General features: G+C 36.1%; 50 protein-coding genes (1 of these 50 running past the window's edge). 10 read left to right on the top strand and 40 right to left on the bottom strand.

The window, feature by feature from the left end; translation table 11 throughout:
- From OM074_RS09345 to OM074_RS09335, 3 genes are all read left to right on the top strand, one after another.
- A protein-coding gene (locus OM074_RS09345) for a YceD family protein (protein WP_301199197.1) crosses the window boundary here: on the top strand, window positions 1-521 show its 3' portion. 22 nt of this gene lie to the left of the window's left edge; 521 of the gene's 543 nt are visible here — the last part of the coding sequence; its start codon lies off the left edge, out of view; it ends in the stop codon at window positions 519-521.
- A 15-nt stretch (window positions 522-536) separates the two neighbouring features.
- Window positions 537-722, top strand: a complete 186-nt coding sequence (rpmF, locus tag OM074_RS09340) for a 50S ribosomal protein L32 (RefSeq protein WP_301190305.1) — start codon at window positions 537-539, stop codon at window positions 720-722.
- A 198-nt stretch (window positions 723-920) separates the two neighbouring features.
- Window positions 921-1,919, top strand: a complete 999-nt coding sequence (locus OM074_RS09335; protein ID WP_301199196.1) for a beta-ketoacyl-ACP synthase III — start codon at window positions 921-923, stop codon at window positions 1,917-1,919.
- A gap of 82 nt (window positions 1,920-2,001) precedes the next feature.
- Here the strand turns inward: OM074_RS09335 and gltX are convergent, their stop codons facing one another.
- The 37 genes from gltX to ileS all read right to left on the bottom strand — a co-directional run bounded on the left by gltX (window position 2,002) and on the right by ileS (window position 46,226).
- Entirely contained in the window at window positions 2,002-3,525 is a 1,524-nt protein-coding gene (gltX, locus tag OM074_RS09330; protein ID WP_301199195.1) for a glutamate--tRNA ligase, read from the bottom strand.
- Window positions 3,526-3,669: 144 nt separating this feature from the next.
- Complete coding sequence (locus OM074_RS09325) at window positions 3,670-6,228, bottom strand: adenosylcobalamin-dependent ribonucleoside-diphosphate reductase (RefSeq protein WP_301199194.1); 2,559 nt, start codon at window positions 6,226-6,228, stop codon at window positions 3,670-3,672.
- A 399-nt stretch (window positions 6,229-6,627) separates the two neighbouring features.
- On the bottom strand, window positions 6,628-7,854 hold the full coding sequence (locus OM074_RS09320; protein ID WP_301199193.1) for a 3-deoxy-D-manno-octulosonic acid transferase: 1,227 nt from the start codon (window positions 7,852-7,854) through the stop codon (window positions 6,628-6,630).
- 123 nt (window positions 7,855-7,977) lie between these two features.
- Window positions 7,978-9,153 carry a phosphoglycerate kinase gene (locus OM074_RS09315; RefSeq protein WP_301199192.1) on the bottom strand — a complete coding sequence of 392 codons (1,176 nt, stop codon included), beginning with the start codon at window positions 9,151-9,153 and terminating at the stop codon, window positions 7,978-7,980.
- A gap of 279 nt (window positions 9,154-9,432) precedes the next feature.
- On the bottom strand, window positions 9,433-10,281 hold the full coding sequence (gene cysQ, locus OM074_RS09310; protein ID WP_301199191.1) for a 3'(2'),5'-bisphosphate nucleotidase CysQ: 849 nt from the start codon (window positions 10,279-10,281) through the stop codon (window positions 9,433-9,435).
- Complete coding sequence (locus OM074_RS09305) at window positions 10,281-10,841, bottom strand: hypothetical protein (RefSeq protein WP_301199190.1); 561 nt, start codon at window positions 10,839-10,841, stop codon at window positions 10,281-10,283. The genes cysQ and OM074_RS09305 overlap by 1 nt, the downstream gene beginning before the upstream one ends.
- On the bottom strand, window positions 10,838-11,680 hold the full coding sequence (locus OM074_RS09300; protein ID WP_301199189.1) for a DUF4296 domain-containing protein: 843 nt from the start codon (window positions 11,678-11,680) through the stop codon (window positions 10,838-10,840). Before OM074_RS09300 ends, OM074_RS09305 begins: the two co-directional genes overlap by 4 nt.
- 21 nt (window positions 11,681-11,701) lie before the next feature.
- Window positions 11,702-13,096, bottom strand: a complete 1,395-nt coding sequence (locus OM074_RS09295; protein WP_301199188.1) for a sugar transferase — start codon at window positions 13,094-13,096, stop codon at window positions 11,702-11,704.
- Window positions 13,097-13,149: 53 nt separating this feature from the next.
- Window positions 13,150-14,748 carry a capsule assembly Wzi family protein gene (locus OM074_RS09290; RefSeq protein WP_301199187.1) on the bottom strand — a complete coding sequence of 533 codons (1,599 nt, stop codon included), beginning with the start codon at window positions 14,746-14,748 and terminating at the stop codon, window positions 13,150-13,152.
- Between the two features lie 520 nt (window positions 14,749-15,268).
- Entirely contained in the window at window positions 15,269-16,354 is a 1,086-nt protein-coding gene (locus tag OM074_RS09285; protein ID WP_301199186.1) for a GDP-L-fucose synthase family protein, read from the bottom strand.
- A gap of 52 nt (window positions 16,355-16,406) precedes the next feature.
- On the bottom strand, window positions 16,407-16,784 hold the full coding sequence (locus OM074_RS09280) for a GxxExxY protein (protein ID WP_301199185.1): 378 nt from the start codon (window positions 16,782-16,784) through the stop codon (window positions 16,407-16,409).
- 50 nt (window positions 16,785-16,834) lie between these two features.
- The gene (gmd, locus tag OM074_RS09275) at window positions 16,835-17,950 is read right to left on the bottom strand and encodes a GDP-mannose 4,6-dehydratase (RefSeq protein WP_301199184.1); all 1,116 of its coding nucleotides are present in this window, start codon (window positions 17,948-17,950) and stop codon (window positions 16,835-16,837) included.
- Window positions 17,943-19,055, bottom strand: coding sequence for a glycosyltransferase family 4 protein (locus OM074_RS09270; RefSeq protein ID WP_301199183.1), 1,113 nt, complete (start codon window positions 19,053-19,055; stop codon window positions 17,943-17,945). Before OM074_RS09270 ends, gmd begins: the two co-directional genes overlap by 8 nt.
- Window positions 19,052-19,573 carry a serine O-acetyltransferase gene (locus tag OM074_RS09265; RefSeq protein ID WP_301199237.1) on the bottom strand — a complete coding sequence of 174 codons (522 nt, stop codon included), beginning with the start codon at window positions 19,571-19,573 and terminating at the stop codon, window positions 19,052-19,054. Before OM074_RS09265 ends, OM074_RS09270 begins: the two co-directional genes overlap by 4 nt.
- Window positions 19,574-19,593: 20 nt before the next feature.
- Window positions 19,594-20,757 carry a glycosyltransferase gene (locus tag OM074_RS09260; RefSeq protein ID WP_301199182.1) on the bottom strand — a complete coding sequence of 388 codons (1,164 nt, stop codon included), beginning with the start codon at window positions 20,755-20,757 and terminating at the stop codon, window positions 19,594-19,596.
- A gap of 52 nt (window positions 20,758-20,809) precedes the next feature.
- A complete protein-coding gene (locus OM074_RS09255) occupies window positions 20,810-21,805 on the bottom strand; it encodes an EpsG family protein (RefSeq protein WP_301199181.1) in 996 nt (331 codons plus the stop codon).
- 88 nt (window positions 21,806-21,893) lie between these two features.
- On the bottom strand, window positions 21,894-22,823 hold the full coding sequence (locus tag OM074_RS09250) for a glycosyltransferase family 2 protein (RefSeq protein ID WP_301199180.1): 930 nt from the start codon (window positions 22,821-22,823) through the stop codon (window positions 21,894-21,896).
- Between the two features lie 2 nt (window positions 22,824-22,825).
- Window positions 22,826-23,554 (bottom strand): glycosyltransferase family 2 protein, encoded by a 729-nt coding sequence (locus OM074_RS09245; protein WP_301199179.1) that lies wholly within the window; start codon window positions 23,552-23,554, stop codon window positions 22,826-22,828.
- Window positions 23,555-23,652: 98 nt separating this feature from the next.
- Window positions 23,653-24,678: a hypothetical protein gene (locus tag OM074_RS09240; protein WP_301199178.1), complete on the bottom strand. Its 1,026-nt coding sequence runs from the start codon at window positions 24,676-24,678 to the stop codon at window positions 23,653-23,655.
- Complete coding sequence (locus tag OM074_RS09235) at window positions 24,678-25,250, bottom strand: acyltransferase (RefSeq protein WP_301199177.1); 573 nt, start codon at window positions 25,248-25,250, stop codon at window positions 24,678-24,680. Before OM074_RS09235 ends, OM074_RS09240 begins: the two co-directional genes overlap by 1 nt.
- 5 nt (window positions 25,251-25,255) lie before the next feature.
- Window positions 25,256-26,983, bottom strand: coding sequence for an asparagine synthetase B family protein (locus OM074_RS09230; RefSeq protein ID WP_301199176.1), 1,728 nt, complete (start codon window positions 26,981-26,983; stop codon window positions 25,256-25,258).
- Between the two features lie 2 nt (window positions 26,984-26,985).
- Complete coding sequence (locus OM074_RS09225) at window positions 26,986-28,443, bottom strand: oligosaccharide flippase family protein (protein WP_301199175.1); 1,458 nt, start codon at window positions 28,441-28,443, stop codon at window positions 26,986-26,988.
- A gap of 5 nt (window positions 28,444-28,448) precedes the next feature.
- The gene (locus tag OM074_RS09220; RefSeq protein WP_301199174.1) at window positions 28,449-29,138 is read right to left on the bottom strand and encodes an acylneuraminate cytidylyltransferase family protein; all 690 of its coding nucleotides are present in this window, start codon (window positions 29,136-29,138) and stop codon (window positions 28,449-28,451) included.
- On the bottom strand, window positions 29,138-30,187 hold the full coding sequence (locus OM074_RS09215) for a nucleotidyltransferase family protein (RefSeq protein ID WP_301199173.1): 1,050 nt from the start codon (window positions 30,185-30,187) through the stop codon (window positions 29,138-29,140). The genes OM074_RS09220 and OM074_RS09215 overlap by 1 nt, the downstream gene beginning before the upstream one ends.
- 3 nt (window positions 30,188-30,190) lie before the next feature.
- Window positions 30,191-31,321 (bottom strand): UDP-N-acetylglucosamine 2-epimerase, encoded by a 1,131-nt coding sequence (gene neuC, locus OM074_RS09210; protein ID WP_301199172.1) that lies wholly within the window; start codon window positions 31,319-31,321, stop codon window positions 30,191-30,193.
- Complete coding sequence (gene neuB / locus OM074_RS09205) at window positions 31,303-32,316, bottom strand: N-acetylneuraminate synthase (RefSeq protein ID WP_301199171.1); 1,014 nt, start codon at window positions 32,314-32,316, stop codon at window positions 31,303-31,305. The genes neuC and neuB overlap by 19 nt, the downstream gene beginning before the upstream one ends.
- A gap of 11 nt (window positions 32,317-32,327) precedes the next feature.
- The gene (locus tag OM074_RS09200) at window positions 32,328-32,948 is read right to left on the bottom strand and encodes an acetyltransferase (RefSeq protein WP_301199170.1); all 621 of its coding nucleotides are present in this window, start codon (window positions 32,946-32,948) and stop codon (window positions 32,328-32,330) included.
- The gene (locus OM074_RS09195) at window positions 32,948-34,096 is read right to left on the bottom strand and encodes a LegC family aminotransferase (protein ID WP_301199169.1); all 1,149 of its coding nucleotides are present in this window, start codon (window positions 34,094-34,096) and stop codon (window positions 32,948-32,950) included. The genes OM074_RS09200 and OM074_RS09195 overlap by 1 nt, the downstream gene beginning before the upstream one ends.
- Window positions 34,096-35,277, bottom strand: coding sequence for a UDP-N-acetylglucosamine 4,6-dehydratase (locus OM074_RS09190; RefSeq protein WP_301199168.1), 1,182 nt, complete (start codon window positions 35,275-35,277; stop codon window positions 34,096-34,098). Before OM074_RS09190 ends, OM074_RS09195 begins: the two co-directional genes overlap by 1 nt.
- A gap of 2 nt (window positions 35,278-35,279) precedes the next feature.
- Window positions 35,280-36,416 (bottom strand): Wzz/FepE/Etk N-terminal domain-containing protein, encoded by a 1,137-nt coding sequence (locus OM074_RS09185; RefSeq protein ID WP_301199167.1) that lies wholly within the window; start codon window positions 36,414-36,416, stop codon window positions 35,280-35,282.
- Window positions 36,416-37,825, bottom strand: a complete 1,410-nt coding sequence (locus OM074_RS09180; protein ID WP_301199166.1) for a UDP-glucose 6-dehydrogenase — start codon at window positions 37,823-37,825, stop codon at window positions 36,416-36,418. Before OM074_RS09180 ends, OM074_RS09185 begins: the two co-directional genes overlap by 1 nt.
- A gap of 167 nt (window positions 37,826-37,992) precedes the next feature.
- The gene (locus OM074_RS09175) at window positions 37,993-38,475 is read right to left on the bottom strand and encodes a hypothetical protein (RefSeq protein ID WP_301199165.1); all 483 of its coding nucleotides are present in this window, start codon (window positions 38,473-38,475) and stop codon (window positions 37,993-37,995) included.
- Complete coding sequence (locus tag OM074_RS09170; RefSeq protein ID WP_301199164.1) at window positions 38,472-38,768, bottom strand: nucleotidyltransferase domain-containing protein; 297 nt, start codon at window positions 38,766-38,768, stop codon at window positions 38,472-38,474. The genes OM074_RS09175 and OM074_RS09170 overlap by 4 nt, the downstream gene beginning before the upstream one ends.
- A gap of 171 nt (window positions 38,769-38,939) precedes the next feature.
- Window positions 38,940-41,348 carry an SLBB domain-containing protein gene (locus OM074_RS09165; protein ID WP_301199163.1) on the bottom strand — a complete coding sequence of 803 codons (2,409 nt, stop codon included), beginning with the start codon at window positions 41,346-41,348 and terminating at the stop codon, window positions 38,940-38,942.
- Between the two features lie 306 nt (window positions 41,349-41,654).
- Window positions 41,655-42,257 (bottom strand): lipoprotein signal peptidase, encoded by a 603-nt coding sequence (locus tag OM074_RS09160; RefSeq protein WP_301199162.1) that lies wholly within the window; start codon window positions 42,255-42,257, stop codon window positions 41,655-41,657.
- 124 nt (window positions 42,258-42,381) lie between these two features.
- Window positions 42,382-42,759, bottom strand: a complete 378-nt coding sequence (locus tag OM074_RS09155) for a TraR/DksA family transcriptional regulator (RefSeq protein WP_301199161.1) — start codon at window positions 42,757-42,759, stop codon at window positions 42,382-42,384.
- A 20-nt stretch (window positions 42,760-42,779) separates the two neighbouring features.
- Window positions 42,780-46,226 carry an isoleucine--tRNA ligase gene (ileS, locus tag OM074_RS09150; RefSeq protein WP_301199160.1) on the bottom strand — a complete coding sequence of 1,149 codons (3,447 nt, stop codon included), beginning with the start codon at window positions 46,224-46,226 and terminating at the stop codon, window positions 42,780-42,782.
- 465 nt (window positions 46,227-46,691) lie between these two features.
- On the opposite strand from ileS, the gene OM074_RS09145 reads away from it, so the two are divergent.
- Window positions 46,692-47,696: a radical SAM protein gene (locus tag OM074_RS09145; protein WP_301199159.1), complete on the top strand. Its 1,005-nt coding sequence runs from the start codon at window positions 46,692-46,694 to the stop codon at window positions 47,694-47,696.
- Window positions 47,697-47,911: 215 nt separating this feature from the next.
- Here OM074_RS09145 and OM074_RS09140 read toward each other — a convergent pair whose 3' ends face one another.
- The 3 genes from OM074_RS09140 to OM074_RS09130 all read right to left on the bottom strand — a co-directional run bounded on the left by OM074_RS09140 (window position 47,912) and on the right by OM074_RS09130 (window position 51,441).
- On the bottom strand, window positions 47,912-48,955 hold the full coding sequence (locus OM074_RS09140) for a 3-deoxy-7-phosphoheptulonate synthase (protein ID WP_301199158.1): 1,044 nt from the start codon (window positions 48,953-48,955) through the stop codon (window positions 47,912-47,914).
- A 194-nt stretch (window positions 48,956-49,149) separates the two neighbouring features.
- Complete coding sequence (locus tag OM074_RS09135; RefSeq protein ID WP_301199157.1) at window positions 49,150-50,226, bottom strand: beta-ketoacyl synthase N-terminal-like domain-containing protein; 1,077 nt, start codon at window positions 50,224-50,226, stop codon at window positions 49,150-49,152.
- A 3-nt stretch (window positions 50,227-50,229) separates the two neighbouring features.
- A complete protein-coding gene (locus OM074_RS09130) occupies window positions 50,230-51,441 on the bottom strand; it encodes a beta-ketoacyl-[acyl-carrier-protein] synthase family protein (protein ID WP_301199156.1) in 1,212 nt (403 codons plus the stop codon).
- A gap of 364 nt (window positions 51,442-51,805) precedes the next feature.
- On the opposite strand from OM074_RS09130, the gene OM074_RS09125 reads away from it, so the two are divergent.
- The 6 genes from OM074_RS09125 to OM074_RS09100 all read left to right on the top strand — a co-directional run bounded on the left by OM074_RS09125 (window position 51,806) and on the right by OM074_RS09100 (window position 57,415).
- Window positions 51,806-52,717 carry a hypothetical protein gene (locus tag OM074_RS09125; protein ID WP_301199155.1) on the top strand — a complete coding sequence of 304 codons (912 nt, stop codon included), beginning with the start codon at window positions 51,806-51,808 and terminating at the stop codon, window positions 52,715-52,717.
- 9 nt (window positions 52,718-52,726) lie between these two features.
- Window positions 52,727-53,857 (top strand): StlD/DarB family beta-ketosynthase, encoded by a 1,131-nt coding sequence (locus OM074_RS09120; protein WP_301199154.1) that lies wholly within the window; start codon window positions 52,727-52,729, stop codon window positions 53,855-53,857.
- Window positions 53,858-53,869: 12 nt separating this feature from the next.
- A complete protein-coding gene (locus OM074_RS09115; RefSeq protein WP_301199153.1) occupies window positions 53,870-54,271 on the top strand; it encodes a DarG family dialkylresorcinol biosynthesis protein in 402 nt (133 codons plus the stop codon).
- Window positions 54,272-54,278: 7 nt separating this feature from the next.
- Window positions 54,279-55,274 carry a BtrH-related acyltransferase DarH gene (gene darH / locus OM074_RS09110; protein WP_301199152.1) on the top strand — a complete coding sequence of 332 codons (996 nt, stop codon included), beginning with the start codon at window positions 54,279-54,281 and terminating at the stop codon, window positions 55,272-55,274.
- Window positions 55,275-55,308: 34 nt separating this feature from the next.
- On the top strand, window positions 55,309-56,067 hold the full coding sequence (locus OM074_RS09105; protein ID WP_301199151.1) for an ABC transporter ATP-binding protein: 759 nt from the start codon (window positions 55,309-55,311) through the stop codon (window positions 56,065-56,067).
- A gap of 76 nt (window positions 56,068-56,143) precedes the next feature.
- Window positions 56,144-57,415: an ABC transporter permease gene (locus OM074_RS09100; RefSeq protein WP_301199150.1), complete on the top strand. Its 1,272-nt coding sequence runs from the start codon at window positions 56,144-56,146 to the stop codon at window positions 57,413-57,415.
- Window positions 57,416-57,671 lie beyond the last annotated feature (256 nt).

Below are 57,671 nucleotides of genomic sequence, written 5' to 3'. Positions count from 1 at the left end.
ACATAGCCTTTAAGGGATTAAAGGATGGCAAACATGATTTTCACTATAAAATTGAGCAACCATTTTTCGAAGCAATTGGAAATTCGGTAATAGAAGTCGGAACATTTGATGTTGATGTGGTAATGGATAAAAAATCCCAGATGCTACAATTCGATTTTAACATTAAAGGGGAAGCCGAAACTGTTTGTGATAATTGCCTGGGTAAAATGACATTGCCGGTTTCATACCAGGGAAGGATGTACGTTAAGTTTGGGATTATGTACGATGAAGCAAGCGACGAAATCATCATACTTCCTCATGAAGAAAACGAGTTTAATGTAGCTCAATTGATATATGAATTTATAGTGGTAAGTATGCCTTTACGATCTGTCCATGAGGATCCTGAAGATTGCGACCCGGAGATGATTAGCAAACTCGAAGAGTTTTCTTCGGACAACCACGGTCAAGATATTGAATCAAAAGAAGAGATTGACCCCAGGTGGGAAGCTCTGAAAAAATTAAAAGATAATAATAGTAATTAGTAAAGTTGTTATAAAATGGCACATCCTAAAAGAAAGATTTCTAAAACTAGAAGAGACAAGAGAAGGACGCACTACAAAGCAACTGCTCCTGCATTAGGAGTATGCTCTAACTGTGGTTCAGCTGTAAAACTTCACACCGTTTGTGGAGAGTGTGGTTATTACAGAGGAAAACTAGCTGTTGAAAAAGAAATTACAGCATAACTTTTTTTTGATTAAAAAGTACTTTTTTTAAATTTGCCTTGCATTAGCAGGGCAAATTTTGCTTTAGGGCATTTGTAATCGAAAAGGGGATGCCTGAAACTTCAGAAAAAAAGTAGTTAAGTCCTTTTATATCAAAAAGGAAAGCATTTGCTATTTCTAACATTTGACTGCCGAAATTCAGTCGAGAAATTATTTAACATGAAAAAAATTAACGCTGTAATCACTGGTGTAGGAGCATATCTACCCGATTATATCTTGACAAATGAAGAGCTAAGCTCCATGGTTGATACCTCTGACGAATGGATAATGACTCGGGTTGGAATCAAGGAGAGGCGCATACTTAAAGGCGAAGGCAAAGGTGCATCTGACCTTGGGGCAGAAGCTGTTAAGGACTTGTTGAAAAAAACAGGAACTTCAAAGGAAGATATTGATTTAGTAATTTGCACAACAGTTACACCAGACCACATGTTCCCGGGAACATCAGCAATTATTTGCGACAAAGTTGGGATTCACAACATACAGAGCTTTGATATGAACGCTGCCTGTTCAGGCTTTCTTTACGGACTGGACACTGCTTGTAAATATGTTCAATCAGGCAGTCACAAGAAAGTAATTGTAGTTAGTGCCGAAAAAATGTCGTCGATTACAGATTACACTGACCGCACCACCTGTGTTTTATTTGGTGACGCAGCAACTGCTGTACTAATTGAACCTACTGAAGAAGAAATAGGAATAAGGGACACCATTTTGCGAAGCAACGGAATAGGAAGACACCATCTTGTTATGAAGGCTGGGGGATCTGTAAAACCTGCTTCACACGAAACCGTTGACGCCAAAGAACATGTGGTTTATCAGGAAGGCCAGGCAGTGTTTAAACATGCAGTTTCGAACATGGCCGATGTTGCGGTTGAGATTATGGAGAAAAACAACCTTGAGTCAGATGAGGTAACCTGGCTTGTTCCACACCAGGCAAACCTTAGGATTATTGATGCCACAGCAAGAAGGATGGGAATCAGAAAAGATCAGGTAATGATCAATATTGAGAAGTATGGAAATACAACATCCGCTACTATTCCACTTTGTTTGTACGAATGGGAAAAACAACTTAAAAAAGGCGACAATATCGTATTGGCAGCCTTTGGCGCAGGATTTACCTGGGGATCTGTATACCTTAAATGGGGATACGATTCAAAATAACTATTCAGACAGAATAATATACCATATATCAAAAAAGGGTGACTTCAATGAAGCCACCCTTTTTTAATTTCCTTATGTTTTATTATGCTAAAACTTCCACAGCTTTATTTACCCTATTTATGGTTTCTTCCTTACCTACAAGCTCTGCAATCGTCATTAAATCCGGGCCAAAACCGCCACCCACTAATGCCAACCTAAAAGCATTCATCACAAGGCCAAAACCCAATCCTTCTTCTTCTATCCTAGCAGCAATCACTTCCTTTATTGCATCCGCAGTCCAATCCGAAACACTTTCTAAAACTCCTGCCAAATTACCCATAAACTGAGGCACATCACCTTTCCATCGCTTTTTAACCACTTTGGCATCATACTCCTCCGGAGCCACAAAAAAGAAAGAAACCTGCTCCCAAAGATCCGAAACAAAATTTATGCGCTCTTTCACCAATCCAACAACCTTCTCAACCAAATCTATTTCAGCTACAATACCCCGGGATTCCAACTCCGGCATAAACTGCCCGGCCAACACCGAATCCGGTGCATTAACAAGATATTGGTGATTAAACCACCTTGCCTTTTCCGGATCAAAACGAGCTCCCGACTTATTAACCCTCTCAATAGAGAAAGCCCCGATCAATTCTTCCATGGAGAAGATCTCCTGTTCAGTGCCGGGGTTCCATCCCAACAAAGCCAACAAATTAACTACAGCCTCAGCAACATAACCTGACTCCCTGTAACCCGAAGCGATTTCTCCTTCAGGCGATTTCCATTCCAACGGAAAAACCGGGAACCCGGCCTTGTCACCATCCCTCTTACTCAACTTACCCTTTCCGGTTGGTTTCAAAATCAACGGCAAGTGCGCAAAATCAGGGCGCTCATTTTCCCATCCCAATGCCTTGTAAAGCATAATATGCAACGGAAGTGATGGCAACCACTCCTCTCCCCTGATCACATGGGATATTTTCATGGTATAATCATCCACCACATTAGCCAGGTGGTATGTCGGTAATCCATCAGACTTAAAAATTACTTTATCATCCAATATAGCCGTATTAAACTTCACCTCTCCCCGGATCATATCAACAGCAGAAACCTCAACCCCCTCAGGCATTTTAAACCTGACCACGTAAGGCTCCCCTTTTGCAATCAACTCCTCTACCTCATCACCAGACATACTCAATGAATTGCGTAAACTCAAACGGGTATTCATATCATATGAAAACTTCGTTTTTTCAGCCTCCGCCTTTTCCCTTAGTGCCTCTAGCTCCTGAGGTGTATCAAACGCATAATAGGCCCAGCCATCTTTAATCAACTGGTCTGCATATTGAATATATATTTCTTTCCTTTCCGACTGTTTATACGGGCCATATTCACCCCCTTGAGCAACACCTTCGTCTATTTTCATCCCAAGCCACTCAAGAGATTCATTGATATAAGATTCTGCACCTTCTACAAAACGGGTCTGATCTGTATCTTCAATCCTTAATATAAAGTCACCATTATGCTTTTTAGCAAATAAATAGTTAAACAAAGCAGTTCTTACACCACCAATATGTAACGGCCCTGTAGGACTTGGGGCAAACCTTACCCTCACTTTTCTGTTGCTCATTATTGTTGTTTTTTTTGCAAAGATAGATATAAGTTAGAAAGTTGAAAGCTGAAATTGGAAAGTTATACTTACAAGACATAAAAAAGCGGGATAACCATTGGCCATCCCGCTCCTTGAAGTAAAAAAGTTATAATAGGCAAAACTTTATCCACATTTTGAGGATCCACAATCCTGACAAATCAAACAACCTTCCTGATAAGTAAGTTTATCTGATCCACAGTTTTCGCAGCTTCCCTTTTTAGCAAGCGTTCCATTCGGAACATATTTTTTAAGTGCTCTTTCCACACCGTTCTTCCATGTATTAATAGACTCACTATCCAATTGTAATCCAGCCACCAAATCAATAGCATCATCAATAGCCATACCGTGTCGCAATACACCGGAAATCAATTTGGCATAATTCCAGAATTCCTTATCAAACTTATAGCTTAAGCCTTCAATAGTTGTTTTATATCCCCTTTTATTGGTATATTGGAAATCATACCTTGTTGTACCATCCGACTCCCTACTCTTTATAATCAATCCTTTTTGTACCGACTTTGGCAACAAAATACCATCTTCATCATCAGCCAAACCAGTAAAAATCTCATACGGGCGTCCCTCCATCAATCCCACAAAGGCAATCCACTTTTCCTTATTATTCTGGAATCTAACCACGTCACCCTCCAATACATCCGGTCTTTTCTTTGAAAACGAAGCAACTGCTTCCTCTTCCTTCTTCTCTGTATCTGCAACAAGAACACCTGCACGAGAACCATCCCTATAAACGGTAACTCCTTTACAGCCACTCTTCCAAGCCTCTACATACAATTCACCAACAAGTTCTTCTGAAACATTAGACGGAAGGTTTATAGTTACGCTAATTGAGTGATCAACCCATTTTTGAACACCTCCCTGCATACGAACTTTACTAACCCAATCCACATCATTTGAAGTGGCCTTATAATATGGGGAAGTCTCTATCAACTTATCCAATTCCTCCTGAGTATAGTTTTTAGTAGTTGCATGTCCGTTAGCCTCCATCCACGTAACAAATTTATGGTGGAACACTGTATATTCTTCCCAACTGTCTCCAACCTCATCTACAAAATCAACACGCGTTTCCGGATCATTTGGATTAACCTTTCTTCTACGCTTGTATACTGGCATAAATACAGGTTCTATACCCGAAGATGTCTGGGTCATCAGACTGGTAGTCCCGGTAGGAGCTATTGTCAACAATGCTATATTTCTGCGTCCATGCTTTTTCATATCCTCAGCCAACGAAGCATCTGCTTCAAACAATCTGTTAATAAACGGATTATTAACCTCCTTCTTAAAATCATAAATTGGGAAAGCACCTCTGTCAACAGCCATATCCACTGATGAACGATAAGCTGCCAAAGCAAGGTTTTTATGTACCTCTATTGAGAAATCAACTGCATTTTCGCTTCCATATCTCAAGTTTAAGGCCGCCAACATATCTCCTTCAGCAGTAATACCAACTCCTGTCCTACGACCTTCTTCCGCCTTTTTACGGATATTTAACCAAAGGTTTTTTTCAACCAGTTTCACTTCCTCTCCTTCAGGATCTTCATCAATTTTGGCAATGATTCCATCAATCTTTTCCAACTCAAGATCAATAATATCATCCATTATTCTTTGAGCATAACCAACATGCTCTTTAAATTTATCAAAATTGAATTTCGCTTTAGGCGTAAATGGATTTTCAACATATGAATACAGATTTACAGCTATTAACCTACAGCTATCATATGGACACAATGGAATTTCTCCACAAGGATTAGTCGACACGGTTTCATACCCTAAATCAGCATAAGAATCAGGCACCGACTCTCTGATGATGGTATCCCAAAATAAGATACCCGGCTCTGCAGACTTCCATGCATTATGAACGATTTTTCCCCAAAGCTTTGATGCATCTACATCCTTAGTATATTGAGGATCGTTTGATTTAATAGGATATTGCTGTCTGTATGGAGTACCATCAACTACCGACTGCATAAACTCATCATCAATCTTCACTGACACATTAGCCCCGGTAATCTTCCCTTGCTCCAATTTTGCATCAATAAACGATTCAGAATCCGGATGCTTTACAGAAACACTTAACATCAATGCACCTCTACGTCCATCCTGAGCCACTTCTCTAGTAGAATTTGAATAACGCTCCATAAAAGGAACTATACCTGTTGATGTAAGTGCAGAGTTCTTTACCGGCGAACCTTTAGGACGAATATGTGACAAATCATGACCAACTCCCCCTCTTCGTTTCATTAACTGAACTTGCTCCTGGTCAATTTTCATGATTCCACCATAAGAATCAGAAGAACCGGTATTACCTATCACAAAACAGTTCGATAAAGAAGCAATCTGATATTTATTTCCGATTCCGGCCATTGGACCACCCTGTGGTACGATGTATTTAAAATCCCTGAACAACTCAAACAATTCGTCCTCCGACAATGGATTTGGATACTTTTTTTCAATACGAGCAATTTCCTGAGCCAATCGTCTATGCATATCATCAGGATTCAATTCATAGATATTCCCATCAGAATCCTTCAATGCATATTTATTAACCCAGACACGAGCAGCAAGCTCATCTCCTTTAAAATATTTCAAAGCGGCTTCATACGCTTCCTCATTTGTGTAAATCTTCTTCAATTCCTCAACTTTTTGCTCGATTTGTGAAACTGCCATAGCTATATAAAATTTTAAATACCTTAATATCTTTTGATTATCCTTTTCAGAACTCCCTTTTTACTGTTTGTAAAATTAAAAAAGAGAAATATTTCAGACAAGAAATACTTATGAACAAACACTAAAGTTGTCCATTTTAAAACCCTTTCATCCTCTTAACCTGTACTTTATATTTTTAAAAAAACACAAAAGTTGTCCAAAAAGAATTTTTTATCAACAATTTGATTTTTTATGACTCCAACAATTGGAAAATTTAAAATGCAGATTATATAGTAAGATTTTAGAAAATACTCATGTAAAAATCACAAAATTCCTTAAAATGGAAAACCCACTCCAGATAATGGAGTGGGTTTCAACTGTTTTTCAACAATCTATTAACCGAACCGCAAAATCAGCCCATCAATCAAACCCTATCTCATTCATAACTATACTAGTAGCCCCCCTCATTTTTTCAACATACTCAACAGACTGTTTAGAAGCCTCATCCAGAAAGGACTGATCTTTCAATAGCTTATCCATAATGGTATTAAAACCCTCCTGGTCGCTTACCGAAAAACCAGCATTCAGATCAACCAGATCACAGGCCTCCTTATATTTTTTATAATTAGGGCCAAAAACAACCGGTAAACCAAAAGTTGAAGCCTCAATAGTATTGTGGATCCCACTTCCAAAACCACCGCCAATATAAGCCGCATCACCATATCGATACATAGAAGATAACATTCCCATAGTATCTATTATCATCACCCTAAGAGAACTTAAATTCACCCCATCCAACTTTGTATACCTTGCGGATGCAAGGGGCAACAATGATTCTATTTCTTTCAGATGCTCTTCATGAATTTCATGAGGCGCCAACAACAACTTTACATCACTGTTTGTCTTTAAGTATTCTGCAATCAACTTTTCACCTGCAGGCCACGAACTCCCTCCCACCAAAACCTTACTATTTTTGGCAAACTCTTCAAGCTCCGGATATTCTTTTGAAGCCCGGGCAATCTCCCACACCCGATCAAACCTGGTATCTCCCGCTACCTGATAATTCACTATACCGATTGAATCCAACAGCCTGGCAGATTCCTCGTCCTGCACATACATACGGGTAAACAAACGCAGCATTTTTTGATACCACTTTCCATACCACTTAAAAAAGGCATGTTCTGGCCGAAATATTGCAGAAACTATATAAGTTTTTATGCTTTTTGAATTCAAATACGTCAGAAAATGATACCAAAATTCATATTTGACAAATATTACCACTTCAGGATTTATTGCATCTACAAACTTTTTAACCTGCTTTTTTCTATCCGCCGGCAAATAAAAAACATAATCCGCCAGCTCATAATCTTTCCTGACTTCATACCCGGAAGGAGAGAAAAAAGTAAGCACCACGACTTTCTCAGGATATTTTTCCTTAATTTTTTCAATCAAAGGCCTGCCTTGCTCAAATTCACCCAGTGATGCACAATGAACCCAAATTGTTTTATCTGTAAAATCCAGACTTTTTATCTCCTGCGCAGTTTCCCTTCTTCCTTTCTGTAACAGATCCGCTTTTTTATTAAACAAAGAAAATACCTTTATTCCTGCATTATAAACTGCGATTCCTGCATTATATACCAATAACATACTATAAAAATTTTACACAAAGATATATTAAACACACAATATGGGTAACATATCCGGATTAAAGGCACAAAAAAAACCTGCAAGAAATATCCCTGCAGGTTTCATATATTTTTGAGTAAATAATTACTCAGTTACAGCTTTTACACCTGGCAACACTTTTCCTTCAAGGTACTCAAGAGAAGCTCCACCTCCAGTAGAGATATGGCTCATCTTATCAGCCAAACCACTTTGGTTTACAGCAGCAACAGAATCACCACCACCGATAATAGAAATAGAATCTGAAGCAGCCACAGCCTCACAAACACCAAATGTTCCTTTTGAGAAATTTGGCATTTCAAAACAACCCATAGGACCGTTCCAAACTACAGTTTTAGCTTTTGCAATCTCAGCAGCATATGCCTCAACTGTTTTAGGACCTACATCAAGAGCCATTCTTCCTTCTGGAATTTCAACACCTACAACCTGAATATCTGCATCATTATCAAATTTATCAGCAGCCAGGTTATCTACAGGCAACATAAAGTTAACTCCTTTAGCTTCTGCATCAACCAAAATTTGCTTTGCAGTATCAATCAAATCATCTTCCACTAAAGATCCACCAATGTTATGACCTTGTGCTTTTAAGAAAGTATAAGCCATACCACCACCGATTAAGATAGTATCCACTTTTTCGATCAACGACTTTAATACCTCAAGTTTTCCTGAAACTTTTGCACCACCAACGATAGCAACAAATGGCTTAACCGGATTTGCAACCGCTCCTCCTAAAAATTTGATTTCTTTATCCAATAGGAAACCTGCCATTTTTTCTTCAAAATACTGGGCAATAATAGTAGTAGAAGCATGAGCACGGTGAGCCGTACCAAATGCATCATTTACATACACGTCAGCCAATTCTGCCAATTGCTTAGAAAAAGCCTCATCACCTTTAGTTTCTTCATTGTGGAAACGTAAATTTTCCAACAACATTACTTCACCCATTTTAAGGTCAGCAGCCATTGCCTTAACTTCCTCACCAACACAATCAGGAGCCATTTTTACGTCTATACCTAATTTGGCAGACAAATGGGCAACCACATGCTTTAATGAAAATTTATCCTGAGCCTCACCTTTTGGACGTCCTAAGTGTGACATTAAGATAACGGCACCACCATCAGCCAACACTTTTTTAATAGTTGGCAAAGCAGCTACGATACGAGTATCATCAGTGATCTCGAATTTATCGTTTAAAGGCACATTGAAATCAACACGAATGATTGCCTTCTTTCCTGAAAAATTGTATGTATCAATTGCAGGCATGTGAATAAAATTATATGGTTTTTAAAAAATTATAAACTAATTGATATTCCATCAACCGGGTTAAATGAGAGCTCAAAGGTAAGAAAAAAATAAAAATTCAACAGGCATACCAGGGTGTTATGCAACAAATTGTTAATAATTCACGCCGATAAAGTATCAGAATATCGCTACAAACAATAAAAACACCTACAATGCCTAACTCAAAAGAAAAAATGCTCCAACCCTGTTAAGTTAAAACACGAGATCCTACTCACCTATTTCAATAGAAACCAGTATTCTTTATCTTGAAATCAAATCCTTCATCTGTTGAACCGAAAACTTTTGTCCGTATACCACAAACCAATCATTCAACAAGTTTTCCCGGTTGTAATCAAACCGTTCTTTTGTCTTCCAATTGATAAAACAGGCACCAGCACCCTCTGCTATTGCCTGCCCTGCTGCAGTATCCCATTCCATAGTTGGTCCCAATCTAGGATAAATATCGGCACTCCCCTCTGCCACCTTGCATATTTTTATAGAACTCCCTACCGAAAGAAACTCGGTATTCCCAAATTCCTCTTTTAAAAGCACTGCAAATTCTTCTGTTTCCTTCGACAAATGACTTACACTAGCCACAATTTTTAATATATCATTAATGCCATTTGCTGAAATTTGCTCCGCATCTTTAACAACATTAGCAACCTCTTCCAACCTCCATGTATCAGATAACTTAATTCGGTACGAACCAGATCCTGATCCACCAAAATACAAAACCCCTTTTGCAGGAACAAACACCACTCCTAACACTGGATATGAGTTCTCAACCAAAGCTATATTCACAGTAAACTCACCGGTTTTCTTGACAAACTCTTTTGTTCCATCCAACGGATCAACAATCCACAACCGATCCCATTCTTTTCGCTCTTTATAAGGGGCATGTTTCCCTTCTTCGCTCAAAACAGAAATTTGGGTTTCTTGCAGATAATCCATTATAACTGCATGAGCAGCTTTATCAGCCAGGGTCAATGGTGAATTATCTGATTTCATTTCCACACCAAAATCCCCATTATCATAAATGTCCATAATGGCTTTCCCAGCCTCCACGGATGCATTTATTACTATTTCAAGAACCTCTTTACTTATTTCCATCAAATCACAATTCTAATTTTACTATCTGCAGAAACACAAAAACGCTCATAGTCCATCTTCCTAATTGACAAGAGCCCGGGAGCTTTCCCTACCTCAAGAGTTCCATAATCATCCTGAACACCAAGGGTTATTGCATTTTTTCTTGTAAAGTGTACAAGTTGATCCAGCCCCCCTTTTTCAGCCCTTAATATATCAAAGGCCGTTTGTTGGTTACCCACATTTGTTAATCCGCTTTCCACAACAAACAAACCTTTTACAGTTTTCTTTTTAACCCTTTTAAAAAGATTACTACAAAGTCCTAAAACTATTGTTCCCCCAATAATTTGCCTGTTCAAATATTTTTGAAGATCAACTTCCCCTGCATTTTCCAATGACGTAGGGGCAATATCAACAAAACCAGGAATAAGGAACCCGTTTACCAATTCCAATCCTGGTTCTTCCTCGAAAGTATTTCTTTCCCGAACTTCAACAATTTGATTTAACTCGTTGAAAGTAATGATAGGAAACTTACCAACAGTCCCGTCAGGCCGAAGCCAGAAATGAGAGGCAACTTTCCTCATTTTTGCAACATTGGTTCTGTATCTACAACTTCATTCTCAACAGAATCCTCAACAGGCAGGTATTCAAACACGATATTTCGTATAGTGGCATTTACAACATCAAGGGTATCATGTTGCAACAACAAACCTTTTATATTAATGATGTCCAGACTATCCTCGAGGCCTATTTCCACCTCCACTTTACGACTGCTGAAAGTAACCGGGATTTTATATTTCACGGTATCATAACTACTATCCTGGTACATGGCAATCAACTGCAACGCAATATCCTTAACCATGTTCCCTTTTTTAAACTGATAATAAGCACTAACCCTATAACCTGTTTCATTTATTGTATCTACTAAAAATTCAAAAGGAACCCTTCTATCGAAAGTATCTTTTTCTGTTACCCGGATAGTCCTGTTTTCCTTATCCCAGATATTCCTTGCCTCCCTCAACTTTCTTTGCCGCTCCATTTCCTCTTTGATACCTTTGGCCTCCTGCTGCCACCTGGCTTCTTTCTCGGTAAGAATAGCCACCACATCATCGTATACTTTGGTGTAGATCTCTGGCTGTGAGGTATACCAGGCTACCACCGTATCAAATTTTTCCTGAGTAAGATTATGCTTTTGCAAAACGGAATGGTAACAACCATTGGCCACCTCATCCATATCCCTCTTTTTTAACCGCATCTGAGAAATTACTGACTCAGAAAAATGAACATCTGCCAATATTTGCGCAAACTCTTTTTCCTTGGGGAATCCGGATGGAACCCTGTTTGCCATATTACAGCTTGCCATAAGCACCAACAGCAAGGTGAAAATCAAAAGTCGTTGTATACCTATTTTATTATCATTCATTTGCATCAACATAAAACAGCATTAATGTCCATCAGCAACCAACATTGTTCTTATGGTCTTTAAAAAGATAACAAAATCCAATTTCAACGACCAGTTATCAATATAAGCCAAATCCATTTTCATCCACTCCTCAAATGGGATATCATTTCTCCCGGATACTTGCCATGTACAGGTAATTCCCGGTTTCATTGACAAACGGCGCAACTGCCATCGTTCATACTCCTTAACCTCCTGAGGAACAGGTGGACGTGGCCCCACAATAGACATATCACCCATTAGGACATTAAAAAACTGGGGCAACTCATCAAGGCTTGTCTTACGCAAAAAACGTCCCACTTTGGTAATCCGGGGATCATTTTTCATTTTAAATACCGGGCCATCCATTTCGTTATCCTCCATCAGCTTGGCTTTTAACTCCTCAGCATTGGTTACCATGGTACGGAATTTATATGCATAAAACTTCCTTCCTCTTAATCCAACCCTTTTTTGCTTAAAAAATACAGGGCCGTCAGAAGTAAATTTTACCAACAAGGAAAGAATTACAAAAACAGGAGATGCCAACACTATAATTAAAAAGGAAAATATAAAATCAAAAACATCCTTTACTTTCATGGCCAGGTAATTGGTTGGAATATTGGCTATGGTTAGCAACGGCATGGTATTATAATGGTGGATATGCGCCTTGCTTTTCAGCTTATTAAAAAATGGCGAATACATCCTGAAAATCACACCCACTTCAGAACAATCGTGAGTAATATTTTCTACCTCTTCCACATTCATTTTTTCCTTAATAAATATCACCTCATCTATGGTCTTGTTTTCAAGAAGGGGTGCCAGTTCTGTATCCGGTGGTAATATTGGCGCAATGCTCCCATAGGTCTTTGACAAAACTTCATCTCCAATTATTGAAACAATTTTATACCCCCACTCCTTATATTTCAATACCTGCTCAATAAACGAGGCTGCCGTGTAATCGCCAATGATAACAATTGCCCTGGTATTTCTTCCGTGCATCCTGGCCCGTTTAAAAAAAGCATATATGATTACCTTAAAACCAAACATAAAAGTAAGGTTAAAGAGACCAAAATATATCAGTGGATCAAAGCCTATATAATACAAATCAAAAAACAGCACTGCCAAACCTAAAATCGAAGTACCGGTAATAACCAGCCCCAGGCAGTTAAACAATATCGCAGAATAAGGCCTTGACCTATGCACCTGTGCTAACCTAAAATATTTACCCAGCAGAAACCAAAATAATGCAATGATCAAATGCAGGATAATCGAATCTTTATACTTGATAAATGAAAAATGACCGAAGTATAGAAATAGCGCTAAATTAAATGATAACCATGCAATACCTACTTCTACAATAGCAAGAAAATTATTGACTACACTTTCTCTTTCTCTTAACATGCTGTGTAACTGTTTTTTGTTTTTTTGAGCGCTACAAAGATAAATAAAAGATGCTAGTTAATGCAATAGCTTATTCCGAACATACACCCAAAAGCATGATATAAATCACCCGCATCATACGAAAAGGAGGTGTGCAGTAAAATATTTTTCCATTTATGGTTTCGATATAAAAAGCTTAAATCAGAATACACTTCCTTTTTACCGCCGGAGTACAAATTTTCTTCATCCTTCTCCCAACTATACCTCTTTACAAACTCTTCAGCATAACTGCCCAGGTTATTGGAGTAAGTTGTTTTTAAGGTATATTTCAGCCCCGGAATAACTTCGCCTTCTATACCAATATGAAATCCCTTAACCCTGTTATTTACAAACACTCCATGGTTATTGGCATTCCAATCCGGGGCATAAGCTTTTGCTAACGAGTAAGTGTGATATAGTGGCAGCCCCATAGGCAGGCCTTGATAGGTCCAACCATTATAGTAAGTCCCATTGTTGTTATAATCATCCCTTCCTCCAAATGAGCAACCGTAGTTAGTATAATCCCTCAGGTATTTAGTGAAATCATCAAACGTAAAACCCTCCGTGGTTACTCCAAAAACATCGTTCATAAATGCATCATAATCATCTATCTCCCTGGGAAAAATCAATCCTCCTTCCGGATGCATTGCATCGGGTAAACCATATCCCGACTGGTGATCTGTCCTGAATACTTCAAAGGATACCTTTTGAATAAAATCTGATTTTTTAAATTCTGCCAGCAGACCAATTTTGTAATCATGGTTTCGATGTTTGTAAACATTTAAACCGGAACCATCAGCAAAAGGTTTTTGCAGGTAAAAATGAAAATCCCCGATGGCATTTTCGTGGTACAATCCAAAATCAAAGAATCCGTCATGTGCCCCGGCGGCATTTGTTTCTTCTCCACCCCCAAGCCTATCAGATCCTTCTCCAAAAAAAGTGGCCCAATAATCCTTTTCAAGCTTATCCCCATTAGGTCGTTCACCTCCCATCAGGGCTCCATGAAATACCCCTGCATATGGCTGAACCAACTGGGTTTCCAGTTTAAAATAGGCCCATTTTTCATGCACTTGTACATGGTCTGCGCTATTAGATTTTCCTGTGGCTGTTCGGTTATCATTCAAAATTCCATGGGATAAGCCTCCTCTTACCGAAACTATATTATTCAGAAAACCCACAGATTGATATTCGAAGATCCCGATTTGTGCACGAGGAATGGGACGCACATTGGCATTGCGCATAAAGCCACCTATACTAAGGTTATCGTTGTATGAAACCGGGGAAAAGGCATGTTTACCCAAACTAACATCAATAAAATTGAAAATTTTTGCATTTACATAGGCCTCATGCAAAAAGCTATCGTCTGTTTTATTCTTTACAACCACAGAACTTCCCATTTCAAGGCTGAGGTTCTTTTTATTTATCAACCTATATTTACCTCCCAACAACAATAATCCCTGACTTTGTTCAAACGGATCAACAATTCCCCAATTATTTGAATATTGATAATGGGGAAGCAAACTCTCGTTTGAAGAAATATTGATTTGGGTATTGGCTTCAAAACTAAAGCTTTCTTGTCCAAAAGCAACGGTTGAGACAAAAAGGGAAATTAAAATGACTATATTTTTTCGCATACTTATCATATTATTTATCAATATGGATTAAAATAAAAAAGCCCTCCGTTTGCTTACCGAGAGCTTTATTGTAATCTTTTATTAAAACTTATACGAATCAGGGTTCCACATAAGCGTTCGACTCCGATGGAGTCACTTCAAGTACTGTATACATCAATTTTATAAACGTTTAACTCCTCTGGAGTTAATTCCATCTGGTCAAGTGAAAACCAAAGGCTTTCAACATTTATATTAGAAAACCCAACCACTGAGTCGTGCTTGCAAGAAAACAGCTGAAATTTTTGTTAGCCCACCCACACCCCTCATACTGCCTAAAGGGGAAGTTGCTTCCGCACAGCGCGTTGGAATTTTCCCCTTTAGGGGATCAAAGGGGTGAGCGTAGGAATCATGAGTTTTCTTGAAGAAATTAAGTCCCTATGAACACCTAAATTAATGTTTGCCTTGTGATCCTTTGGGACTACTCAGTGCCTTTGTGGTGCGAATTAACTAACGACCAATGTCTATTGAGTAATAATCCAGTCTACGAAACATACCAATCGTACATCTTGTCAATTCCTTCTTCGATATCTATCTTATGATGCCATCCCAAATCATGGATTTTTGTGGGATCTGTCAATTTACGCATGGTTCCATCAGGTTTGTCCGAATTGAAAAACAACTCACCCTGAAAACCCACCTTACTTTTTATAGTTTCTGCTAATTGTTTAATTGAAACTTCTTTTCCTGTTCCAATATTGATATGCGTATTCCGGATATCCTTTTCATCTGTATATGTGTCTTTGAAATCTATCTTTTCCATAGCATATACACATGCTGCAGCCATCTCTTCTGACCATAGGAATTCCCGCATTGGTTTACCAGTACCCCAAATCTCTACTTTAACTTGCGAATTATTGCTAATTACTCCTACTCCATATTTCTCTAATTTTGCCAGAATTTCTTCTTTACTTGTCTCTCCGCTTATTCCTTCAATCGGTCTTTTGTTCAGGTCGTCCCTTACCGAATCCCAATCGTTGTTCTCTATACATTTTCCTAAATGAATCTTGCGAACTAAAGCCGGCAATACATGCGATTTCTCTAAGTCAAAATTATCATTTGGACCATAGAGGTTTGTTGGCATTACCGAAATAAAATTAGTGCCGTATTGGATATTGTACGACTCGCACATCTTTATCCCTGCTATTTTAGCTATAGCATAAGGTTCGTTAGTATACTCCAATGGTGAAGTCAACAAACAATCCTCCGGCATGGGCTGGGGTGCTTCCTTGGGATATATACAGGTTGATCCTAAAAACAACAGTTTTTTAACACCACTCTTATAGGCTTGGTGAATCACGTTATTCTGAATCATCAGGTTTTCATAAATAAACTGTCCGCGATAAGTATTGTTTGCCACAATACCACCCACTTTTGCTGCAGCCAGAATTACATACTCAGGTTTTTCTTCTTCAAAAAACTGCTCAACCGCATTGGCATCCATTAAGTTTAGTTCATCAATGCTTCTTCCTATCAGGTTAGAATAACCTTTACTGGATAAAGTTTTCCACAATGCCGACCCCACTAATCCCTTATGTCCAGCAACATATATCTTTGAATCTTTATTCATTTTTTCTTAATTTCTCGCGAAGACGCAAAGAATTACGCAAATAACGCGAAGATTATAAACCGTTTACCAAACGATGTATTCCATCTTTAAAAAGCTTTGTATTAAAATTAATTAACAAGCCAAGTTTTAGTTCACTAAGTCGCAAATAAGTTAATGTTTGTGCGAAATGCACAGGAGCCAGCTGATCAACAGATTTAATTTCAATAACAAGTTTTTTCTCAACCAACAAATCTATCCTATAACCAGTGTCTAATTTAACTTGCTTATAAATAAAAGGCATTGAAACCTGTCGCTCGACTTTCAATCCTTTTTCAATCAAATCAAAAGCCAAAGCGCTTTCATATGCAGATTCCAATAATCCAGGTCCTAGTTGTTTATGCAAATTAAATGCAGTATCTACAACAATTCTTGAGATTTCATTTTCATTCATTGCTTGGCGCTTTTGTTATGCGAAAACACTTTGCGACCTTTGCGTGAACCCTATTCAAAATAATTCAAAGTCTCGTACCCTCCATCTCTCAAATACTTATCCTTCTGCATCAGCTTTACATCACTTTGCATCATATCTTTTACAAGTCCGGCAAGGTCATACTCTGGTTTCCAGCCTAACTTTTCCTTTGACTTGGTTGGGTCTCCTATCAATAAATCTACTTCTGTAGGACGGTAATAAGCCGGGTCTACTTTGACCACTTCTTTTCCAATTTCTACATTGAATTCCGGATTTGAACATGACTTGATCACAGCCACCTCATTTTCTCCTTCTCCTGAAAACTCAAGCTCAATGCCTACTTCTGCAAATGCCATCTTAACAAAATCGCGCACTGTGGTAGTTACACCAGTAGCAATCACATAATCCTCAGGCTGATCCTGCTGAAGTATTAACCACATGGCTTTGATATAATCTTTTGCATGTCCCCAATCGCGCTTGGCGTTCATATTACCCAGGTACAGACAATCCTGCATTCCCAAAGCAATTTTTGAAACAGCACGGGTAATTTTACGGGTTACAAATGTTTCCCCTCGTAACGGACTCTCATGGTTAAATAAAATACCGTTACAAGCATAGATACCATAGGCCTCACGGTAGTTCACTGTAATCCAGTAGGCATACATTTTTGCTACTGCATATGGACTACGGGGATAAAAAGGAGTTTTCTCCGACTGTGGTACTTCCTGAACCAAACCGTACAACTCTGAAGTCGAAGCCTGGTATACTTTAGTCTTTTTCTCTAAACCTAATAATCGTATGGCCTCTAATATCCTTAAAGTACCTACTCCATCTGCATTGGCTGTATACTCCGGAGTATCAAAACTCACTGCCACATGACTCATTGCGGCCAAATTATAGATCTCATCCGGCTGAACTTCCTGGATTATACGGGTAAGGTTCATACTATCCGTTAAATCTCCATAATGTAAAATCAAATTACGATTTTCCACATGTGGATCCTGATACAAATGATCAATACGATCTGTATTAAACAAAGATGAACGGCGTTTGATACCGTGTACAACATATCCCTTTTTTAATAAAAACTCGGCAAGATAAGCGCCGTCTTGTCCGGTGATACCGGTAATGAGTGCTTTTTTAGGCATGTTTAAATTCCTCTATCTTTTTATTAATATATGTTTTCATCTCATCCTTAAATCTTCCTTTTGAGAATCGTTCCGCATTTTCTCGAATTTTCTTAGGATCAAATGATGTTTTCTCAAACTTATCAATTGCTTCTTTTATTGAATCTGCAGATTGCTCATTAAAGTGTATCCCTGAAATTCTATCAACTACAGTTTCTTTAGTCCCTCCCTTACTTAAAGCAATAACTGGAGTGCCACATGCTTGTGCCTCAACTGGAATTATACCAAAATCTTCATCCGCAGCAAATACAAAAGCTTTTGCTTTCTTCATCAAGGACAACATTTCTTCATTTGACACAAATCCTTTCATTTCAATATTTGGAGCTGCCAACGCTTTTATCTTTTTAAAATCAGGTCCCATCCCTGCAACGACTAGTCTTTTATCGGGCATATTTGAGAAAGCCTCAACAATCAAATTAATCTTCTTATATGGCACTAACCTTGAAGCTGTATAATAATATTCTTCTTTATCTTCACAGAGTTCAAAACGATTGATATCTACTGGTGGATAAACGACTTCAGATTCTCGCCTGTAAACTTTATTAATCCTTCTTCTGATATAATAAGAATTAGCAACATAATGGTCGACTCTATTTGCACTAATCACATCCCAAATTCTCAATTTATGCAATGTATGCCTGACCAACCATTTCTTAATACCAAACCCGTTAAGCTTAGATTCTTTCAAATATTGATGGTATAAGTCCCAGGCATATCGAACAGGTGAATGACAGTAACATATATGTAACTGTTTTGAGTTGGTAAGTACTCCCTTTGCAACAGATGATGAAGAGGATATGATTAAATCATATCCTGAAAAATCAAAACTCTCAATTGCTTTTGGAAATAATGGTAGATAATTTCGGTATTTACTTCTTCCAAATGGCAAATCAGCTATGAATGATTCCTTTAGTTTAGTCTTATCAATCCTTAAGTCATTAATAACTCTATCATGAGATATAAGCGTATAAATATCAGCTTTTGGAAATAACTCCATAAAACATTCAAAAACTTTTTCTGCTCCACCTATCTCAGTTAACCAATCTTGAACTAATGCGACTTTCAATTATTTATTTTTTTATATCTCCTAATATCAGGAGCTCCTAATTTTACAATACTATTATTATCAATATCTTTAGTTAAGACAACATTTGCTCCAACTATAGAATTTTGTCCACATGAAACATTACCTAATATTTTTGCTCCTGCTCCTAAAACACAACCTTCTTCAATAATAGGAAACCCATCATTCACACTTGATCCTTTTATCCCTAATGTTACCTGATGATAAATAATTGTATGTCTTTTCACTACTACTCCTGCTCCAATAACCAATCCTACGCCATGAATTATAACTATTCCACCTTCTAATTTAGCTCTATAATCAATATCGACAGAATATACAATTTGTATTATTCTAGTTAATAACAAAGGTAATAATGGAATTTTAAATTCAAATAATTTATTTGCAACCCGATAAAAAATCAAAGCATGTATTCCTCTATTAGTAAAAAAACTAAACAGTTTCGAAACTTTATACTTTTCTTTTAAAATAGTAAGATCTTCATTTATCTCTTTTAGCATCACTCTTTAAAAAAATACTATTAATTATAAACAGTTTCAAGCAAAGCACAATACCTATTCGCCGTAAATTCACTCAGGTTTGGTTTTATGGCAAGACCAATTTTAATATCTTTTTTTAATTTAAAGAAAGCATCTTTTAATGTACTCTCATTATTTGGTGAATATATGTAATTTGGCACATTGCAAATTTCACACATTTCAGGTATCCCTCCTTTATCAGTACTTAAAATCGCAAGCCCTGCTCTTGCCGATTCTGGTATCGTCAATGGGGCATTTTCATATCCAACGGATGGAATTACAGAAACATCATAATCTTTAAGATTATCCAATAATTCATCATTAGGAATTCTTCCTAATAACGAAATATTTTCCAAGTGATTATCTGCAATAAAACTTTCCAGTTCGTTCACACTTGGCCCATCTCCTATTATATCAAGATGAATACTTATGTCATTCTTCTTTAATAATTTTATAAAATCTACTATTCCCTTTTCTGGCGATAATCTTCCAAAATAAACAAATCGTATTTTTCCGAACTCTTCACAAGTAAAGTTTTTTCTTCTTAAATTAATCTCCTCATTGTTTATTGGGTTACGAATACATAACATTTTAACAGAAACCTTATTTTCCTTAAAAACCTCCAACAAAAACTGGCTGGGAGAAATAATCACATCAACCTGTTTCAAAGGCTTAATATAAAAATGCTGAACACTCCAACCGATTTTCTTTACTAACGAAAAAACAAATCCTCTGTTATCAATTCTCTTAAACACTTGCTTCTTAAATGCATTTCTAATTGGCAAATTTTTAGGTTTACCCGACATATAGTATAACAGGTGGCTTGACGGCGACACTGAATAATAATCATGTGCTGTAAAAATTACTTTACAAACATTTCTATTTTTATAACTTCTTATCGCCCTGAAAATGGAACTAGTCAGAATGTGATAATAATTGTGTATATGTATAATGTGTGGACAAAATTCATTAAGTACCTCTGATAATTGATCTCTAGTTTTACGAGAATAGAAATAACTCAACACACTAGATGGTTTAGAGGCAGTTTTAGAACCAAAAAACAAACGAACTTCATGTCCTTTAGATTCTAGTATAAATTTGGTTTTTCTAAATACTTCTTCTGCTCCTCCCCCCAAATAAAAATCATTGATTAAAAGTATTCTCATATTTCTCTCATTTTATTCGCAATAACTAATTATTTATCTTTCTTCAAAAATTCTAAAACAGAAACGATTGGTAAGGTAAAGGTTCTCCATCGTTAAAAAGAAGTGCTTTAATCCACCACATCAATGAAAAAAGGAAAAAATACACAAACGTTATCCTTCTAAAATTAACCTTTTCAATATTTTTTAAAATGATAGGTATTAACAACAAAACTATATAAAATAAGTAAAATGTAAACCTATAGAAATACGCAGAACTAAACAACATAATACTAAAGCATACTCCCATCATAAAAAGATTAAAGTACAAACTGTGTCTTCTATTTTTTTGAACAAATTCAGCAAACAAGGCTACCGATATCCCCAGGATTATCAACAAAATTATAGACAACCCAAATCCCCCTCTAAATTCATCATGACCTGCTAATCCTATAAAAGCCGAATATTTAGGGATTAAGGAAGCTATCAACCTAATAATATTATGAAATATATTTAGTTTGTATAGTATAATAGATCCAAATATTGCAATAATCCAATAAGATTTACTTAAGCGTATTCTTCCAATCCAGTAAAAAGGAATTAATAACAGTGCTGATGTATGAAACAAAAATATAATCATCACTGATAAAAAATATCTCCAGAATTTTTTTTGTTCTATAAACCGAATAGAATAGATAAATAATGTAATTGCAAAACTTTGCCGTATAATATTATTAGAAAAGAATATAAAACCAAAACTAAATAAAAAAGGAATTAAGACCGGTAAAACTTTTTCTTCTTTAGCAATTAAGAACAGGTTCAGATATGTAAGTGCACACATTAACGCAAAAACATACCTATATCCGTGTTCAAACTTCACAAAAAGGGTATTAATTAACCAATAGCCCGGTTCTACTATAGCATATACCTCACCTCTTTGCGCAATATCAAAAACCCATTTGTAATGCGAATAGTCCGTTCCAACCTCATCTCTTGTCCCATTAAGTATTATAATAATTAAATAACACAAAATCACAAGAAACGAAAGGTACATTCCACTTTTACTTCCCACACTATACTTTCTTGAACTTGCGAACGCCAAAAATGACGATAACAGAAAAGCTATGTGATATATGACAACACCTTGCATCTATAGAGAATTATTTATTTTTCCCCGAAAAAATAATACGTTTAAAACTAAATGCGAATGGATAAATCAAAGACATTAGAACACTAGCCCAATGCGATAACGAAGAAGCACTTTTTAGTAACTTAGGAAATCTTTTTGCCCCGCTTCTTAAGTCAATAGAAATTACCCTTCTATATAAATAATTATAATGTCGAAACTTCAAGTCCTTGTCTAAATCTTCGATTTCGTTTTTATACTTTCTGCTAATTGCAAAAAAACCTGATAAACGTTTATCTTTATTAGCTGTTATTCGAAATTCTGAATGGTCAGAATAATAATTGACCAAATCTTCATTTATCCCAACAAATTTAACCCCATAATTATTTAGCCTTATATACAAATCCCAATCCTGTGAACTCTGTAGGTTTTCATCATAACAGTTTACCTGTTCTAAACTTTGTTTATCAACTAAAATAAAGCTATTAGATCCTATGTAATTGCCTGTGTAAATAAAATTGTCTTCAGGAAAAAACAATTTACTTTTAAATTTATTTGCCCATCTTGATTTTTGTAAGGAAGGATTTCCGATCACATTATAAGATGTAAAAATTAGAACTCCTTTTTTTGATTTGTGCTTTTTTGCTACCTCAACCTGCTTTGCAATTTTAGTTCCCAAAAATTCATCATCGTCGTCTAAAAAAGCAATATACTCACCTTTTGCTATCCGAATACCACTATTACGAGCTGCATTTGCCCCTTTATTTTCAGGATGCTTTACATATATAATATCAGGGTATTTTTTAATTAAACTTTCGGTCAATTGACGTGCTTCACTATCTTGATCATTATCGTCAACAACAATTAACTCAATTTCTGGATAGGTCTGGTTTAAAATACTCCTGATGGCCCTTTCTAAAAACACCGGGCGCTGATATGTAGTTATAATTACACTAACCAACATTATTATTTATTTTTACGTAAAATGCTTCTTTTTATTTTTGACAGAAAGTGTAACATTAGTGCTCCAATAACCAAATGCATTTTAGTTTTTGAGTGTTTCATGTTTATATTCCAATTATCAACTAACCACTTATACGATGTCGCAGACATCCCTGTTAAATCATATATTGCAATTGTCCTATCAGTATATTTAAATCTATAACCCTCATTAAATAACTTAAAAAAGAAATCGTGTACTGAACTAATACTATATCTCAAATCATATTTATATTTTTTATATAGTTCTGTCCTAACTAACGATGCCTGATGATTAAAAGGAAGTCCCTTCCAAAAAGTATCCAGTTTCCGAGGAGTTACCACTTTCTCATTATCGTGGGCATAAACAATATTGCCATAAATAACATCAGCTGAAATATCGAAACTAAAAATATCTTCCAACACACTTTCGTTGTAAAAGAGGTCTCCTGAGTTCATAAATATAATCCAATCCCCAGCGGCTTTACCAATCCCCTTGTTCATGGCATCGTAAACTCCTTTGTCAGGTTCACTAATTAAAACATCTATATGTTCTCGGTATCTGTTTATAATATCTAAAGTGCCGTCTGACGAGTTACCATCTATAACAATATATTGAACCGTTTTATAACTCTGTTGTATTACACTTTTGATTGTATTTTCAATGTTTAACTTATCATTAAACACTACGGTAACTACTGTTACAAGCGGAGCCATATTTTATACTTTAATTTACCGTTTATTTTGTTATTACTACACACTAATTACCTTCGTCTTGGTTTCAATCATTATCTGCAATGTTTAACAATTCTAGTTTAAAGAAGTCCTTTCAATTCATATAAGGTATTCGGAAATTTGATTTTATTATCAGAGCGTTCTATCAAAAATTTTTTGTAACCTTCAACAACTTCCTGTTTTTTAAACTCCAAAACATTTAACAAAGAAAAAACCTGAATATCTTTCTCTTGGACTAAAGTACACAACCCTGACGAAACAATCCCTAAAACGAACTTTACATTAGTTAAATCAATTAATTCTATAGGTATCTCACAAGGAACTACACCTTCAAAACTTTCCTTTAACTCTTTAGGAATCCCCAACCTGGGATGTCCCTTAACAACAGGCTTGTATCCTGATTCACCTAAACCTCTTAAAAAAAGTTCGATTTCCCTCTTCGCACCCAATGTAATAAAATCTAGCTCTACAGGTGAAATCATAAAAAGTATAGTATTGGCACACAAAAAATCAAACCTAACTTTGTATTCTTCGGGCACATTAACAGCCTCTTTAATTATTTCACTTTCTATTTTGTAGTATTCATGGTCAAATTCAATAGTTCGGGTCTTATATCGTGAAAGATAACGTACCCCAGTGATCAATTTAACAATTGAAATATAATATTGACGAGCAAAATATCCTTTAGAAGTTATCGTAAGTTCCTCATCCGATTTAACTGCCACAAAGTCATTGTAATTTAAATACCTTATCTTTACCTTGTTAGACTTTAGATATTTGGCAATAACAGTTGTCGTAAACCAATCGAAAAACCGGGAAAAGAAAACAATCTCTCTATACTGATTATTTTTAAACTTATCTCTATATATTTTATTAGTTGATCTTTTTGCATTATAAATAGAAATTGGATTCTTATGATGCAAATTAACATATGGGAAAAATTCAACCACTAAATTATCAAGTGATAAATCTTTCAAATGTTTATAGACATTTGCTACATTAACAACACATAAATGAATCCTTTTACCTTTGTTTTTTTCCAATAAATCCATCGCATACACAGTATCTCCTGCTGCTTGGATAAAAATTAAGATATCAAATTCCATTAAAAAAATTTCCCTTCGGCTTTCAACTTATAAAAAACTTCCTTATCTCTATATTTTATAACTTTCGCTGGATTCCCGCCTACAACTGCACATGCCGGCACATCTTTAGTAACAACGGCTCCTGCACCTACTACCGCTCCTTCGCCAATTGTTACGCCAGGTACTATGGTTACATTAGAACCCAACCATACAAAATCCTTAATTACGACCTCTCCAACTATACTCTCTTCCCCATACGGAATATACTCATCTGAGTTATAATTATGGTTTGTAGAAAAGATGGTTAATCCTCTACCTGTATGAAAATACTTTCCTATCTCTACTCCTCCTGTACATTCAATAAATGTATCCGACTTAAGGTGACTAGTTTCATGGATAAAAAACCTACCATCTCCAATAATTGATAAATTATAACTACCTTGATAAACAAATTCTATCGAACATTTCCAACGGTTTTCATATTTGGATATCTCTTGCTCCAGTTTTAGTAAATTAAAAAAATCGACAATCTTTGTTAACTTAATAAGATTGAAAATATCAGCAATAAATTTTCTAACACTTTTTTTTATCATACAAATCAACTTTCTATATCAAAATCAACATACTTACTCCACTCTTTGTTGTATATTATATCCAATAAACATTTCACCTTGACAATCTGCAGGTACAAATGCCAATGGTACTTTTTACTTTGATTAATCACTTCATCTTCCAAACATTTATTGAAAATTGGGTTAAATTGACTTGTAATTTTGTCGAATCTATTCTTATACTTCCTAGATTTAAGTTGATTTCCGGGAACCCCCTCCTTCCTAACCCGACCAAGTACTTTCTGTAAAAACTGGTATCCCCAGCTTAGTTTTGTTTCGCTTTCAAAATACACCCCACGCATACTATGTTCATGTGCAATCTTAGATAACTCAGGGAATTTTTCTATCAAAAATTTTTTTAGAATAATTCGGCTCTGTCTAAATTCAGGTTTTAATCTGGCTAAGAAATCTGTAGCAAAAGGAAAGAAAAGAGAATATGAGTGTTTTGTCCCAGTTAAATTTTCAAAAGCTCCATTCCCAGTTTTTGAAGCTATTTGCTGATATAAGTATGTAAAATAATTAATTTCATTGTCATCTTCAATTTTATAGTTCATCAAACCTCTGCTCAGCATATCCTGATCTGCAATACCTAATTTGTCAGGGAATATCTCTTTAATACCAACTATTGCTTTTAATCTCTTGAAGAACCTTTTCTCAAAATTCGGTTTCGGACAATTTAATAAAGACAATCGGGATAAAATATAATCACTAAAATCCTTACTCGTTTTAACATCTTGAATACCGGTAAGCGTGGATGACATCATTTCAGGACCACCTGCATTAATATGAACATCAAAATAAGGTACGTTAACAGCAACGGTTTTGTGTATATTAGTATGGCCAAATGGTAAATTCTTAATATCAAGGAACATCTTCTGTTCAAAAGATGTTTTTTTATCATCGATAAAATAATGTTTTATTCCATAAAATTGAGCGATTTTTTTTACAATTTTCCTTAATCTAGGTACGAAAGGGAAAATACTATACTTCCCTGAAGTGATACTAAAGGAAATAGTTTTCATCTTATTACTCAAACAAAAATAAGGCGATATCCGAGAATCTAGTCCACCGCTAACACTGCAGGCATATACTTTATCCTTTCCATGTTTATTTTTAATAAACTTTATTCCGTTATCAATTAAACTATAAAATTCGTCTAGTACATTCTCATCTTTTATACTCTCATCAATGGTCACTTCAGAAAAACTCCAATATGCAGACTTCTTATACAATTTTGTCTTAAAATCAAATTCCCCAATTGAAGCAGAAGGAAAATATTCCAAATTTTTTATAATCGTTTTATTTTGAAGAGGAAAAAACAGGTAAAGCCATTCCTTAACAGATTGCACTGAAACATCTTCTTCTTTAGGTGAAATTACACTTAAAACATTCCAAAAATTATCAGCTACTAAAAATTGTTCATCTTTTTTATAAACAAATAAACTATTTCGCCCAATCTTATCATTGACAATCTTTAACAAATCAGATTGAAGATCATATATTACAATAGAAAACTCGCCATTCAATTTACTAAGCTCGTCAATTCCTGAATTAATGTATATATCAATTAATTCACTCTCTGAATAGTCTTCCGGATAAATAAAACCTTTTATTGCAATCAGTAAATGATCTTTTTTAATAACATTCCCTGCAAAATAGATATCTCCAATTTTTTTAGACTCAGAGAAAGGAATCGAAGAAAAAATAAAACCCATAATTATTTTTTAATTATTCTTAAAATTTTATACTTACGAAAGTACGATTCATATTGTTCCATTAAAGCACTGTGTTCTCTCAATAATAGTATTAAGGTAATCAAAGAAACGCTTCCTTTTATTATAAAAGCCTGATTAACAACATTTGTTAAAAATCTTACAGTAATTAATACTCCACATAGAAACATTATCTGAAAAAAAAACAACTTCCAGTTAAAGGAAATAAAAAAAGCCTTTTTAGAAAAGTAATATTTAATTATAAACAGTAATAGAAAGCATAAAGTTGTTGAATATGCAGCTCCATAAACACCATATTTGGGGATAAACAAAATATTTAGCCCAATATTCATAATTGCACTTACTAAAGATGAATACATTAGAAATTTACTTTTCTTGCTTTGAAGTATTGTAAAACCGAACAAACCAGAAATTTGTAGAATTGCAATACCTATTATTAAAATTGGAACATATTCTTTTGCACTTAAGTATCTTTCATCTAAAAGACCAACGATTTCAGGAGTAAATAAAATTACCAAAAAAGATATATATAAAATCCCAGAAACAAATAAGTCATTAATTTTTTTTAATTTTTCTTTTATTGAAATAATGCTAATATTTTTCATATTAGCAATTTTATAATAGTAAGGCTCATATGCCTTATTAAATGCAGTTGAAAAAACTAAGACAATTTCACTCATCTTATATCCTAATGAATAGATTCCTACACTTTTCAATCCAATAAACCGTTCTAAAAACACTCTATCCGAAACATTTAAAATCCAAGATGCTAATATCATAGGAACCAACGGTAAGGAATACTTAATAACTTCTACTGCAATTAACCTATCGAATTTCCAGTTAATTCTTTTTATTAAAAATGTAAAATAGTAAGGTAAAAACAATACAGATGTCGCTCCTAAACCAAGAAGCATCCCCAAAGCCCCTTGTTTCCAGATTACCACCAAGAGAACAATAACACCCGTATTCAAAAGAAATTCTGATAACGTAAGCTTTATAAATCCTAAGGCATTTTGTTCAACTTGCAATAATGCCTTTGGTAATAAACTGAAAATATTAAAATAAGTAATCAAAAAAGCAATAATATAATAAGGGTAGAATGGAATTGTTTCATAAACAAGAGAAACCACATTTTTAAAAACAAAACATATAGTTAATAATACTATCGAAACAAGACTCATTAGTAAAAATAATGTACTAATTAAAGTTCTTTTATCTGTACTATTATAATCATGGTATAATCGAAAAATTGCTTTATCTAATGATAACGAAAATAAAATAGTTAATATAAGTATTAAAATATTAATCGAATTTACTAAACCAAATTCTTCAGGAGACAAGTATTGAGTATATAAAGGTAGTAAAAGAAATTGAGCTGCTTTGGGAACTATATTGCCTATAGTATAAAAAATACTGTTTTTCAAAACATTAACCTTACTCATACAAACTACTTAAATAAAGTTACAGCAAGTTGAAAATCCATTTCATCGTCTATATCAACAGAACTTAAATCGTCCATTTCATATTTAATGATTTTGCTAAATTGATTCATTTTCATTTTTAGTAATGATTCCACATTAATAATATAAATTGCACCATTATATTCCCACACTCTAGGGCAATCTTGTCTTCTGGTGAAATCCCCTTTTTTTGATTTCTCTAGATAGCCCTTTTCGTTTTCTTCAAATAGTAAATAATATGGGTTACTTTTTGTTTCCTTTACAGAAACAACCATATCTATATCATTTGAATATAAATCATTAGCTTCCTTAATATGTTTTCCATTTCTAAACGGAGAAGTTGGTTGCAATAGAATAATCTGTTCATAATTAACACCATAACCTTCATAATACCTTAATGCATGTAAAATTACCGAATAAGCATCTGCTGTATCTGTAGCCAATTCTGTTGGCCGTAAAAATGGAACTTTTAGTCCATAGTTTTCAACAACATTCTTAATCTCACAATCATCAGTAGATACACATATATCAATATCTTCAGCAACTTCTCTGGCTGCATCAATGGTATAACATATTAAAGGCTTACCTCTCAACGTTTTAATATTTTTACCTGGTAAACCCTTTGACCCTCCCCTGGCAGGAATAATAATCAATGTGTCTTTAGTAATCTGAGGCATTAAAAATTCTGCTTAAGGTGTTTTATAATCTCTTGTGCTTTATTATACTCTTCGTGCCTTCCTATATCAATCCAATATCCTGTAATTGGATTATCAATCACTTTTCCGCCCGTTTCTATAATATTTTCTATTAAGTCAGTCGCATTATAAAAAGAATCTTTAGGAATACGGTAACATTCTTTTGTTTTCATTAGATAAATCCCAGCATTTGCATAATGCGTATTGCTAGGTTTTTCTTTTAACCCAGTAATTCTACCACCCTCTCGGGTCATAATTGCAAATGGTATATTTACCGTATAAGATATTGAAGCAACTGATAAATTTGCCTTTTCTTCAACCATATTGATCCACAAATCTTCCAAATCTACATCCGTAAACAAGTCTGAATTCATTACCAATACATAAGGGTTTGCAAATTCCGACACCATGCTAACTGAACCAATCGTACCCAAAAATTGCTCTTCTTCAAGATATTTTATATTTATACCTTTAGAAGATCCATCTCCAAAATAATCTTTAATTTGATCGGCTAAATAGTTTACTGAAATGTAAATATTTTCAATACCATATGAAATTAACCGATCAATATTATGTTCTATTATCGGTTTATTTCCTAATGGCAACATGGGTTTAGGTGTATTATTTGTTAGTGGTCTTAATCTTTCGCCTTTACCTCCAGCCATAATTACCGCGTCAATAGGCAGAACCGTTTGTTTTTTATTTAGATCTATAACTTTTCTTATACAACCATCATTATTTAGAATTGGTAATAAGTGAATACCCAACTTTTTAATTTCATTAATCTGTATAGGATTTATATCTTGATGTAAAGCATGGAAACTACTCTTCATAAAATCACACACCTTGTCATTAGTAGACTTTCCTTTTAGAAATGCCCTTCTTATATCACCATCTGTTAAAGTTCCCACCATCTTGTTATTGTCTTTTACCACAAATAAAGTTAGAGCTTCGGGAACATTATTTAATAATTCAAATGCCTTAAGAATGTTATCTCCCTGATTAATAATATATTTTTGAAAGTCTTTCATTGTTTAGATATTTCTCATTTTAAGAACTTCAATAATTTTATCTGCCACTCCACCCTGATAATAAGGATTCTCTATATCGCAAGAGTGTGAATTTTGAATACATGACACAGCCTTTTTGATTTCCTCTTTATCAATAGGTATATGTAAAACATTACTACCACAAGCTCTTCCTTTTTGACGATCTCCCAAATTAATCACTCTCTTTTGAAAACTTGCTGCTTCAATAATACCACTAGAAGTATTTCCAAGAAGAAAACTACAATGTTTCATACATGAAAAATACCCTAAAGAACCAAAATTTTCAACACATATAACTCTATTATTTGTTTTTTGAGGAAGTTCTAAAAAAGCTTTTCTTATTTTATAACCTTCCGTATCCGCATTAGGCAAAGTGATTACTATTTGAAACTTCTGAGAAAGCTCTCTAAATGTTTCTGATAAAATATTTGCGTATTCCTGATTCTTTGAAACCTCTATTGTTTCTGGATGAAATGTTGTAAGTATAGTTGGTGCACCTAAGTCTATATCAAACTTATTGTTGAAATCACTAATAGACAACAACGGTAGATTTTTCAGATTGTCGAGACTTAATGCCCCAACAACAAAAGTATTAGATTTACTTTCTGTTAATTCGGCAACTCTTTTGGCATATTCTTTTGTCGCAACAAAGTGAGTAGAACTAGCTAAAGTAATTGAATGTCTGAACACATTATCAATTGCCCCTAATGTTTTTTCACCGCCATGCAAATGCGCAAATTTAATTCCATATGGTATTCCTGCACTTACCGCAGCAAACATTTCATATCGATCACCCAAACACAATACGATATCAAAGTTGTTTTGATAATTCCCCCAAAACTCAGCAAACTTTATGCTTGTCAACCCCATTGCTGTAGAAACTGCATTGGATGAATCTCCTGCCTGCATAGATTCAATCTGATACTTTACTTCAAAACCATCATCTAAAATTTGGTCTACCGTATTTCCATGATACGGAGATAAATGAGTACCGAAAACTATAAGGTTTAAATCAAAAAAAGAATCCTCCTTTAGCTTTTTCAACAAAGGAAGATAAATTCCATAGTCAGCCCTGGAACTGGTTAATACACCAATATTCACTCTATGTCCTCCCATTTTAAAATTGACCCTTTCCCTATGGTTTTCTTCAATGTTTTCCCAATCACTTCATCCATTTTCATCGGAGAAATTCCATCACCAGGTCTTTTCATCTCAAGGTCTTGCTCTCTTAGTATATGTCTTTTTTCAAGTTCTTTGTTTACATGAATAGATTTTCGAGCAACCTGAATGTTCTTAATCTCAGATGCAGATGGTTTTTTGTTCCCATCTCCCAATGCCTGCTCAATGTTTCTAATTGCATCCACCATAGATTTTAATTCACACGGTTCAATCGAAGCTTTATGATCAGGTCCTGGCATATTTCTATCAAGCGTAAAATGCTTTTCTATTAAAGTAGCCCCTAGGGCAGCTGCTGCAATAGGTATTTCTATTCCTTGCGTATGATCACTATATCCTGTCTTTACACCCAATGTATCGGCCATTGTTTTCATGGCTTTCAGGTTAACTTCATTAAAAGGTGCAGGATATTCAGTCGTACAATGCAGAACTGTAATTTCTTTCTTAGACTTTCCAAATTTAGTTAAAACATTAACGGCATCTTCTACTTCATCAATAGTGGCCATCCCTGTTGAAAGAACAAGAGATTGTGGTTGACTAGCCATAAATTTTAAATAAGGCAGGTTCGTAATTTCCCCGGATGGAATTTTCCATAACTCCATACCAATTTCCTTAAGGAAATTTAAACTATCCGAATCGAACCCTGTTGAAAGAAAACCTATGTTATTATCCTTACAATGTTTGATGAGTAGATAGTGATCCTCTATCGACAGTTCAAGTCTTTTGAGCATTTCATATTGCGACTCCGTTATGCCAATATTTTGACTTTGGTATTCCGCTTGTTTTGCACTCTTTGAAACTAATTTATCTGCTTTGAACGTTTGAAACTTTACATAGTCAACACCGCACTCCGCAGCGACTTCTATTAACTTTTTCGCAATATTTATATCGCCATTGTGATTGACTCCTGCCTCGGCAATTATTATTGTATGCATGATATACTTGCTTATTTCTTCTTGTTGATATAAATACCTGATTTTACAATATCCTTATAAACAGTCTTTCCTGCAGGTACAATCACTTTCTCAGTTAATATTATATTATTTGCAAGCGTTGCTCCGCTGCCAATAAAACACTCATCTGCTATTTTCACCTGCCCATTTATTCGCGTTCCTGTTGAAATATGATTATGATCTCCGATTTGAACCTCATGTTCAACCAATGCTTTTGTATTAATAATATTGTTGATGCCGATTTGTGCCTCTGAATTAACAACCACATGGTGCATCACAATTGTTCCTTCTTCTATTTTAGCATATGTACTAACATATGCATTGGGAGAAACAATAACCGGAAATTCAGCACCCAGGCTTTTGGCTAACTTGTAAAGTTTAATCCTTAACCCAGCGGATTTTATTTGTCCAACTGTAATTAATACGTTTTTAAATTTATCAATCAATTTTGGCAAGTCATCATCTGAACCAAGGACAGGGTAGCCTAATATTTTATGTCCCACCTCTTCATTTGGGTCTACAATACCTTCAATTTTATACTTACCTTCTTGCTCGATAACGTCGATGCAAGATTTACAATGTCCTCCTCCTCCTACAAGAATGATTCTATCCATCACAAAATTACACTACTCGGAATATTGACAATCCTATCTTCGAGCCATTGAGCATTAGTTTGTCTATCTTTATAACAACCGGCATACATAGGCATTTTATACAACAATGTCCAGATAGGACGGCTCATAACACCATGCTTATTTAGGTATTCCAAAACGTTGTCTCTTTCTTCTCTATTTCCCAAACAAATAGCATTTAACCAATAGTTCGAACAGGAATTATTAGGTTCCAGAATAAAATCGATCTTATTCTCTTTACAGAAAGCCGATAGTTTTTCTGCCCAGTTCCTTTTATTCTTAACAAATTCCTCGAGTTTTTCTAACTGGGCACAGGCCATAGCTGCGTTCAAATTAGGCATACGAAAGTTATATCCAATCATATCATGGGTATACTCGTATGGATGCGGAACTTTTGCTGTTGTAGTTATATGTTTCGCTTTTAAGGCCAAACTTTTGTCATTAGTAACTATTGCTCCACCTCCACCACAAGTAACAGTTTTGTTGCCATTAAAACTAAAGGCTCCTAATAATCCTAAAGTACCAGTATGCTTCTCTTTATATGAACTTCCTAACGATTCTGCTGCATCTTCAACGACAGCAATATTATATTCCTTCGCAACATTAATAATTCCATCAATATCAACAGGGTGACCAAAAGTATGCATAGGTACAATAGCAGCAATACGTTTTCCTGTTAATTTACTGAAACATTCTCCATTTCGTTGCTCCGAACATTCTTTTAAAAAATCGTTAAGGGAATTTGGCGACAGCCCCATTGTTTCTTTATCAACATCAATGAAAACAGGTTCTGCACCACAATAACTAATTGCATTTGCCGTAGCAATAAATGATAAACCTTGAGTGATTACCTCATCTCCATTCTGCACTCCTGATAGTATTAAAGCTATTTGTAGAGCCGATGTTCCATTAACTGTAGCAACTGCATGTTTTGCCCCGGTAATATCGCACATCATTTGTTCAAAACGATTAACATATTCTCCAACCGAAGATACAAATGTAGAATCAATCGCATCGTTAACATAAGCCTTCTCATTACCTACAAATCTAGGTTCGTGTAAAGGTATAAATTCCTTTGGGGTCGAATATGCCTCCCTTATATAATCGTGCAGTCTCTTAAACTTTTCCATTACATTTTGCTATCGAGATATTTACCCGTTTCCTTATGCCCAAAGTCTGGAATCATCTCAAAGAATAAACTTACGATATCTTCTTTTTTCCAAGCCTTTTTCAGCTTCAGACTATTTATACTTTTCTCAAAATATTCGAGCTTTTCGTTATTTGAATAGAACTCGTTCTTAATTATACCTAGATTTAAAAATCTTTCCATATCCAGCACTTCTTCCTTCGTATAGAATTCTTCAAAATCTTTTTCACCAGTTGTGTCGCTTGGAGTAAACAAGCACGGCCATTTACCTTCATTAGGCAAAGTACCTGCTAACTCTCTAGCTTCCTCTTCTGTTTCGCATAGGTATGGTTCATACCCGAGTTCTTTCAAATACTTAACTGCAATATCTGCAAAAGTAATAAGATGTAAATTCTCACTCAGTTTAGGAAAAAAAACATCCATATTATCTCCATAAATACAGGACATTAAACACAATTCTCCTGATTCTCGCGGAGTAACAAAATATCTTTTTATATCCTTCGGTGCCACTATTGGTTGTTTCTTATGTATCCTCTGATTAAAACCATGTAATAACGAGCCATCTGAAAATGCTACATTAGCAAACCTCGCCGTAGAAATTTTCATGTCTTTACTACGACGCATTAAGAACATTTCCATTATTCTTTTCGACGCCCCCATCATATTCACAGGGTTAGCTGCTTTATCTGTTGATACACAAAAATATTTTTTAGTGCCTTTGGAAATTGCTTGTTTAATCGTTTTGTCGGTATTTAATACATTCACATCAATCATCCTCATCAACGTATAAGGATCCTTTTCACTCCTTACATGCTTAAGCGCAGATAGGTTTAATACATAATCATATCTACCATCAGCTTCAATAAATGCGTCATATTCAACAGAACCAATATCAAGGGCAAATGTCTGAAAATCCCCATCGATATATCCAAAAGAGCTGCGAATATCTCTTACAAGTTCTACCATGTTGTTCTCGCTAATATCCACAACATGCAATTTCTTTGGGTTACGCTTGAATATTTCTTTTGTAACCGCCTGTCCAATTGACCCAGCTCCTCCTATTACAAGAAATGAAGATGCTGATACTATAGAAGAAAGGTCTTCTCTATTTGTAGTAATGTCTTCAACAAAGAGTTCTTTTTCTCTTCCTATTAACTGTAACATATTTATTTAAGCTTATCCTTAATATTATCATAAATAATTAACCCTATTACTAAACATACTCCGAAGAACACACCTACAATCATACTTATCAACAATATACTTTTCCTTACTGGTGAGGATTTCTCATCCGGTACTTTCGCTGGTTCAATAACCGAAAAAACAGGACTCTCTTCTTTAACAGCAATCTTTGCTGCTTCTAGCTGAGTAGACAGGTCTTTATATACTGTTAAAGTAATATCATACTCATCGCTTAATCTTTGAAATTCAGGATCAACACGTTCTGAAATGATATTACGATGACTATCCTTGTAATTATAAAATGCTAACTGAGCCTTTTCATATTCTTGCTTCTTTTCTTCATAACGGCCTTTTACAAATTTTAAATGTTCCCGTACTTGTTTAGTTTTATATTCAATTATATAGCGTTGCAATAGCTTAACAGCTTTTTTTACAAACTGGGCTGCTAAAATTGGTTCCTCAACTTCTACAGTTATTACTACTAACCCTGTCTCTTCATCAACTCCAATTCTAAACAATTCATATACCGATTCAATAACCTTTAATTCTTCTTCTGATAGATATAAAACTCCATAATCAACATTACTTATAATACCCTTTTTTTCATTAGAAAAGACTTTTTCTTTAATCGTCCAAGGCAACCTAATCGTATATTTAGCAATTTGAGAACCTACAGAAGGAATAGTATCTGCCACCACATAATCATAAATAGAAATCGGCTGTTCATACTCCTCAAAATGAAATTTTTCGTAAATAAACTCATTTAAAAAAGGATAACTATTTACGATTTGAGGGTAGATTTCTGCCGGAATACCGTCCGATTGTCCCATCATTGATGACAAATTTATTCCAGCCATACCTGCTAAGGCTCCAAGCCCACCCACGCTACTACTTTTATTTTCAGAAGAAGGTAATAATGTTGCTGATGCAGTATATTTAGTTGGACTTAAAAAGGCAATTAATAACCCAATAAAAACACAAACTCCAACTGAATAGTATATTATTTTACGTCCATCCCAAATAGTTTTTATCAGCGCAATTAAATCAATTTCGTCATCTTTTATAATCTGATGATCCGTTTGAGTTTTATTTACTTTTAAAATATTCTGATTAGTATCCATTATTTAGCTTTTCCTAAGTTATATGTACTAAAACCAATACTTACTAAAGCATTACTTTCTATTATATTTCTTCCATCAAACAAAAAAGCAGGTTTTTTCATACTTTTATATACTTTATCCCAATCATAACGCTTAAACTCATCCCATTCTGTTAAAATCGCAACAGCATGTGAATCATCCATGGCTTGATACGGATCTTTGATAACATGAACCAATTCCCTATTTTCCTCTTCTGATCGTGTATTAAGGCAATCTAGGTCTGCGTATATTTGCTCTTCTTTTACTTTGGGATCATATATATATAATTCGGCTTGTTCATTAAGTAAATAATCTGCCACATATATCGAAGCTGACTCCCGTGTGTCGTTTGTATCTTTTTTAAATGCCCAACCAAGAATAGCTATTTTCTTACCAGACACCGTGTTAAATAAGGTTTTTACAATTTTTTCTGCAAACCTTCTTTTTTGATAATCATTCAACATAATAACTTGTTCCCAATATTCAGCCACCTCATCTAACCCATAAGATCTGGCTATATATACCAAGTTTAGTATGTCTTTTTGAAAACAAGAGCCACCAAATCCAACGGAAGATTTTAAGAACTTAGAACCAATTCTGGAATCTGCACCTATCGCTTTAGCAATTTCATCCACATCTGCTTCAGTCTCTTCACACAGTGCTGATATCGCATTAATAGAAGATACTCTTTGTGCCAAAAAGGCATTTGCCGTTAACTTAGATAACTCCGACGACCAAACATTTGTAGTTAATATCTTTTCTTTTGGAACCCAATGTGAATACACATCAACCAAGCGTTGAATTGCTTTTTGTCCTTCCTCGTCCTGATCCCCACCGATTAGAACTCTATCTGCATAATGCAAATCCGTTATCGCTGTTCCTTCGGCCAAAAACTCAGGATTAGACAATATTTGAAACTTAACTTTATTCCCTTCTGCCTTAAGGATGGTTTTAATGGCTTCAGCTGTTCTAACCGGTAAAGTTGATTTTTCAACAACAATTTTATCCGAAGTTGACACTTTAGCAATTTGCCTGGCACATAATTCGACATATTTCAGATCTGCAGCCATTCCTTTACCCACACCATAAGTTTTAGTCGGCGTGTTTACGGAAATAAATATCATTTCAGCTTCGTCAATAGCCTTATCCACATCTGTCGTGAAAAACAAATTTCTACCTCTTGCTACTTCAACAACTTCCTTTAATCCAGGTTCGAAAATAGGTAGCTTATCTAAATCTTCATTATTCCAGGCATCAATCCTACCTTGATTCAAATCAACTACTGTAACCTTTACTCCAAGACATTTCTGAGCTATTACAGACATAGTTGGTCCACCAACATAACCTGCACCTATGCAGCATATATTCGTTATTTTTTCAGGAATATTCATTTTTTATATGCTATTTCTCTATTTTTTAACTTACAACATAATTATCTTTCCTTTATTAAAAAACGTTTTTGTTCTTCTCGTATACGTTGATCATGTTGCTTGTTTGCATTGTTTTCTTTATTCATTTGTTTGCGAATTTTGCGAATGAACGCTAATAATGCGAATTTTTACAAATTATAGTTTTTAATAGTTCCAACAATATTCATATAAACTTCTTCTAAAGCAGGGATACTATTATAAAACAGATTCAGTTTCTCGATAGTATCCTGTACAAAAGTTGGATATTCATGAGCCATCATATTTCTAATTTCTCGAAGCCGCATCCAATCACCAACAGAAATTATAATTTTCAAGCTTTCTAATCGATTCAACATATCCTTAAAAGCCTTACCCTCTATATCTTCGCCTAAACCAATTAGTAAAAATTTAAAAGTATTTGATCCAATTTCATCCTGAAGCTTAGAGAATCTATAGATCAACTGATCCAAATGCGAAATATCGTCTTCTGTAAAACTATTGTATTTTTCTTCATCAATGTCAAAGATTTCCGATAGCCTCCTTTGTGCTGAGTGAATTCTTGACAAATGAATCTCACATCGCTCAAGTGATCTATGCAGGCGTTCCTGGTACAATTTTTCTTCTTGAGTCATAACAATATGCCTTCTTCCAATGCTGTTATATATACACCATCCAATTCCTGACCGACATCTATCAAAACATCCACTTTTTGCTCACCTATGTATTCTTTTAGTTTAATCAGGAAATCAATTTTTAATTCTACTACACTTCCTTTCATACCTTTGTTCTGAATCAATAAATCAATATCCCCGCCTTTCTTCTGATCATTAGTTCTGGAACCAAAAAGAAACACTTTAGCATCCTCCCCAAAAACCTCAGCACAAGCTTTTTTGATACTATCTATTTCAAAATTATTAAGGCGCATAATACTAGTTGTTGGTCTTTAGTTATTGGTTATTAGATCTTATTCTGGCAATTCCCTCTTCTCTCCAATCCATAATAACCCCTTCCACTAATCACCAATAACCATTGACTATTGACCAATGACACAATGTCAATTGTCTATTGACCATTAACCATTGACCAATCACTATCCCTAAAGTCTATCCGCAATCGTAATAAACGTCAGCGACATAGAAGCCAGGGCACTTCCGATTCCAATCCAGGCCTGCGGTGTCATACCTTGTCGTTCCGGTCTTTTAGGAATTACGATCTCTGCTCCGGGAGTAACTTTCGGATATCTTCTAAAGAACAAAAAGCCCTTGGTGGCATGAGATGCTCCATTAGCCATCAGCACATAGGTCTTACCTTTTTTAGCATTTAACGAAAACCCACCACTCATATTAATATATTTTTTTACACTAAATGATTTCTCATATACCGTGGATGAGGGGTTCAGGATCTCTCCAGAAATTTTTACAGTTTGCAATGAAGTTGGGATACGAAGCACATCCCCATTCCGCATATAAATATCTTCTTTTGAACCCGGATTTTTAATAATACGCTCCAAATTTACACTCACATTTTCAAAATCAAGTTCCGAAAAAGTCAGGGTTGAATCCTTTTCCATCAATTCATCCCTCTTAGCTTGCTCCTCATCACTAATATACACCTTCCTTATTAAGGTTGCTCCAATCGGGTAAGCATTTTCCCTTAACCCTCCTGCCCTTTTAATGACATCAGAAACACGCTCCTTTGCGGATGTCAGGTTATAGATACCCCCATACATAATCTGGCCATTAACCGTAACCGAACCATTGCTTTCCCACCCTGGCATATACCTAACAGCTATGGCATCATATGGCTTAAGTACAAACTGACTTGCCTGCTCATCCAGTTTTAAATCACGTGAAACCCTGAAATAGAATAATTCAGAACTTTGAGTGGAATTCTTATCTGCTTCATCATAAGATAACCTCCGTCGTACTTCAATAGTAGATTCTGAGGCACTCTCTTTAAACCCTCCTGCCATTAAAACCAAATCTTCTATAGTCAGGTTATCCGCATAAGGAAATTCGCCCATATCCTTAACCTCACCCCAAATAGCTACGGTTCTACTTTCCCTGGTATTATCAATAGAGGCAATAAAAACCTTATCGTTTCTTTTCAGGTCAATGCTTTCATTTCCACTTAATATTTTGCCCACATCAAACGAGATATTTTCAGGCGTATAATCTTCTTTTAATCGAGTAATCAATCCCCTGTTTAAAAAGGCATTTTCTATTACCCCATCAGCTTTATCTACCAAACCTTTTAAAGTAAGACCTTCTGTATATTCGAAATCCCCAGGACTAAAAACAGCACCACTAATGCTAACTATATTTTCATATCTGTTTAAAATCTTCCCAACAGACAGCCTATCCCCATTATATAATTCAATATCACTGGCATTATTTACCGACACCTCTTTAATTGCGCGTTCCTTACCAGTATTCCTGTATAGCTTCAGTTTGCTTTTATATGCTTCCTCAGTAAAACCACCTGCATAAATTATTAAATCCTGAACTGTTTCTGCATCTTTAGCCTCAAAAATACCGTTTCGTTTAAATTCACCATCTACCCTTACCCGCTTTTTATATGTAGGTATCATCACTACATCATTATCCATTAAAGGAACGTTTATAGTGCTATTCCCATTAATCAAATAATCATATACGTCGAGATTACTAATCACTTTGCCATTGCGGATTAAGCGTATATCCCTGAACGAACCTTGTTTATTCGGCCCTCCTGATAGATACAAAACATTGAACAGGGTAGAAGTACCTGGTAAAGTATAGGTACCTGGTGCAAAAACCTCACCCAGCACATTAACTTTAATGGATTTTAACTGACCTGTTCGTATTGAGGCAAACGTTCTTGGAGTGGAACTTCTTAAATCACTATAAATAGAAGATAGTTTCTCAGTAATGACTCCCTTAGCATATTGCATGGTATGCCCGCTTACATAAATTGGCCCAACCAAAGGAATATTGATTTGCCCGTTGGTATTTACCTCTAATTGATAACTCTGTTGCGATGCCCCCCAAATATCAATAATTACTTCATCGCCTGTACCCAAAACATAACTATCCGGTACGGGAATATTAACACTGGGCTCAAAGCTTAAATTGGTATTGTTAAAGAATGAAAAACCAAAAATCTTTTCTTCTACCATATTTTCATCTACCAGGGCTTTTTTTGACAGCTCAGTTACATTCGTAGCATTTTCACCTGTAGAACTGTTTTCCTGCTGATAATTATCAAGTCCCCCACTTAACTTAACCTCTTGTATCCTCTTTTGCAACAGAGAAATCTGACTATTCGACATCCCTTTTAAACGTGCCATATTGATAGCTTCGTTTTCACTCAAACCCCTACTCTCCATTTCCGAAATAATTTGCATTATCTGGTCATCAGAAAGGGCATTTACATCTACATTTTTAACATCTACATCCTGAGAGTATCCTTGATACGACGTACAAATCAAGACGCCTACAACCAATATCAGAAGTTTTTTTATCATGTGTTTACACTTTTAGGTACGCTTCGCTTCCTGAGCCACATATATCTTAAAGGGTCAGAAATTGATGAAAGTATCCAGTTTCAATATCAGTCACAAAAGGCATTCAACCAACTGTAACTCAAATATATTTACATAAAACATCCCAATAAATGAATCACGCCCATTTACCAGGATTTTGTTTGTTGTTTTTTTACAATTGCAACAATTAGTCAAAAAAACGCCGCAAGTTAGCCACTTTATATGAAATAGCCAACTTCCGGTCATATGCTTTCTATATGTTAGAAAAATTTAACACGTTTGAACGTATCACTTAAAATATTTACGGTGAAAAATTAAAATAATGGCAATTCCGACTGTTATCGCAGAGTCTGCAATATTAAAAACAGGACGGAAGAAAACAAAATGGTCTCCCCCCCATTTAGGCAACCACTGCGGGAAATAACCTTCTACAATAGGAAAGTAAAACATATCCACCACCTTACCATGCAAAAATGAAGAATAACCACCTTCTGCAGGGAACAAACTGGCGACCTGAGGGTAACTGTCGTTAAAGATCATTCCATAAAAAGCACTGTCAATGATATTCCCGATCGCACCTGCCAATACCAATGAAATACTGAAGATCAATCCATAGGGAACATCCTTTTTTGTAAGCTTATTCAGATAATAGCCAATACCAATAACAGCTATAATACGGAATACGCTTAGGATAATTTTCCCAAACTTACCGGCAAGCTCCATACCAAAAGCCATACCATTGTTTTCAATAAAATGAATGATAAACCAGTCGCCAATTACATTGAACTCTTCCCCAATCATCATATGGGTTTTCACCCAAATTTTTAATGCCTGGTCGGCTAGTAAAACCAATAAAACAACAGTTAAAGGCCTCTTTAAATATGAAAGCATTTATACAGACTAATAGATGAGAGACAACAGATCTTCAGACTACCTGTTGCCCTTTACAAACTTCTTTTATCTCTCTTTATAAAACCAACGAGCTATTAGCCATCAGCTATTAGCCATCAGCTTATTACTTCTGATTCCTCTTCGCATCAATACTCAAGGTAGCATGAGGAACAGCACGTAAACGTTCTTTTGAAATCAGCTTACCTGTTTCCCTGCATACGCCGTAGGTTTTGTTCTCGATACGAATCAATGCAGCCTGCAAATGCTGAATGAATTTTAGCTGGCGTTGGGCCAGCTTCCCAGCTTCCTCTTTTGAAAGCACGGCAGCTCCTTCTTCAAGGACTTTAAACGTGGGAGACGTATCTTGCGTATCATTTCCATCTCCATGCGTTATTGTATTACGAAGAAGTTCGTAATCTTTTTTAGCCTTGTCTAACTTTGAAATGATAATTTCCTTAAATTCTTTCAACTCCTCATCGGAATATCTTGTTTTCTCTGCCATAACGTTAAATTTGAGTTTCACTATGCTTTTTTACTCACACAGATGTAGGTCTCGACATTGTTATCAATCTCTACGAGTTTTCCTTCGGTTTCGTTACACGAATCCGCAAGATTTATTTCCTCGGCTAAAGTTTGTGCTGCAATATAATCTTTAAAGTTGATTACAGCGTCATTTATAGCGTCATTTTTCTGTATTTTAAGTACAATTTTATCGGTAACATCAAAGCCCGAATCCTTTCTTATATTCTGGATTCTGTTAACAAATTCTCTTGCAATACCTTCCTGCTTTAACTCCTCATTAATGTGAATATCCATAGCAACCGTAAGCCTTCCTTCACTGGCAACCAACCATCCAGGAATATCTTCCGACATAATCTCAACATCTTCAAGAGACAACTCAACCGGCTGCCCGTCTATATCAGCATTTACCTTTCCGTCCTTCTCAATGGCAGCAATATCTTCCTGCTGCATCTGGTTAACAAAAGCAGCTATCTGCTTCATCATTTTACCGTACTTGGGACCTAAAGCTTTAAAGTTTGGTTTAATTTTTTTAACCAACACACCGGAAGTGTCTGTAAGGAATTCCATTTCCTTTACGTTAACTTCTGACAATACCAAATCTTTCACTTTCTCTACCTGGTCATGGAACTCAGTATCAAGAATTGGTATCATTATTTTTTGCAATGGCTGACGAACCTTTAAGCTTTCTTTTCTTCGCAATGCCAACACCATTGATGAAATATCCTGAGCATAAAGCATACGCTGTTCAAGTGCCGTATCAATCATTGAATCATCGGCCTGAGGAAACTTGCTTAAGTGTACAGACTCCACTTCCTCTTCACTTGAAACCATTTTCAAATCCTTATACAACTGATCCATATAAAACGGAGCAATTGGAGCCGACAGCATAGCCACCGTTTCCAAACAGGTGTATAATGTTTGATAAGCGGCAAGTTTATCTTTTGAAAAGTCTCCTCCCCAAAAACGCTTACGATTTAAGCGCACATACCAGTTACTTAAATTTTCTGTAACAAAATTCTGAATAGCTCTACCTGCTTTTGTTGGTTCATATGCTTCAAAACTTGAAGTTACGTCTTTGATTAAGGTATTTAACAATGAGATAACCCAACGGTCAATCTCCGGCCTTTCTTCAACAGGTACCATTTCTTCTTTTCCCGTAAAGCCATCAACATTGGCATAAAGGGCAAAAAACGAATAGGTATTATATAAGGTTCCAAAAAACTTACGCTTTACTTCATCTATGCCATTCTGGTCAAACTTCAGGTTATCCCATGGCTGGGCATTAGTAATCATATACCAGCGAAGCGGATCGGAACCAAACTTCTCAATTGTTTCAAATGGATCGACTGCGTTTCCTAAACGCTTGGACATCTTATTCCCGTTCTTATCCAAAACAAGGCCATTTGAAATGATATTTTTAAACGCAACCGAATCAAACAACATAGTTCCCAAGGCATGAAGCGTAAAAAACCACCCGCGGGTCTGATCCACGCCTTCCGCTATAAAATCGGCAGGAAACACCAGCTGTGATGCCCCGGCATCACAGCTGGTTTCGAACGGATAATGCATTTGAGCATAAGGCATTGCCCCCGAATCAAACCAAACATCAATCAGATCTGGTTCACGGAACATTTTTTCACCATCATCACTTACTAAAACAATATCATCAACATAAGGACGGTGAAGATCTACTTTTTCGTAGTTCTCCTTAGAAAAATCTCCAGGCGTAAATTCCCCATACGGACTTTTCTCCATCACCCCGGCTTCAATTGCTTTGTTAATTTCGGCTGTTAATTCCTCAACCGACCCTATACATTTTTCAACCTTACCATCTTCCGTTCTCCAGATTGGAAGAGGAGTACCCCAGTAACGGGAACGGGAAAGATTCCAGTCAACCAGATTCTCCAACCACTTACCAAAACGTCCTGTTCCTGTTGACTCAGGCTTCCAGTTGATGGTTTTGTTCAACTCCATCATCCTATCCTTAACTGCAGTAGTTTTTATAAACCACGAATCTAAAGGATAATACAGAACCGGCTTGTCGGTCCTCCAGCAATGAGGGTAATTATGGGTGTGCTTTTCTACTTTAAAAGCTTTATTTTCAAGCTTCAACATTACAGCAATATCCACATCTAACGAAGGATCCTTGTCTGTAAGTTTTTCATCATAATCATTCTTAACAAATCGACCTGCATACTCCAAATAAGTATCCAGGTTTACAAAATCTTTAACAAAGGCAGCATCCAGGTCTTTGATCAGGAAGTACTTTCCGGTTTTATCTACCATAGGATTTTGCTTTCCATCTTTATCTATAAGAATCAATGGCGCAATTCCGGCTACTTTTGCCACCCTGTCATCATCAGCACCAAATGTAGGGGCTATATGAACGATACCGGTTCCATCCTCAGTGGTAACATAGTCTCCCAAAATCACCCTAAATGCGTCTCCATCCGGCTTGATCCATGGAATCAGCTGTTCATATCTTACGCCTTCTAGTTCTTTTCCTGTGTATTCTTCAAGAATTTCAAAAGGAATCTTTTTATCGCCTGGCTGATAATCTTCAAACGATAACTCTGCATTTTTAGGATTAAAATAGGCCGACACCAAATCTTTCGCCAAGATTACTACGGCTGGCTTCCCGGTATATGGATTAAATGTTTTTACTTTTTGATAAGTTACCTGGGGACCTACAGCCAAAGCTGTATTTGAAGGCAAAGTCCATGGAGTGGTAGTCCAGGCCAAAAAGAACAATTCTTCTTCAACCCCTTGATATAAAAACTCTGACTTGTCATCCTTCACAACCTTAAACTGGGCAGTACAGGTAGTATCTTTTACATCACGATAGCATCCCGGCTGATTCAATTCATGCGTACTCAAACCGGTACCCGCAGCTGGTGAATAAGGCTGGATAGTAAATCCTTTGTAAAGCAGTCCTTTTTTATATAATTCCTTTAACAGGTACCAAAGCGTTTCTATATACTTATTTTCATAAGTGATATATGGATCTTCCATATCAACCCAATATCCCATTTTATGGGTCAGATCTTCCCACTTATCGGTAAATTTCATCACATCCTTACGACATGCTGCATTGTATTCTGCTACAGAAATCTTCTTACCGATATCTTCTTTTGTGATACCCAAAGACTTTTCAACACCCAGTTCCACTGGAAGGCCATGCGTATCCCATCCCGCTTTCCTTTTTACCTCAAATCCTTGCTGGGTTTTATATCTACAAACAATATCTTTTAATGAGCGCGAAATAACATGATGAATCCCCGGCATTCCATTAGCAGAAGGCGGTCCTTCGTAAAAAACAAATGTTGGATTTCCTTTTCGTGTAGTAACACTCTTTTCAAATGTTTGGTCAGCTTCCCATTCTTTTAACACATCTTTGTTAACCTGAGACAAATCTAACCCTTTGTATTCTTTGAATTTAGCACTCATTATATTATATGAATTTCCTTCGTTTTAAAAAAGTGTACAAATATAATAGTTCATTATATCAATGACAACAGGAAATTTATTTTATTTAGAATAGGTGATTGCTGGAAGCCGATAGCTCTTAGCGGGTAGCTTATAGCTTATGGCTTATAGTGGGTAGCTTATAGCGGATAGCCGATAGCTTATAGCTAATAGCCTATAGAGATTAGGGTGCTATGCATTTAGGATAACTATATCTTGAAATGTTTTCCCATAACGTAATCCGAGGTCTCGGAGGCAATGCTGACGCAATCAAAAAGCACGAAGAGGCGTAATAACCTAAGGCTATGAAGTGTTAGAGAGGGAAGTACCATGCAGCAGGCATGGGAATGGAGGTCATTCAGTTGCCATTTGATAAAAATTCGAGGAAGCTTGTTGACTAAAAATCTGCAGCATTATCCTATTTTTGTAACAAAATCAAATATTCGAATGAATTTTTACAAATTGATCAGCATCAGTCGCAAAATTAAAAGCGACAATTTGAAACTATTTGGAGTTTACATTTTACATATATTGGGGAAACGACACCTATCTATTAGAATAGACCCTTCTTTTAATTGCAACCTATCCTGCAGGATGTGTTATTTTAGCACACCTGAATACAGACAAAACAATAACGGTATTATTCCGGAACAAGATTTCGAACATATTGCCCGGGTTTTATTCCCCAAGGCGCTGCAGGTTTACATTGGTTGTGGAGCAGAGCCGACAACACATCGTAAATACATTAAACTTATTGAGCTGGCTAAACAATACAAAGTGCCACATATCGGAATTGTAAGTAATGGCCAGTTAATTACCGATGATCAGATAAAAAGAATCATTTTAACCGGAACAAACGAACTAACTCTTTCATGCCATGGCCTCACAAAAGACACCTTTGAATATTTTATGAGGAATGCAAGATTTGACCAATTCATTTCACTCCTGAAAAAAATCAATAAATACAAAAAGGAATTAAACTCATCAAGGCCAGAAATAAGAATCAACTATACCGTAAACCAAAAAAACCTTTCTGAATTACGCAATTTTATGGATATAATAGGTCCGCACCACATTTCATCACTCCAAATTCGACCTGTGTTAAATATTGGAGGTTCCTACTCCGAGTCCATTACTGACTCTCAAATATCAGAATACAATGAAATTATTAATTGTTTAAAAAATGAATGCTCAAAAAGAAATATTAGACTTTTAGCAAACAAAACCGATATAAAATACCAAAAGAAAAACAGCAATAAAAAAGTAACCGAAGCAGTTTACTGCTACATTGGGCCCAAAACTGCAAACAAACTAAACTTCGACTGGAAATCAATCTCATTTACCGATTTTACAAAGAAAACTCAATGGAGCAAAAAGGTAGTAAAGATGTTTTTCAATGATAAACAATCTTCAATTAATGAAGCTGCCGGCAATTATGATGTTTTTGAGTAAATATTTAACAACGATGAAATCACTTTTTATTCATACTAATAAGCAAAGCACTCTTTATAACTAGAAACTCATTCACATCAATTTCTCACTTCCTTTCTCACACCTGCATTTCAACAGAAATACAATATTTGCTATTTGCCACACGCCACACGCCATAAGCTATCATCAATGAGCCACGGGCTATCAGCTACTAGCTATAAACCATTCGCTATCAACTATAAGTTACTAGCCAACCCCTTCAACAATTCCTCCGTTTCCTCCCAACCAATACACTCATCGGTAACAGAAACCCCATATTTTAATTGAGACAGATCCTCAGGGATACTTTGCTTACCAAATTCAAGGTTGCTCTCAATCATTACGCCCATGATCGATTCATTACCATCCTTTATCTGTTTTTCTATATTCTTTAAAACATCCTTTTGGTTGGCTGCTTTTTTGCAACTGTTGGCATGACTACAGTCAATCATGATTCTTGGAGCTAAACCAGCCTTTATAAGCCTCTTTTCATACTCAGCAACACTTTGCGCATCATAGTTAGGTTTTTTACCTCCTCTCAAAATAATGTGCGTATTCTCATTCCCTTCAGTCCTGATCACAGCCACATGCCCATCCGGGTCAATACTGATAAAATTATGCGGGGCTGCAACCGACTCTAGCGCATTTATGGCAATTTCAATATTTCCATCCGTGCCATTTTTAAAACCAACAACCGATGACAAACCACTGGCCATCTTTCTATGACTCTGTGATTCAGTCGTTCTGGCACCAATAGCTGTCCACGAAATCAAATCCTGAATATACTGAGGTGTAACAATATCCAATGCTTCTCCTGCAACAGGCAACCCCAACTCCGCAATATACGAAAGCAATTCACGTGCCTGCTTCAACCCCTCCTCCAACTCAAAACTATTATTCAAATAGGGATCATTGATTAAACCTTGCCACCCCACTGTGGTACGTGGTTTTTCAAAATAAACACGCATAACCAGATACAGGGTATCTTTCACCTGATCAGCCAACTTTTTCAACCTGCGGGCATACTCTTTTGCCGCCTTAATATCATGAATTGAACAAGGCCCAACTACAACTAAAATTCTTTTATCATCCCCTTTAAGGATATTTTTAATTGTACTCTGCCCCTCTTCAATGGTTTTTATAATATTTTCGTTTAGTGGATACTGGTCTTTTAGCTGGTTTGGTGTTAAAATAGCCTGTTCGGCATTTATATTGATATTCTCTATTCTCTTATCAGTCATTTTTAAGATACTTGTATTTGCCTGTTAAAATATGCTGCGAAAATACATGATATTTCTCATTATCCTGAGCAATAAGTGTTTTTTTTCAGAATTCTTATTATAGAAACCATTTCTAACAACAATCCACCCAAACTGTAGTTACTCCTCACCCGGCATTCTTTTATTTAGTCTCTGCAAAAAAGCTACTGTTTTTACTAAACCCCTTTAACCAATACAAAGGAGAAATTCCTGTTATTAGCATGTTTAACCAGCAACACATTTCTCAGCACACCTCTCTCTCTTCCCACTTCTTTATCCGCTCTGTGAATCACCGCATATTGCGGTAACTCCTCACCGCTTGCAATTTTAGAAACAAACCACAAGGAAAAAGCCCCGTCACTATGATAATTGCCACATATATGTTTGTAATACAATACATTTTTATCATTACAAAAACCTGTTATAAATCCTTTGTAAGACAGATCATTTTCGCAGTCCCCATTCAAACCAAGCACCACCGAATCAATATCATCCTTCGACACTCCATTACTTACCAAAAAGCTCAACACCTTATCTTCCAAACTAATTTCCGGAGGCAATGCATAAAACACTTCCACCCCAATTAATTCCAGCTCTGCATTTTCGGGAGATTCAGAAACCATCATAAAAGTAGCCCCTTCACCGGGGATAGTTCCTTTAGTTTTACTGTTCTTAATGCTCAAATTATCTTCCTGCTCCGTTTTCCACTGGTTTACCGTTTTCTTCAAACCATAATTTTCCTCTGTCAATTCATCGGCTGCACCAATCAAAATATTATTGACACCTTCACTTTTCAATCTGACACCAGCATCCAGCAAAACCGTTTCAAAAGCAGAATCATCATGTGTATATACCACATTATACCCTTTACAATCATAGGCCAGGGCAAGATTAGAGCCCACGGCATTGTGCGTAGATTGAATAAAACTTGTTGGGGTCAGCAACATTTCATCATTATCGAGTATTTGGTTTAAAAACCTTTCTGAATCATCAACACACCCCATGCTGGTGGCCGTAATAATAGCATCAGGTCTTTCTATACCCAGGTTTTCCAACGACTTTTTTGCACACACCAGGTTAATCCGGTTAAAACGATTCATCCTCCGCAATACTTTTGGAGGTATATATTTTTTAAACTCCGGAGTTCTGCACTTCATCCATTTAGTGTACGACTCCAGCGTCAGGGGAAGATGGTTGCATTCAAAAGTATCATGTGCCGAAATAGCAACAATTGATTTTATATATATTCCCATACTTTAATTACTATTCGTTTGTGATAAGATAACAGAAGTATCGTTCCCTCCAAAACCAAAAGAATTGCTCATAACATGTACAACCTTCTCAGGTTTTGATTCTGTAACCGGCACAATATCTACTCCATGAATAGGTGTTTTAAAATTTAGATTTTTATATATCATCTGATTTTGGATACTTAAAACACTAAAAATCGCCTCAACAGATCCTGCGGCTCCCAAGGTATGACCTATATAGGGCTTTAAGGAGGAGAACGGCGGATATTGCCTTCCAAAAATTCGTTGGATCGCTGCACTCTCTGTTACATCATTATTTGGTGTTCCTGTTCCGTGGGCATTGATATAATCAATTTCCAAAGGATTTATCCCTGCCATTTCCATGGCACCTTTCATACATAAGTAAGGGCCTTCTCCTGTATCTGAAGTTGCTGTTTGATGAAACGCATCGTTATTATTGGCATAACCACTAACCATGGCATAGGTGTGCTTATTCTTTTTTCTTACCTGATCGCTACTTTCAAGCACCAGGAAGCCAGCTCCCTCGCCCAGATTCAATCCGCTCCTGTTATCATCAAAAGGTGTACATGGCTGTTCACTTAAAATCATCAAGGTATTAAAACCATTAAGGGTATATTTACATAAAGAATCAGCCCCACCAACTATAACCCTGTCGAGCCGCTTGCTCTTTATCAAATCCGCTCCCAGAGCAATAGCATTTGCACTGGATGAACAGGCTGTTGTAATTGTAGTAACAAAGTCATAGATCCCATATAATTCCGCAATCATTTCGGCAGTATATCCTTTGCTTTGAGACGATATGATAAATTTTGGATTGCCACCCTGCTGTTTATAATGGTTTTCAGCAACATCCATCCCACCAACCGTAGTACCAACAATAATTCCTGTGCGGATAGCACTATCACTCTCAAAACCGGCATCTTCCATAGCCTCCCTTGCAGCCCAAAGAGCCAACAAGGTAGTACGGGGATATTCCTCGTCTTTATCCAGTCCCAAACCCAAAATCAATTCTTCATTAGAAAAGGCAACTTCTGAAACCAAAAATTTTTCCTTATGAACTGTATTCAGGTATTTAATTTTCCCAATACCGCTACGCCCGGCTTTTATTGAATTAAAATTTTCTTCTACATTTTTTCCGATACCGGATATAACACCCATACCCGTAATATAAACTCTGCTTTGTTCAGGTGATTGCATATAATACCATTTTATAAAAAAAATTCCTGGTATTATGCCGGTCAATAAAAGAATCAGGTACCATTACAGGTAATTCAAAATTCAACAAAAACCGGAATAATTGGATTAAGTAACATCCTCATATAGTTTATATGAGATTGTAATCACAAACATAAGAAAAAATCATTCCCCCTGACAATAATCCTCAACATTTGAACCAATTGAATATTTGTTTAGTAAATATATTAAGGTATTTTTGCACCAAACTTAAACCCGTATTATGCATTAGAAATTTCTAATTCATATTGCGGGCAATATACCGTTTCCAAATATGTTATTGTTTTCATTGTAAAATGAGAACAGACTAAGAATGATTTAGCTAAATATGAAAAACATACTGGTTGTGTACTTTTCTCAGACAGGACAGTTGAAAGCTGTTGTTGATTCTGTGATGGGAAAGTTGGCACAAAGCAATGAAGTTAACATACATTATGAGGAATTACGACCGGTAAAGGAGTACCCTTTCCCCTGGAGAGATCAGTTTTTTGATGTGTTCCCCGATAGCGTTACAGAAACCGGCTGTGAGTTACAACCATTTAGTTTTGATTTAAATGCCCATTACGACCTGGTTGTTTTAGGATGCCAAACATGGTTTCTATCTCCATCTGTACCTGTAACAGCATTTCTGAAACACCCTCAAATAATAAAGTTCTTAGCAAAGAAAAACATTGTTACAATTCACGGGGCAAGGAATATGTGTTTTTCCGCCCAGGAATCGATAAAAAAATACATTAGCAATGCAAAAGCCAAACTTGTTGGCAATATTGTTTTAGGGGACAACAACACCAATTACATTTCAGCTATTACTATTATCAAATGGCTGGTGTATGGCAATAAAGGGCCTTATGGTTTCCTTCCTGATGCAGGCATTAGTAAAAAAACAATACAAGAGGCTTCTGTTTTTGGAGAGGACCTGATGAATTTTATAAAATCTCCGGATAGTTACCTGCTACAAAACGAATTGGTTAACAAAGGAGCTGTTAATATCAGGTTTTCGGTTTTGGCAACGGAATTGAACGCAAAAAAAATATTTAAAAAATTTAACAGATATGTTTCTAAAGCTCCTAAAGGCAGCAAGCTATGGCACAAAAGAATAAAAGTATTCAGAGCCTATTTGTTGTTTGCCTTGTTTGGCCTGTCGCCTATTGCCATGTTGGTATTTAGCCTGGTGCATTTACTTTTTAGGTTTAGAACAAAAAACATAATCAAATATTATCAGGGGATTCAAAGAAATTAACATTTAACTATGACATACATTAATAAGATATCTAAATTTTTTCCGAATAAGGCAGTTGGGAATGATGAAATGGAGGATTACCTGGGGAAAATAAAAGGTCTTAGATCAAAAGCAAAAAACATTGTTCTTCGGAACAACGGCATAAAAAACAGGTATTACGCTCTCGACAAGGAAGGCAAGATCACCCATTCTGTTGAAGACATGGCCGTAGAAGCTATCAATGCCTTAAAACAACAGGGTGTAGACCTACAAAGCATCGACCTGCTTACAAGTGGATCTGCATCTCCGGATATACAAATGCCTTCGTTGTCATGTATGGTTCATGGCCGATTGGGTATCGGAGCTATAGATGCCATGTCGGCAACGGGCTCATGCAACAGTACCATGTGGGCGCTCAATTACGCGCACATGTCTATCTTAACCGGTTCTTCAAAAAATGCGGTATGCGTTGGTGCCGAAAACATGTCGAGCTGGATGATGTCAAAGAATTTTGAAGAGGAATCTACTCACCTTCAGGATCTGGGAGAAAACGGATATGTAGCTTTTGAAAAAGAATTTTTAAGATGGATGCTGTCTGATGGTGCAGCTGCTGTATACCTGCAGGATAAACCCAACGAAACAGGCATTTCGTTAAAATTAGAATGGCTGGAAATTAAATCATATGCCCACCTGGCAGAAACCTGTATGTATGCCGGGGGATTAAAAGATGAAACAGGAAAAGTTCATCCCTGGAGAAGTCTTGACCCCAAAGATTTACTCGACAAGTCGGTTTTTTCATTGAAACAGGATTCTAAGCTTCTGGAGAAATATATCACCAGGTTTGGAGGAAAGTTTTTATCTGAATTGCTCAAAAAGCACGATTTCTCCCTTGATGAAATAGACTATTTCATGCCTCATATTTCATCTATGTTCTTTAAAAAACATATTAACCAATCCTTAATCGACGAAGGGTTGCATATTGATGATGAGAAATGGTTCCTTAATTTACCCAAAGTAGGTAATGTGGCTGCTGCTTCCGGCTTTATCATGCTTGAAGAAATATTTAATTCAGGAAACCTGGTAAAAGGCCAGAAAATTTTAATGATGATTCCTGAAAGCGCAAGGTTTTCATACACCTATGCTTTATTAACTGTTGTTTAATAACATTCAGACATGAAGGTTAACGATGTACCCCAGGATCACTCGGATAAGTTCAAGAAAGAATTTAGTGTTCTTGAGTTTGCAGTGGATGAAAAAGGGAAATACAAAGCGGTAAAAAGTACCGGTTTTGAACCTAAAAATGTGGCACTTGAACAAGCCTGGGAGTTTGAGGAAGAAAAATTTGAAAAGGCCAGGGTATTATGTCAAAATAAAAAGAAGAGTTTCATCTATTTTCATATGAAAAAAAATATGATGAACATTAAAATTTTGTCAGGTTACACAGGTTACAGTTGGTTTAAGGTATGGAAAGACTGCCTGTACAAAAATGAAAACAAACTAACTGAAAAAGAGTTGGATAATTATCGTTATGCCTTTGGCTACAAAACGGTTGACGAAGTAAGAAATATAGATTAGTGCTGTAATGAAGATTGAATTCGATCATCAGATGTCGTCCCATTGCGAAAATGGAGTTACAAGGAATTTATTGCGTCATGAGGGAATTGACATTAGTGAACCAATGGTATTTGGGATAGGGGCAGGATTGTTTTTTGCCTATCTCCCGTTTATAAAACTGCATGGGGCTCCGGTTTTCTCATTCCGTCCTATGCCGGGACATATTTTTAAACATGCAACCAAAAACCTCGGCATAAAAGTAAAATCACAAAAGTTCAGGTCGCCTGCAAAAGCCATGGCCAAACTGGATGAAAACCTTTCCAAAGGCATTCCCACAGGCATGGTGGTAGGCGTTTATCACCTTTCTTACTTTCCGCCTCAATATCGTTTTCATTTCAACGCCCACAACATTGTAGGCCTGGGAAAAGAAGACAACCAATATTATATCAGCGATCCGATCATGGAAAATGTTGAAATGCTTTCGCAGGAAGAGCTCATAAGGGTTCGGTTTGCCAAAGGCACTGGAAGCCCTAAAGGCAAGATGTATAGCGTGGAATGCAACAAAAGCCTGGGAGATCTGGATACAGCAATTAAAAAAGGAATTAAAAAGAATGTAACCCAGATGTTGCATTACAAAGGCATAGTGGGTGTTGATGGCATGATGTACCTAAGCAAACGAATGAGAAAATGGCCTAAAAAATATGGCAATAAAAAAGCGGAAAGGTTCTTAGGCCAGATAGTCCGCATGCAGGAGGAGATTGGTACCGGCGGTGCAGGCTTCAGATTTTTGTATGCGTCATTTTTACAGGAAGCTGCCCAAAAACTTGAAAATACCCAATTAGATAAACTATCTGCCGACATGACTCAAATTGGAGATCTGTGGCGCGAATTTGCCGTTGAAGCTTCCAGAATATACAAAAAAAGGGCTGGCAATACCAGTTACAACGATATTGCGGACAGGCTATATGACCTGGGACAGAAAGAAAAAGTGTTATTTACTCATTTAGGAAAAGCCATCAAATAATCTTTTGGAGATTATGGCATAAAATATCGAACAAATGAACAAGGATTCAGAAACCATATTGAAATTTCAGTCTGTTACGAAGTTTTATAAAGGAAAAGCTGAACCTGCTGTTGACCAGGTATCGTTTGATATTGCTAAAGGTGATTTTTTTGGACTATTAGGGCCCAACGGAGCCGGCAAAACAACTAGTATTTCTATTATTAGCAGCTTACTAAAGCCCTGTTCCGGAAAATGTATAATCAATAATCTGGATATTGCTTCGAACCTGAAAAAAACCAAATTTTTTATTGGCGTGGTACCCCAGGACATTGCGCTATACGATAGTTTAACAGCAAAAGAAAACCTGCTGTATTTTGGTAGTCTTTACGGTCTCCCAACAGCAAAACTAAAATCAAAAATAAACGATCTCCTGACAGAATTGGGACTTGATCATGTTCAAAACAAAAAGATCTCAACCTTTTCGGGAGGCATGAAGCGACGTATCAACCTGATAGCTGGACTTCTTCATTCCCCATCGTTGCTAATCCTTGATGAACCCATGGTTGGAATAGATGTACAGTCTAAAAATGTGATCCGTAAGTTTTTAAAACAGTTAAATGATAATGGTACTACAATAATATACACATCCCACATTATGGAAGATGTGCAAAAACTTTGTAATCAAATCGGGATTATAGATAAAGGAAAATTGATTGCAAACTCAAGTCCCCGGGATTTATTATCAGCAAACCCGGAATGCGAAAACCTGGAAGCCGTTTTTCTTAAACTAACCGGAGAAAAACTCAGAGATTAGATTAACGCAATTTAAGATTAAAAAACAAGCTCCTTTATATATCTTGATACTTGATACTTGATACTATTTTAAACCTATGAAGAAACTCCTTTTTTCCTTATATAAAGAATCACTACTCCTCATTCGCGACATACAAGGCGTTATGCTGTTGTTTTTTATGCCGATGGTGCTTGTGGTTGTGGTGGCCCTGTTGCAGCATAAAACGTTCCAAAACCTTTCCGAAACAAGCATCTCTGTAATCATTGTTGATAAAGACAACGGAGAAGTGGGACAATCACTTAGGGAAGGAATTAAAAAGCAAAAGATATTTAGTGTTACAGAATTTATAGGAGACAGTATACACCTGGAAAAAAATGCAAGGAAACAGGTTGCTGAAGGAGATTACCAAATAGGGATTATCATACCCAAAGGGGCAACAAAAGCCATTAAGCAACGGGCCCTTTTGCTTGTAAAACAGCAAATCCCCTCAATAAAAGCAGATACCACACACACACAAGGTTCAACCGAAATCAATCTATTATTTGACCCGGTAACCAAAGAATCGTTTAAACTCCTGGTAAAAAGCAGTTTTGCAGAGTTTTCTGTAAAAAGCGAAATGTCTATCATTTTTAAAACCTATACAAAGGTGCTGGATGCTTTGATGAATACAAAAAATGATATTTCATACCCTGAAGAGCCAGCTTTTGTTATAAAAGAAGATATGGTAAGTGAATATAACGATGGGATTTTACCGAATTCAACACAACACAACGTCCCTGCCTGGACTCTTTTTGGCATGTTTCTGATCTGCATACCTGTTGCCGGCAATGTAATCAAAGAACGCACTGATGGCTGTTTAGCCCGGATTAAAACAATTCCAGTCAGTTATTTTCTGGTTATGAATGGTAAGATACTGGTATATGTTTCCATTTGTGTGCTCCAGGCTATTGTTATCTTACTTATGGGAATGTATATACTGCCATTAATGGGATTACCAAATCTTCAGATAGAAAACTATTCTTCATTTTTGCTGATTTCTTTTGCTGCCGCTTTTGCAGCCACCGGCTACGGGATAGTGATTGGTACTTTGGCCTCAACCGAAGTGCAGGCATCAACTTTTGGATCTGTTTCCTCTGTAATTTTGGCTGCTTTGGGAGGAGTATGGGTGCCGGTAAACATTATGGGACCGCTTATGCGCCAAATAAGTGCATTTTCACCCCTGAATTGGGGTGTTCAGGGCTTCTATGGAATATTCCTTCGTAACGATGGAGTTACGGACGTATTTCCCTATGCAAACCGCCTTGTTGTATTCTTTGCAATTTGTATGGTGATTAGCATAGTTTTTAGAAAATACCAAACAAAACATTAAGAAATAAGTTCACTGATACTGTGTTGCTGGTTGTTGGTTAAGCTTAATTCCTGTTACGAGACCATTTGGTTAAGACTTCGGATATTTTCAAGCAGGGTTTCGGCCCATATTCGGATACCATAACCGAACCCTATCCGAACACAACCCGAACAAACCCGAGCGCTACCCGAACAATTCCCGAAGCCGTATCGAAAAAGCACCCAAAAAGCGATTTTTCAGAATAATTTTTGCCGATTTAGGCCATTTTCAGAATAAT

This window comes from Plebeiibacterium marinum (assembly GCF_026013615.1).
Lineage (GTDB): Bacteria > Bacteroidota > Bacteroidia > Bacteroidales > Marinilabiliaceae > Saccharicrinis > Saccharicrinis marinus_A.
This window is presented reverse-complemented; position numbering and strand designations above follow the sequence as displayed.

Bases quoted from the DNA above. Each gene is read 5' to 3' on its own strand.
- rpmF (WP_301190305.1), top strand. From the start codon at position 537: ATGGCACATCCTAAAAGAAAGATTTCTAAAACTAGAAGAGACAAGAGA.
- OM074_RS09335 (WP_301199196.1), top strand. From the start codon at position 921: ATGAAAAAAATTAACGCTGTAATCACTGGTGTAGGAGCATATCTACCC.
- gltX (WP_301199195.1), bottom strand. From the start codon at position 3,525: ATGAGCAACAGAAAAGTGAGGGTAAGGTTTGCCCCAAGTCCTACAGGG.
- OM074_RS09325 (WP_301199194.1), bottom strand. From the start codon at position 6,228: ATGGCAGTTTCACAAATCGAGCAAAAAGTTGAGGAATTGAAGAAGATT.
- OM074_RS09320 (WP_301199193.1), bottom strand. From the start codon at position 7,854: ATGTTATTGGTATATAATGCAGGAATCGCAGTTTATAATGCAGGAATA.
- OM074_RS09315 (WP_301199192.1), bottom strand. From the start codon at position 9,153: ATGCCTGCAATTGATACATACAATTTTTCAGGAAAGAAGGCAATCATT.
- cysQ (WP_301199191.1), bottom strand. From the start codon at position 10,281: ATGGAAATAAGTAAAGAGGTTCTTGAAATAGTAATAAATGCATCCGTG.
- OM074_RS09305 (WP_301199190.1), bottom strand. From the start codon at position 10,841: ATGAGGAAAGTTGCCTCTCATTTCTGGCTTCGGCCTGACGGGACTGTT.
- OM074_RS09300 (WP_301199189.1), bottom strand. From the start codon at position 11,680: ATGAATGATAATAAAATAGGTATACAACGACTTTTGATTTTCACCTTG.
- OM074_RS09295 (WP_301199188.1), bottom strand. From the start codon at position 13,096: ATGTTAAGAGAAAGAGAAAGTGTAGTCAATAATTTTCTTGCTATTGTA.
- OM074_RS09290 (WP_301199187.1), bottom strand. From the start codon at position 14,748: ATGCGAAAAAATATAGTCATTTTAATTTCCCTTTTTGTCTCAACCGTT.
- OM074_RS09285 (WP_301199186.1), bottom strand. From the start codon at position 16,354: ATGAATAAAGATTCAAAGATATATGTTGCTGGACATAAGGGATTAGTG.
- OM074_RS09280 (WP_301199185.1), bottom strand. From the start codon at position 16,784: ATGAATGAAAATGAAATCTCAAGAATTGTTGTAGATACTGCATTTAAT.
- gmd (WP_301199184.1), bottom strand. From the start codon at position 17,950: ATGCCTAAAAAAGCACTCATTACCGGTATCACCGGACAAGACGGCGCT.
- OM074_RS09265 (WP_301199237.1), bottom strand. From the start codon at position 19,573: ATGCTAAAAGAGATAAATGAAGATCTTACTATTTTAAAAGAAAAGTAT.
- OM074_RS09260 (WP_301199182.1), bottom strand. From the start codon at position 20,757: ATGAGAATACTTTTAATCAATGATTTTTATTTGGGGGGAGGAGCAGAA.
- OM074_RS09250 (WP_301199180.1), bottom strand. From the start codon at position 22,823: ATGTTGGTTAGTGTAATTATAACTACATATCAGCGCCCGGTGTTTTTA.
- OM074_RS09245 (WP_301199179.1), bottom strand. From the start codon at position 23,554: ATGGCTCCGCTTGTAACAGTAGTTACCGTAGTGTTTAATGATAAGTTA.
- OM074_RS09240 (WP_301199178.1), bottom strand. From the start codon at position 24,678: ATGGAATTTGATATCTTAATTTTTATCCAAGCAGCAGGAGATACTGTG.
- OM074_RS09235 (WP_301199177.1), bottom strand. From the start codon at position 25,250: ATGATAAAAAAAAGTGTTAGAAAATTTATTGCTGATATTTTCAATCTT.
- OM074_RS09230 (WP_301199176.1), bottom strand. From the start codon at position 26,983: ATGGGTTTTATTTTTTCTTCGATTCCTTTCTCTGAGTCTAAAAAAATT.
- OM074_RS09225 (WP_301199175.1), bottom strand. From the start codon at position 28,443: ATGAGTAAGGTTAATGTTTTGAAAAACAGTATTTTTTATACTATAGGC.
- OM074_RS09220 (WP_301199174.1), bottom strand. From the start codon at position 29,138: ATGCCTCAGATTACTAAAGACACATTGATTATTATTCCTGCCAGGGGA.
- OM074_RS09215 (WP_301199173.1), bottom strand. From the start codon at position 30,187: ATGAAAGACTTTCAAAAATATATTATTAATCAGGGAGATAACATTCTT.
- neuC (WP_301199172.1), bottom strand. From the start codon at position 31,321: ATGGGAGGACATAGAGTGAATATTGGTGTATTAACCAGTTCCAGGGCT.
- neuB (WP_301199171.1), bottom strand. From the start codon at position 32,316: ATGCATACAATAATAATTGCCGAGGCAGGAGTCAATCACAATGGCGAT.
- OM074_RS09200 (WP_301199170.1), bottom strand. From the start codon at position 32,948: ATGGATAGAATCATTCTTGTAGGAGGAGGAGGACATTGTAAATCTTGC.
- OM074_RS09195 (WP_301199169.1), bottom strand. From the start codon at position 34,096: ATGGAAAAGTTTAAGAGACTGCACGATTATATAAGGGAGGCATATTCG.
- OM074_RS09190 (WP_301199168.1), bottom strand. From the start codon at position 35,277: ATGTTACAGTTAATAGGAAGAGAAAAAGAACTCTTTGTTGAAGACATT.
- OM074_RS09185 (WP_301199167.1), bottom strand. From the start codon at position 36,416: ATGGATACTAATCAGAATATTTTAAAAGTAAATAAAACTCAAACGGAT.
- OM074_RS09180 (WP_301199166.1), bottom strand. From the start codon at position 37,825: ATGAATATTCCTGAAAAAATAACGAATATATGCTGCATAGGTGCAGGT.
- OM074_RS09175 (WP_301199165.1), bottom strand. From the start codon at position 38,475: ATGACTCAAGAAGAAAAATTGTACCAGGAACGCCTGCATAGATCACTT.
- OM074_RS09170 (WP_301199164.1), bottom strand. From the start codon at position 38,768: ATGCGCCTTAATAATTTTGAAATAGATAGTATCAAAAAAGCTTGTGCT.
- OM074_RS09165 (WP_301199163.1), bottom strand. From the start codon at position 41,348: ATGATAAAAAAACTTCTGATATTGGTTGTAGGCGTCTTGATTTGTACG.
- OM074_RS09160 (WP_301199162.1), bottom strand. From the start codon at position 42,257: ATGCTTTCATATTTAAAGAGGCCTTTAACTGTTGTTTTATTGGTTTTA.
- OM074_RS09155 (WP_301199161.1), bottom strand. From the start codon at position 42,759: ATGGCAGAGAAAACAAGATATTCCGATGAGGAGTTGAAAGAATTTAAG.
- ileS (WP_301199160.1), bottom strand. From the start codon at position 46,226: ATGAGTGCTAAATTCAAAGAATACAAAGGGTTAGATTTGTCTCAGGTT.
- OM074_RS09145 (WP_301199159.1), top strand. From the start codon at position 46,692: ATGAATTTTTACAAATTGATCAGCATCAGTCGCAAAATTAAAAGCGAC.
- OM074_RS09140 (WP_301199158.1), bottom strand. From the start codon at position 48,955: ATGACTGATAAGAGAATAGAGAATATCAATATAAATGCCGAACAGGCT.
- OM074_RS09135 (WP_301199157.1), bottom strand. From the start codon at position 50,226: ATGGGAATATATATAAAATCAATTGTTGCTATTTCGGCACATGATACT.
- OM074_RS09130 (WP_301199156.1), bottom strand. From the start codon at position 51,441: ATGCAATCACCTGAACAAAGCAGAGTTTATATTACGGGTATGGGTGTT.
- OM074_RS09125 (WP_301199155.1), top strand. From the start codon at position 51,806: ATGAAAAACATACTGGTTGTGTACTTTTCTCAGACAGGACAGTTGAAA.
- OM074_RS09120 (WP_301199154.1), top strand. From the start codon at position 52,727: ATGACATACATTAATAAGATATCTAAATTTTTTCCGAATAAGGCAGTT.
- OM074_RS09115 (WP_301199153.1), top strand. From the start codon at position 53,870: ATGAAGGTTAACGATGTACCCCAGGATCACTCGGATAAGTTCAAGAAA.
- darH (WP_301199152.1), top strand. From the start codon at position 54,279: ATGAAGATTGAATTCGATCATCAGATGTCGTCCCATTGCGAAAATGGA.
- OM074_RS09105 (WP_301199151.1), top strand. From the start codon at position 55,309: ATGAACAAGGATTCAGAAACCATATTGAAATTTCAGTCTGTTACGAAG.
- OM074_RS09100 (WP_301199150.1), top strand. From the start codon at position 56,144: ATGAAGAAACTCCTTTTTTCCTTATATAAAGAATCACTACTCCTCATT.